This window comes from Mesorhizobium sp. WSM4887 (assembly GCF_029625865.1).
Classification (GTDB): Bacteria; Pseudomonadota; Alphaproteobacteria; order Rhizobiales; family Rhizobiaceae; genus Mesorhizobium.
Genome location: NZ_JARTVP010000002.1, coordinates 1012573 through 1067141, shown reverse-complemented (window position 1 = coordinate 1067141; position 54569 = coordinate 1012573). Strand labels below are relative to the sequence as shown.

Genomic DNA, 54569 nt, shown 5'->3' with positions numbered 1-54569 from the left:
AAGAAAGCTTATGAGTGTCAACAGGCCAAACGCCTGGATGAAGCACAGGATTTATGCTTCCAGGTGCTGGCTCGAACGCCAAATCATCCGCTGGCCCTGTACATCATGGGCACCGTCTGTCTGGGTTACGATCATGAGGCGGCCTTGCGCTATTTCGCGCGTGCAGTCGGCGAGGAGCCTAGAAACCCCTACTACCATCTTAGCCTCGGCGAGGCCTATGGGAAGCTGAGTGAATTCTCAGCGGCCGTCAAACACATCCAATACGCCTTGGAAGTGCAGCCCGATCTGGTAGAGGCGCTTTGTGCCTTGGGGGGCGTCTACACCCAGTTCGATAAACCTGATCTGGCCTTGCCGCTGTATGAGCAGGCGCTGAGGATCAAGCGCGACCATCCCAAGGCGCGGATCGGAATAGCAGCCGCGCTCACAGGCCTTGGGCGCATGGATGAGGCCGCTTCCTATCTCAAGGAGGCGATCGAACGCCGCATCGACGTGGCGGCCGCCTACTACGACCTTATGCAAACCCGAAAATTCACTGAGGAGCCCGCCGAATTCCAGTCGATCCTTCGCGAGTTGAACAGGCCGGGGCTTAAGCCGGAGGCTAAAGCGAGTCTCAACTACGCCGCCGGTAAGGTGGGGAACGACCTCAAGCGCTATGCGCAAGCCTTCGACCACTTCAGGAAGGCGAAGCAAGCGGAAGGTCACAAATTCGACATCGATCAGTACCGTCGTTTCATAGACCTGACGATTGAAACCTTCACGCCGGATTTCTTTGCGGCAAGGTCCGGTTATGGCAATTCTTCCGAAGCGCCTGTGTTCGTGGTGGGCATGCCGCGCTCGGGCACCACGCTTACCGAACAAATATGCGCCAGTCATCCCGAGGCTCACGGGGCGGGAGAGTTGAGCAAGCTAAGGCGGGTGGCGAATGCAATCGGTCTGCAAGCCTCGGCCTCCGATTTCAGCAAACCGATCTCGACAATCACCGAAGGCTTGTCGAAGACGTTGGCCCATGAACACCACTCCTATCTGCGCGAGCGCGCTCCGACGGCGCAGCGCATCATAGATAAGATGCCGCACAACTTCGAATTGATCGGCCTTCTCAGCCTTCTCTTTCCCAAGGCGCGCATCATTCACTGTCGCCGCGATGCTATCGACAACTGCGTATCGTGCTACGTCCTGCCGTTCAACTCGACGCACGGCTACAATGCGGACCTGCAGGCGCTCGGCCTCTACTATCGCGAGTACGACCGCTTGATGCGGCACTGGAACGAGGTGTTCCCAGGCCGCATCTTCGAGAATCGATATGAGACACTTGTGGAGAACCAAGAGGCGCAGTCGCGCCGGCTCATCGATTATCTCGGGCTCCCGTGGGATGATGCCTGCTTGCGCTTCTTCGATAGGGAAGGGGCGGTTACCACCCCCAGCCGTTGGCAGGTTCGTCAGCCGATCTACAAATCCTCCGTGAGGCGCTGGAAGAATTTCGAAGCCGAGATCACCCCCCTGATTGAAGCCCTGGGTGACCTGGCCGAGGTTTGAATTCGATCGCCGGGCGCAGCCGCTCCGGCGAGCCAGTTGCTCGATCCGGAGATTCTGACGGCTTGGAGTTGGGTCGAGGAATTGCGGCGACGCAAAGCCAGATCGGTTATGACCGTTCGCGCCGCCTTTGTCCTGCCGGACGTTCGGCAGCAACTGCGGGCCGGACTGAATATCTCCCCACAAGTCGCGAGATTGGCAGCTTCGGCATCCCGTTCCATGCTGCGACCAGGAGCGGCTGTCCCCCGGATTTTAGGAGCTCTCCACAGCCGCTACGCCGATATCGTGTCGAACGCCAAAGGCGGCTCGGACATTTGCTGCAACACCCAAACTGCGCAGCGATTGGGGACCTCGACATGCACTTAAAACAAAAAAAAGCCCGGCGGTTGCCCGCCGGGTTTTCCTGTCTCCCCAGAAAATATCTGGTTCTAGAAGTCGCGCTGGAAACGGATGATACCGCCGACGCTGTTCTTCTTGGTGGCACCGGTCCAGTTGGAATTGTCCAGATCGCCGAACCTGCCATTGTGGAGGAAGTCAACTTCGGGCGTGATGGTGAGGCCGGGAACGACGGTGTAGGCAACGTTAGCTGCAATGCCGTAGTTCTTGAACTGATCGCCCGACACCTGAAGGTTGAAGGAGGCCTTGTCGCTGAACTTGTAAGTGCCGCCGGCCCAGAAGGCCCAATGGCCGCCCCATGGCTTGTAGAAGGAGCGAGCTAGTCCAACATCGCCAAGCTTGCCGTCGCTGCCGTAACCGAACATGCCGAACAGCGACAGTTCGTTGGTCACGTTCACATCCAGGCGAACCTTGCCGGATACGTTTTCGTAGTTGCTGTCGTAGGCAACGACACCGACGATGTCGCCCCAGCCCTGCGTGTACTTCACGCCGCCGACGACATGCGGAACATAGCTGTCGATCGTGCCAATTGCCCCGTCATATCGACCCGAACCCTCTTCCAGCGAGACCACTGCCGAGAAGCCGTTGCCGGCATCGAAGTAGTACTGGATTTCATTGGTCTGGAAGCCGCCGTAGGGGACCAGCGTGTCGTTGATGACGTTGCCGGCGTAACCGACGAAGGTGTCGAAAGCCGATTCGTCGAGACCGACGCGCAGTCCACCGAGCTGAACCCAGGCGAAGTGCAGGTCGAAGGTCTTGTTGCCGGCTTCATTGTACTCAAAGTCCCCGTTGCGGTTGCCGAAATTCATGCGCATTTCGGTGTAGGTCTTCAACGTGCCGAGCTCGGTTTCCTGGCCGGTCCAGGTCTTGAGCGTGAAGCGGGTGTTTTTGAACCATGTGCCCTGGTCCTTGCCGGTTACGACATCGCTCGTGCGGGCGCCGTCGAACGAGCCGATGTCGCCACCAGCGGCGTCGTAGCGGACATAGCCGCCGATGCGCAGGCAGGTCTCGGTGCCGGGGATATAGAAGTAGCCGGCGCCGTACACGTCGCAGATCTTGACGTATTCAGCCGGTTCCGGCTCGGCGACGGTCACCGCGTCGGCGGCGCGAGCACCGGAAACTGCGATCAGGGCCGCAGCTGAGCCGAGAAGAAGGCTCTTGATGTTCATTTTCTGACCTCCAGTCAGAATCGAACGGACAGCGTCGATTTCACTCGACTGTCACCGGTGTCAGTGCTTTGTTATTGTTGTATTTTTTTCCGAGTGGCCGCTACCACAGACGTTTGCTGGCGAACGCGTGCCCGGATCCCGATTTGAGATAGCGCTCGAACGAAGTCGCCTTCGCTCGGCTTGAAAAGGCCATGTAGGTCACGATTCGCCACGGGAGAAATTTGGAAGTGTGACTGGACTTTCCGGCGTTATGCTCAGCAATTCGTCGCCGATGTTATGCCGAAATAACGCTCGCCTACGAAAGCCTCGCTCTCAATCAGGTATACGCACCACACGGACCGGCCCTCCTTCGCCAAGGCTTCGGAGGGCATCCTCTCCGCCATCCTGCTTCGCACGAGACTGTAGGGCTTGTCCTGCGAAGCGCGCAGCGCGAAGCAGGATGGCGGAGAGGATGGGATTCGAACCCACGAGAAGCTTTTGACCTCTACTCCCTTAGCAGGGGAGCGCCTTCGACCACTCGGCCACCTCTCCGTCGCGCCGCTGGATAAAGAAAAGCATCGGCACAATCAACATTCCCGCGCCGTAATCACTGAAAATTCCGCGCGGGGCAGCAGGATGAGTGTTCCCATGCGGCGATTCCATGGCGATTCCCTGCCCGGCGACTCGCACGCTGGCGCCGCAATTTCGGCCGCTCATCGCCGGATTCGACCGGCCGCAAGGCCTTAATGGTTAATGAGAACTTTCGGAGTGAGGCCAAATCGTGTCATTTGTGCAACAACGTTCGGGGATAGCGTCCGGACTGGGCTTCTGCCGATACGATCATGGTTGAACGCCGCCGCCGCCTGGGTAAAGGTCACGTTCGAAGGAGCGGCGCGGTGCGCATCTTTTTCGGTAAGTGGGGATGGGGCAGGGAACGCTGTCCTTCAGCAAAAAATACCCAGACCCGTTTTTTAACTTTTGACTGGAGGTCAGAAAATGAACATCAAGAGCCTTCTTCTCGGCTCAGCTGCGGCCCTGATCGCAGTTTCCGGTGCTCGCGCCGCCGACGCGGTGACCGTCGCCGAGCCGGAACCGGCTGAATACGTCAAGATCTGCGACGTGTACGGTTCGGGCTACTTCTATATCCCCGGCACCGAAACCTGCCTGCGCATCGGCGGCTATGTTCGATACGACATTGGCTTCGGCGATGTTGGCTCGTTCGATGGTGCCAAGGCTCTCGACAAGATCGATGGCGACGAGAACGGCACGTGGAAGAAAAATGCTCGCTTTACGCTGAAGACCTGGACCGGCCAGGAAACCGAGCTCGGTACCCTGAAGACCTACACCGAGACCCGCTTCAACTTCGGCAATGGTAGCGGCAGGGATGGCCTCGTCACCACCACCAATCCGGCTGGCAACAAAGACGTGTCGCTGAACTTCGCCTGGATCCAGCTCGGCGGTCTCCGCGTCGGTAAGGACGAATCGGCCTTCGATACGTTCATCGGCTATGCCGGCAACGTCATCCAGGACACGATCGTTCCTTACGGTGGCTTCGACACCAACGTCGTGCAGTACTATTTCGACGCCGGCAACGGCTTCTCGGCTGTGGTCTCTCTCGAAGAGGGCTACGGCGACGTTTACACCATCGACAGCTATGTTCCGCATGTCGTCGGCGGTGTGAAGTGGACGCAGGGCTGGGGCGCCGTCACCGGTGTTTTGGCTTATGACAGCAATTACGAACAGGTGACCGGCAAGGTTCGCTTGGACGTCAACGTCAATGACCAGATCTCGCTGTTCGGCATGTTTGGCTATGGCAACGACGGCAAGCTCAACGATGATAATTTCATCGACGCTAATGGTCGCGGTTTCTACAAGATCTGGGGCGGTAACTGGGCTTGGTGGGCTGGCGGCACCTATAAGTTCAACGAGAAGACCTCGTTCAACCTCCAGGTGTCGGGTGACGACGACAAGAATTACGGCGTTGCGGCAAACGTTGCCTACGACGTTGTCCCCGGCTTCACGGTCACGGCCGAAGTTGACTGGAACCATTATGGGAACTTCGATACCCCGACCATTTATGGTAACTGGACCAACGCTGACAAGAAGAACAGCGTCGGCGGTATCCTCCGCTTCCAGCGCTCCTTCTAAGGGCTGGACTGCAACAACATGAAATCCGGCCCGGGCATCTCTATGCCCGGGCCGTCTTGCTTTTCGCGATGGATCAACGCAACGAAAGGATGGGGGTGATACGGTAAGCTGATCGGGTCTGTAGAGCGACTTTGTGGGATCCGCCGTGGCGGATGGGGTCGGAGGCCAGACTCGAAAACTCTTGAAAGGATGCTCCCGAGCGGTTAGGGCTGGTCCCTTAACCACAGGGGGTGTGGCTAAAAATGTCGAACGAAGCGATTCAAGAGGGGGAGCCCTCTGGTCATTTTGCGGTATTTTCTTCTCAGAATTCGAAGTTTAGGTACACCTATAACAAGATCCGGGAAGTAAAATCGTACAGGGTCAGTGAGCTCTTTACAGCATACCGGGATATACTCTGGGATGATGGGCGGCATAAATACAATGTCAGCTCATTCATTGGTGAAATAGACGAGATCCTTCTGGGAGAGCGTTTCAGCACCTTTGACCAGAACACCCTGGACAATCTTATCGGTACCTTGCGCCAGCGCGGGAACAGCAACGCAACCATCAATCGCAAGATGGCTGCACTCAGCAAGCTGCTGCGCAAGGCTCATAAGATGGGAGATATCCACAGCCTGCCCGAGTTCCGCCGCCAGAAGGAGCGGGCGGGACGGATTCGTTTCCTCGAAAGGGACGAAGAGACAAGGCTGTTCGCCGCCATCAAGAGCCGCAGCGAGGATGCTTACAGACTTTCCGTCTTCCTGGTCGACACCGGCTGCCGTCTCGGCGAGGCGCTCGGCCTGATCTGGAACGACATCCAGGAACACCGCGTCAGCTTCTGGATTACAAAGTCGGGCCGCAGCCGCACCATCCCGATGACCGAACGGGTCAAGGAGGTGATCAAGCTGCCGCCGACCACCGAAGGCCGCCGGCCGAAGGGGCCGTTCACCAAGCTTACCCAGGCACAGTACCGCGCCATCTGGAACGAGGCGAAGGCCGAAGTCGGTCTTGGTGCCGATGAGCAGGTGGTGCCGCATATCCTGCGCCACACCTGCGCTTCGCGACTCGTCCAGGGCGGCATCGATATCCGGCGCGTGCAAATGTGGCTCGGTCACCAGACGCTTTCGATGACCATGCGGTATGCACACCTCGCCACCAACGACCTCGATGGCTGCGTCGTGGTGCTGGAGAAGCCGCGTGCCGAAGAGGCGCCGCGGCCCGCAGAGAACTCGGTGTTTGCGTCTCCGTTGACCACGCCGTCACCGACCAAAGCCGCCCGCAAGGAGAGCGGCTCGGAGCCGGCGAAGGCAGGCCGCAAGAGCTCGAAGGGCAAATAGGCGGCACGACACGCGCCGGGAATCTATATTTCAAAAACAGGCCCGGGGCGGAGTTAGTCTCGGGCTTTACTTTACGTGGACTTGACTTCGGCGCGATCGAGGAAATCCGCAATCTTCTTCGGCAGGTTGCCGGTTTCCAGCAAGGGCGCGTGTCCCTGGCCTTCCACCGTGATCGTCTCCATGCCGGGATGACGCTTTGCCATCTCCTCGATCGTCGCGGTGGAGAGAAGCGTCGAATTGCCGCCGCGTATGGCGAGCAACGGCACGGCGGCAAGCGCGTTGAACTGTGGCCAAAGATCCGGCAGTGGCTTGCTGAAGTCGACATTGGCCAGGGTCTCGACCAGGGCAGGATCGAAATCGGGCACCAGCCCGGCATCCGTGTCGCGGCAGATGGCGCCAACCATACGCGCCCAGTCGGCATCGGTGAGCGCAGGGAAGCCGGCACCATGCACGCGCCGCTGCGTGTCGACCGCCTCGGCGAATGTCTTCGGCCTCGGCGCGCGATCGAGATATGAGCGGATATGGGCCAGACCTTCCGCCTCGATCACCGGGCCAATATCGTTGAGGACAATGGCTTTCAAGGCGGCCGGCTTCAGCGCGCCGAGCACATGGATGATCAGTCCGCCGCGCGAGGTGCCGATGAAGCCAGCCTCTTCGATACCCAGCGCCGACAAGCCAGCGAGCACGTCGCCGGCTTCGACGCCGACAGTGTAGTGGCTGATGTCGGGATCGTAGTCGGATCGGCCACGGCCGCGATAGTCGAAAGCGACGATCTTGCGCGGCGTCTTCGCCTTGCCGGAGAGGTAAAGCGCGAGCTCATGGAAGTCGCGCGCATTGCGGGTGAGGCCGGGCAGGCAAACGATCGGCCAGCCACCGTTCGCCTCGCCATAAATGCGGGCATGCAGTTTCAGCCCATCGGGTGCGGCATAGAAGAAGTCGGAGAAACCGTCGCTCGCCATCGGGATGCTGCTCCTCGCTGAGGTGACCGACAGCTACAGGCGAGGGCGGCCGCGGTCAAATGATGGGAAGGCACGTTACACAACCTTGCCACGCTGGCGGGACAGCATCTCCTCTGTTCTGTCGGACATCTCCCCGCAAGGTGATTGACTGTCATCTAAGCTTTTACCCATCGCCAAAGCGGCATGAACGAGCCGGCAGCGAAACTGCCAATCTCCAAGTGCGGGAGGTGTCCGGCAGGACAGAGGGGCGCGAAGGATCACCAACCTGAGGCTTGTATACGCCCCACGGCGATCAACTCCGCCCGTTCACCAGATCCCCGACGATGTCGTATTTGCCGGAAATACGCATCTTGTAGACTTCATAATTCTCCATCACGCGTTGCACGTAACTTCTTGTTTCCGTGTAGGGGATCCGCTCGACCCAGTCGACGACGGCGTCCACGTCCTTGCCGCGCGGATCACCGTATTTCGCCACCCACTGGGCGGCGCGGTTTGGGCCGGCATTGTACCCCGCGAAGGTCAGCACATAGGAGCCGTTGAAGCGGTCGAGCTGCTCGCCGAGAAAAGCTGACCCCAGCGTCGCGTTGTAACCGGCATCGGTCGTCAGCCGCGTTTGCGAGAAGGTCATGCCGGCCTTCTTCGCCAGTTGCTTGGCGGTACCCGGCATCAACTGCAAGAGGCCGCGCGCGCCCGCGCTGGAAATCGCCGCGACATTGAACTCGCTCTCCTGGCGGGCGATGGCATAGGCCAGCGCCTTGCCGGAGCCGGAGATATCGGCCGAATCGGGAATGACACCCAACGGATGCGAAAGCGCACCCACATCGATGCCGCGCTGGGCGGCGATCTTGCCGACCTTCAGCGCCATGAAATGGTTGCCCTGTTTTTCGGCAAGCCCCGCCAGCAGCGCAAGCTCGCCGGGGCTGGTCAGCTGCCCCGCGAGGTCGCGGTAGAGCGTCTCGGCATAGCGGTCATACCCTGCCTCCTGCAGCCGCTTGATCGCTTTCACCGCCTCGCGGCCCTCGAAGCTTTGGCGGTCGGCCGCGCTGGGAGTGGGATGGACGATGCTCAAGGTTCTGAGGCCCACACGCTCGCCGGCAAGCTGGCCGTAGAAGGTGGTGCCGTAGCTGGCTGCCCGGGTGAAATAGTCCTTGGCGCTGCCCGGGCCGCCGACTTCCGCGGCGCGGCCAAGCCAGTAATAGGCGCGCGACAGCGACACCGGTCCCTGGGCGAGCTCGGCGATGCGTGAAAAATGCGAGGCGGCTGCTGCCGGGTCGTTGAGACCGCGCAATGCATACCAGCCGGCATGGAACTCGGCTTCCGCGGCGCTGGCCGCGCTTTCGGCCGCATGCATGGAGGCAATCTTGTAGGCGGTCTTTATGTCGCCCTGATCGACCAGCTCGCGCGAAAGAACGCGCCGCTCCACCCACCAGGCATCGGGATCGACCAGCGCGTCGCGATTGGTCGGCGCCTTCATCACGACTGCCGCGGCATCGGCAAGTTTTTGCTGCTTGCGCAGATATTCTGCCTCGGCGAAGAAATAGCCGGCCGAACGCTGCGCCGCCGGCACCGCCTTCAACAGTTTCGCCGCGTTTTTTTCGCCTTTATCGACCGCCACCCAGGCATCCGCCAGTTGCTGGGCGCCGGCAATGCCGGCGACGCGCAGCGCCGAGGACGGCCGGTCGGCATAGAACATGCGCTCCATGCGATAGCGATGATCGGCCGCAGGGATCAGCGTGCCGAATTCCTTGATGATGGAAGTTTCGTCCTGGGCATCCAGCTTCTCCGTGCGCCAGAAGGGCACCAGCACCGCGCGCGCCGCCGCTTGATCGCCCAGCGCCACCTGCGAGCGGGCAAGGATGATCACGCCTTCCGGCGTCAGCGGCTGGCTGCGGCCGAAGGCCCGCACCACCACTTGCGGCGGCGGGTTCTCGCGATAGAGCGCGCGCTCGCTGTTCCTGCGCAGCGCGATCGTGCCCGGCCATCCAGGCAGCATCTTGGCGGCATCGGCGATTTCGCCGCTCGGCACCTGGTCGCCGCCATAGAGCGCGATCGCCCAGGCCAGAATGTGCCGGTCGAGCGAGGTGGCGGGCAGCGTGTCGCGAGCATTGCGCGCCGCGGCGATGTTGTTCACCGCGAGCGCGTCGAGACCGCTCTTCAATTGCGCGATGCTGGCCGGGGGCTGAGGCTGCTGCGCCTGGTCCGCGGCCGACGGCGAGCCCGGCGCGGCAATCGCCGCCGTCACACGCACGTCGACGCTGCCGCCGATCGCCATACCCGGTATCAGCGCGACGGCCGCGCTCAAAAGCGCGAACAGATGAGGCCGATTTGTCGGCATGTTCCACCCCGGCACATTGTCAGCAGGCAGGGCCTTCGAGGCCGACCCGGAGCCTAAACTTAGGTCGTGAAAGGCTCGTAAACAAAAGGTTATCGAGGCCGTTCGAATTACGCTTGCTGGCACTACAGCAATGCTTGCCGCTGAACCGTGTCGAGACTATGGTGCGCGGCTTCGCTTTCGATTAGAAGGCGTCGAAATTAACGCATCGACAAAACGCTGATGCATGTCGCCCAAAGTGGGCACCCGGCTTTGGGAGAGCGACATGCTTAGACCAACAAAGTCCCAAGGAGTTTGGACAATATGCTGAGAGGCTCGCTGACTGCGCTCGTGACACCGTTCGAAAAGAGCGGGCGTTTCGACGAGAAAGCCTTTCGCGCGTTTGTCGAATGGCAGATCGCCGAGGGCACCAAGGGCCTCGTGCCCGTCGGCACCACCGGCGAGTCGCCGACGCTGTCGCATGACGAGCACCGCAATGTCGTCAAGGTCTGCATCGAGGTCGCCAGGGGCAGGGTTCCAGTTGTGGCCGGTGCCGGCTCCAACAACACCGAAGAAGCCGTCGGCCTGGTGCAGTATGCCGAAAAGGCCGGCGCCGATGCAGCCCTGGTCGTCACGCCTTACTACAACAAGCCGACCCAGCGCGGCCTCTACGAGCATTTCGCAGCCGTTGCCAGGGCAACCAAGCTGCCGATCATCATCTACAACATCCCGCCGCGCTCGGTGATCGACATAACGCCGGAGACGATGGGCAGGCTGCGCCACGACTTCAAGAACATCGCCGGCGTCAAGGATGCGACCGGCAAGGTCGAGCGTGTCTCGGAACAGCGCATGACCTGCGGCAAGGATTTCATCCAGCTTTCCGGTGAGGATGCGTCCGCGCTCGGCTTCAACGCGCATGGCGGCGTCGGCTGCATCTCGGTGACGTCGAATGTCGCGCCGCGCCTTTGCGCCGAGTTCCAGGAAGCCACGCTCTCCGGCGACAGCGCCAAGGCGCTAGAACTGCAGGATCGTCTCCTGCCGCTGCATAAAGCAATTTTCGTGGAGCCCGGCGTATCCGGCGCCAAATACGCCCTGTCGAAGCTGGGCAAGGTCGAGAACGTGGTCCGCTCGCCGCTGGTGACGGTCGAAGCTTCGACCGCCGAGAAGCTCGACGCGGCGCTGAAGCACGCCGGCTTGATTAATTAGGGATGAGGCGCCACCTCTCCGCATTATGAATCAAGTCAAGAAAGCCGACCCCAACAACAGGACGGTCGCCGAAAACCGCAAGGCGCGCTTTTCCTACGAGGTGCTCGACACGATCGAGACCGGCTTGGTGCTGACCGGCACCGAGGTCAAGTCGCTGCGCCAGGGCCAGGCGAACATCCAGGAAAGCTATGCCTCCGCCGAAGGCGGCGAGATCTGGCTGATCAATTCCTATCTGCCGGAATATCTGCAGGCCAACCGCTTCAACCATGAGCCGCGCCGGCGCCGTAAGCTGCTCGTCAGCAAGCGCGAGATGGCCAAACTTGCCCAGAGCGTGGAGCGCGAAGGCATGACGCTGGTGCCGCTGAAAATCTATTTCAACGATCGCGGCCGCGCCAAGCTCCTGCTCGCCATCGCCCGCGGCAAGAAGCTGCACGACAAGCGCGAGACCGAAAAGCAGCGCGACTGGTCGCGCGAGAAGGGACGGCTCCTTAAGGAGCGCGGATAAAGCCACCTTCGATATGCGGGCAAGGCGAGCAGGGAGCCAAGGCTTGAGGAACGGCTTGATTGCCCTGGCCCTGGCTTTCGTCTTTCTGGCGCTTGCCACATGGGCAGAGGGCTTCTTCCGGCACCGTGCTTTCCCGCCGGATCGCGGCAAATTCCCCTTAAGGGGCATCGATGTTTCGCATCACCAGGGCAGGATCGACTGGCCGCGCGTCGCGGCCGACGATGTCGTTTTCGCCATCATTAAGGCGACGGAAGGTGGTGATTATGTCGATGATGCCTTTGCTGAGAATTTACGCCAGGCCCGCGCGGCGGGCCTCGCTGTGGGCGCCTATCATTTCTTCACCTTCTGCCGCCCGGGTGCCGACCAGGCCAGGAATTTCATCTCGGTCGTGCCGCGCGGCGAGCAGCTCTTGCCGCCGGTAGTCGACATCGAGTTCCACGGCAATTGTCCGCGACGCCCTTCGCCCGCCGAGCTGAACGCCGAACTGCTGGCATTCCTTGGCCCGGTCGAGGCGGCTTACGGCAAGCCGGCCATTCTCTATATTACCGATGAGACGGCACCGACCTATGCCGCTCATATCGCGGTTCGCCAGCGCTGGCTGCGCTCTGTGCGGGGGCCGCTGAACGACGACGACTGGGTCTATTGGCAATATCTCGACACAGGCCGTGTCGACGGCATCGACGGCGACGTGGACCTGAATGTGCTGAAGGGCGGGCCGGCGAGGCTGTCGGAGTTGTTTGCCGCGGCGCCGGACCCTAGCTCTTCAGGAAGGCTGCTATCTCCTTGAAGACATCGACGAACATCGCTTCCGTCAGGACACCGGTGTTGGTGTTGTAGCGCGAGCAGTGATAGCTGGAGAACAGCGTGATGCCGCCGGCCTGCTGGCGTCCGCCGTGGCGGAACGGAAGGGTGGCGACTCGCCCGCCCAGCGCCCGCACCGTCGATTGATGCGCGATCGAGCCCAGCGTCAGGATGGCCCGCAGGTTGGCAAAGCGCGCGATCGTCGGTTTGAGGAAGGTGCGGCAGGTGGCGATCTCGGCGCCCACCGGCTTGTTTTCCGGCGGCACGCATCGCACCGCATTGGTGATCGCGGTGCCGACGAGCTCCAGCCCGTCATCGGGCCTGGCCTTGAATTCCCCGCGCGCCAACCCTTGGGCGATCAAAGTTGCGTAGAGCAGGTCGCCGGCATAGTCGCCGGTGAAGGGACGCCCGGTGCGGTTGGCGCCGCGCAGGCCGGGCGCCAGCCCGACGATGAGGAGCCTGACCGAGTCCTCGCCCTCCGGCGGCAGGAAGGTCGGCACCGGTGCATTGAACCAGCCCGGCTCGCGCTGGCGCCAGGCGGCGATGAAGTCGTGCAGCCGCGGGCAAAGCGGACAATCGCGGTCAGGCTCGGGGGAGGGCGCGGCGCTCAAGGCTGCCGCGCTCAATAATCGTCCTCGTCGGCTTCAGCAGGCTCAGGCCGGCGGACCGGCCGTTCCGATGGATCGCGGCCGACTTCGTTCTTCAGCGTCATGAGGTCGATGAAGTGGTCGGCCTGGCGGCGCAAGTCGTCGGAGATCATCGGCGGCTGCGAGGCCATGGTCGAGATGATCGAAACCTTGCGGCCACGCCGCTGCAGCGCCTCGACCAACGTGCGGAAGTCGCCGTCGCCGGAGAAGATGACATAGTGGTCGACGACATCGGCAAGCTCCAGCGCATCGACGGTGAGCTCGATGTCCATGTTGCCCTTGATCTTGCGCCGGCCGGTCGAGTCGGTGAACTCCTTGGCTGGCTTGGTCACCACCTTGAAGCCGTTATAGTCCAGCCAGTCGATCAGCGGCCGGATCGAGGAATATTCCTGATCCTCGACCAGCGCGGTGTAGTAATAGGCCCTGAGCAGGTAGCCGCGTTTCTGAAAGCTCGACAGAAGCTTGCGGTAGTCTATGTCGAAGCCCAGCGCCCGCGAGGTGGCGTAGAGGTTGGCGCCGTCGATGAAAAGAGCGATCTTTTCACGGGGATCGAACATTGAAAAATATCCCTTTTCAAAAATTTCTGTCGTCTAAAAGGACGTGACGGGTAGGCCCGATAATGGTCCCTCTTCCCGCCCCTTTCGAGATAACGCCAGATTTATGGATATCCAAGGGCAGGGCGCGCATTGCAAGCAATTGTGATCGGCACCAGGTAAGCAAGGCGAAGTCCGATATTGAGCCGGGCAGGGGCTCGTGCTTCGGCGGTGCCCGCCATAAAGCTTGTATTTCGGCGGCGTCCTTGTTATGGAGCCCGCCAGTTTTCCATCAAATCCACGCATGAAAGGGGCAGTCCATGGCCCGCGTAACCGTTGAAGATTGCATCGACAAGGTCGACAACCGTTTCGAGCTCGTGCTGCTCGCCGGCCACCGTGCCCGCCAGATCAGCCAGGGCGCGCAGATCACCGTTCCTCGCGACAATGACAAGAATCCGGTCATTGCGCTGCGCGAGATCGCCGACGAGACGCTGTCGCCGGACGACCTCAAGGAAGACCTGATCCACTCGCTGCAGAAGCATGTGGAGGTCGACGAGCCGGAGGCCGAGGGCGAGGCCATCGCCGACCAGACCGGCGCTGCCACCGCTGGTGCCGACACCGACGATGCCGAAGAGAACATCGCCTTCGACCGCATGAGCGAGGAAGACCTGCTCGCCGGCATCGAGGGTCTGGTGCCGCCGGAAAAGAGCGACGACTACTAAGCTCTTGGACACGGGCCTGGATCAAGCATCCGGGACTTCCGTATCGTCAGTTTCGTGGCTATCTATGGGATGCGTCGCACGCCGGTGCGGCGCATCAATCATTTCATCACCGCGAGATTTCGCCCATGATGCGTCAGTATGAGCTTGTCGAGCGCGTGCAGCGCTACAAGCCTGACGTCAACGAGGCGCTGCTCAACAAGGCCTATGTCTACGCCATGCAAAAGCATGGCCACCAGAAGCGCGCCTCGGGCGATCCCTATTTCTCGCATCCGCTGGAAGTGGCGGCCATCCTCACCGAGATGCATATGGATGAGGCGACCATCGCCGTTGCCCTGCTGCACGACACGATCGAGGACACGACCGCCACTAGGGCCGAGATCGATGAATTGTTCGGCCCCGAGATGGGCAAGCTGGTCGAGGGACTGACCAAGCTGAAGAAGCTCGACCTCGTCTCCAAGAAGGCCGAGCAGGCGGAGAACCTGCGCAAGCTGCTGCTGGCGATCTCCGAGGATATTCGCGTTCTGCTGGTCAAGCTCGCCGATCGCCTGCACAACATGCGCACGCTCGACCATATGCCCGAGTCCAAGCGCCTGCGCATCGCCGAGGAGACGATGGACATCTATGCGCCGCTCGCCGGCCGCATGGGCATGCAAGGCATGCGCGAGGAACTTGAGGAGATCGCCTTCCGCTACATCAATCCGGAAGCCTATCGCGCCGTCACCGCGCGGCTCGCCGAGATCTTCGAGCGCAACAAGGGGGTGCTGGACGAGATCGAGAAGGCGCTGTCCGGCCTGTTCGAAAAACACGCGATCAAAGCCGGCGTCAAGAGCCGGCAGAAAAAGCCGTGGTCAGTGTTCCGCAAGATGGAGGCCAAGGCGCTCTCCTTCGAGCAGCTCTCCGACATCTTCGGCTTCCGTGTGGTCGTCGACACCGTCGAGGACTGCTACCGCGCGCTTGGTGCCATCCACACCACCTGGTCGATGGTGCCCGGGCGCTTCAAGGATTACATCTCGACGCCGAAGCAGAATGACTACCGCTCGATCCACACCACCATTGTCGGCCCCTCGCGCCAGCGCGTCGAACTGCAGATCCGCACCCGCGAGATGAACAAGATCGCCGAATACGGCGTTGCCGCGCATTCGATCTACAAGGACAGCGGCGGCAAGCCGAACGGCGCAGCGCACGCGATCTCCAAGGAGACCAACGCCTATGCCTGGCTGCGCCGCACCATCGAGCAACTGGCCGAGGGCGACAATCCCGAGGATTTCCTGGAAAACACCAAGCTCGAGCTGTTCCAGGACCAGGTGTTCTGCTTCACGCCCAAGGGCATGCTGATCGCCCTGCCGCGCGGCGCCACCCCCATCGACTTCGCCTATGCCGTCCACACCGATGTCGGCGACACCTGTGTCGGCGCCAAGGTCAACGGCCGCATCATGCCGCTGATGACGGAGTTGAAGAACGGCGACGAGGTCGAGATCATCCGCTCCAAGGCGCAGGTGCCGCCGGCAGCCTGGGAATCGGTCGTCGTCACCGGCAAGGCGCGCGCCGCCATCCGCCGCGCCACCAAGAATGCCATCCGCAAGCAATATTCCGGGCTCGGCGCCCGCATCCTCGAACGCGCCTTCGAGCGCGCCGGCAAGAACTTCACCAAGGAAAGCCTGAAGCCGGTTCTGCATCGCCTGGCGCGCAAGGATATAGAGGACGTGCTGGCCTCTGTCGGCCGCGGCGAGCTTGCCTCGACCGATGTCATGAAAGCAGTCTTCCCCGACTACAAGGACGAGCGCGTCACGGTCGCGGCGCCCAAGCAGCGCGAGGAAGGCTGGTCCAAGATCCGCAACGCCGCGGGCATGCTGTTCCAGATGCCCGGCCGCGCCGCGCGCAAGGGCAAGGACCAGCAGCGCGACGGTGCGGTGCCCATCCGCGGCGTGCGCGGCGACCTGCCGGTGCGCTTCGCGCCGGAAGGGGCGGTGCCCGGCGACCGCATCGTCGGCATCATTCAGCCAGGAACCGGTATCACCATTTATCCTATCCAGTCGCCGGCCCTGCAGGCTTTCGACGACCAGCCCGAGCGCTGGATCGATGTGCGCTGGGACATCGACGAGCGTACCAAGGAGCGCTTCCCGGCCCGCATCTCGGTCACAGCCATCAATGCGCCGGGCTCGCTCGCCGACATCGCGCAGGTCGTCGCGTCTAACGATGCCAACATCCACACGCTGTCGATGGTGCGCACCGCGCCCGATTTCACCGAGATGCTGATCGACCTCGAGGTTTGGGACCTGAAGCACCTCAACCGGCTGCTGTCGCAGCTCAAGGATAATTCGAGCGTCAGCGACGCACGGCGTGTGAATGGGTGAATAGTAAATAGTGAATAGTGAATTAGGTTGCCTATCACTACCATTCACCATTCACTCATCGCTATTCTATTCACTACTCATTACTCACCACTCGCCAAGAGCATGGAGCGAACAATGAACACCGATGAAGTGCTGGGCATTTTCCGCGAGGCCGGCGCGGTTCTCGAGGGGCACTTCATCCTGACGTCCGGACTGCGCAGCCCGATCTTCCTGCAGAAGGCGCGCGTCTTCATGCATGCCGACAAGACCGAGCGCCTGTGCAAGGCGCTGGCCGAGAAGATTCGTGAGGCGGTGCCGGGCAGGATCGACTATGTCGTCGGCCCGGCGATCGGCGGCCTGATCCCGGCCTACGAGACCTCGCGCCATCTCGGCGCGCCGGCGGTCTGGGTCGAGCGGGAAGGGGGCGAGTTCCGACTGCGTCGCTTCGAGATCGCAAAGGGATCGCGCGTCGTCATTGTCGAGGACATCGTCACCACGGGTCTCTCGATTCGCGAGACCATCGACTGCCTGCGCCAGCTCGGCGCCGAGGTGGTGGCGGCCGCCTGCATCATCGACCGCTCGGCCGGCAAGACCGATGTCGGCGTGCCGCTGATTGCGCTCGCCGAATATGAGGTGCCGGCCTACCCGCCCGACCGCCTGCCGCCGGAACTTGCCGCCATCCCTGCCGTTAAGCCGGGAAGCCGAAATATCTGACCTGGCGATGAATGAAAACAAGCACCTGAGGGTGCCGGTTGAATCTCTTTGCCAGCGAAGCGCGCAGAGGCCCCATGATAGCCGGCATCGATCATTTCGTCCTGACGGTCCGGTCTGTCGAAGCGACTTGCGACTTCTATCAGCGCGTGCTGGGCATGGGGCGGCTGGACGAGCCGAGCCGGCCGACCGCGCTTCTGTTCGGATCGCAGAAGATCAATCTGCACGAGGTCGCTCGCACCTTTGAGCCGAAGGCGAAGGCGCCGACGCCGGGCTCCGGCGATTTCTGCCTCATTGCTGCGGTGCCTCTTGCCGACATCCGCGCCAGCCTCGAAGCCAACGGTGTGGCGGTCGAAGTCGGACCTGTCGAGCGCACCGGTGCTCGCGGCAGGATGATGTCGGTCTATTTCCGGGATCCCGACGACAACCTGGTCGAGGTCAGCGAATATCGAACTTAGCTGAAAAGCCCAGGCTGACCGCGTCCGATACCTCGGCGCCGCGGTCGCGCAAGGACGAATGGCCAAACATGCTTTGCCCAGTCTTCCTCAGTTTCGCCAGAATGGCGCTCATGTAAGAGCCTGCGGCAGACCATCGCGGCGACGTTTCGCTGTTCCGTGGTCTGGCAATCGCCGCTATAGCAAAGTTTTGTTGCCTTCCTGCGCCGGTGAAGCGCAAGATAATGTTGGCGCGACCCGGCTGGCAGGGAAGCGTGTGTTGGACCAGGAACCGAAACAGAGTGCTTTTTCGACGCCGAGAGCCTGATGGCCTCCTGGAGCGGGTGCGTACTTACCTATGGCCGCGCCGCTCGTTCTCGCGCTCCGTTCAGTATTTCTCCAAGCGCATTCTGCGGCTGAAAGCGACGCCCCATTCGGTGGCCGCCGGAGTCGCGGCAGGCGTTTTCGCCTCCTTCTTCCCGCTGGGCTTCCACTTCATCATCGCCGCCGTGCTCTGCTGGGTGATCGCCGGCAATCTGGTGGCGGCAGCCCTCGGTGCGGTGTTCTTCGGCAATCCGCTGTCCTTCCCGCTGCTCTGGGGCGCGTCCTGGGAGACTGGCAAGCTCATCCTGCATGAACATCTGCCCAGGCATGGGCCGCCGGAGCATCTCGGGGAAATGATGCACACGCTTTCCTTCGCCAAGCTGTGGCACCCGATCCTGGAGCCGATGCTTCTCGGCGCGGTGCCCCTCGGCTTGGTCTTTGGGCTCGTCTTCTATGGTGTCACGCGGTGGGGCATGACCGCTTTTCGCGCGCAACGGCAGCGGCGAATGACCGAGCGAGCCAGGAAGGCCCGGCAGGGCGGACGGGAAGTTCCCGCGGAATGATCATCGGCATCGGCAGTGACCTGATCGACATCAGACGTATCGAGAAGTCCCTGGAACGGCACGGCCAGCGCTTTATCCAGCGTATCTACACCGAGGTCGAGCAGGCCAAGTCGGAGAAGCGCGCGGCCCGTGCCGCTTCCTACGCCAAGCGCTTCGCCGCCAAGGAGGCCTGCGCCAAGGCGCTTGGCACCGGCATGGCCGAGGGCGTCTTCTGGCGCGACATGGGCGTGGTCAACCTGCCCAGCGGAGCGCCCACCATGGCGCTCACCGGCGGCGCTGCCGCCAGGCTGGAAAAAATCCTGCCCAAGGGCCACCATGCGCTGATCCACCTCACTATCACCGACGATTTTCCACTTGCTCAAGCCTTTGTGATCATCGAGGCAGTGCCCGCCGAACAAGCGCCACATTGATTCCATCTGACCACGGGCGGCATGACGTTGCCCAGCGCGCGCCGAGACTCTATACCAACCAACGCACAATCGAGGACGACATGAGCGTGGCTGAAAAATCGCAGAAGAAATCCGGCGGGCTTGGGGAAACCTTTTCCGTCATCATCCAGGCTCTGCTGCTCGCGCTTGTCATCCGCACGCTGCTGTTCCAGCCCTTCTCCATCCCCTCCGGCTCGATGCGGCCGACGCTGCTCGAAGGCGACTATCTGTTCGTCACCAAATGGGCCTATGGCTATTCGCGCTACTCGCTGCCCTTCGGCCCCAATATTTTCTCCGGCCGCATCTGGGGCTCTGAGCCCAAGCGCGGCGACGTGGTGGTGTTCAAGTTCCCGCCGGATCCGTCCGTCGACTACATCAAGCGCGTCGTCGGCCTGCCCGGCGACAAGATCCAGGTCAAGGACGGCCAGCTCTTCATCAACGGCACCGCCGTGCCGCGCGAAAAGGTCGGCCAGATCGACAATCCCGACATCACCGAGGTCGACCGTCCCGTCGACGTCTATCGCGAGACGCTGCCCAACGGCGTCACTTATGACACGCTCGATCTGACGCCCAATTCGATCGGCGACAACACGCGCGAGTTCGACGTGCCGCCCGGCCACTATTTCATGATGGGCGACAATCGCGACAATTCCTCCGACAGCCGCTTCACCGTCGGTTTCGTGCCGGCCGAGAACCTCGTCGGCCGCGCCAACGTCATCTTCTTCTCGATCGCCGACGGCGCAAGCCCGTTGGAAATCTGGAAGTGGCCGTCGCTGATGCGTGCCGGCCGCCTGTTCCATCTCGTCCACTAAGGTCATGGCGGCGACCAAGCGTTTGACCGCCGATGCCCTTGCCGAAGCGCTTGTCGAGCGCACCGGCCACGCCTTCGCCGACCGCCAGCGTCTGCAGCGCGCGCTGACCCATGCCAGCGCGCGTTCGACGCATGCCGGCGTCGACTACGAACGCTTCGAATTTTTGGGCGACCGCGTTCTCGGCCTGGTCGTGGCCGACATGCTGCTCGCTGCCTTTCCGGATGCCGCCGAGGGCGAGCTGTCGCTTCGCCTCAACGCGCTGGTCAATGCCGAGGCGCTCTCCGAGATCGCCGAGGAGATCGGCCTGCCGGAGCTGATCCGCGCCGGCTCCGACGTGCGCAATCTCGAAGGCCGCAAGCGAACCAATCTGCGTGCCGACGCGCTGGAGTCGCTGATCGCCGTGCTTTATCTGGATGGTGGCCTTGAGACTGCCCGCGCGTTTATCCATCGCTACTGGCAGCCGCGCTCGCAGGCGATCGGTGCTGCCCGCCGCGACGCCAAGACCGAGCTGCAGGAGTGGGCGCACCAGGCGGCGTCGGGAGCGGTGCCGGCCTACCGGGTGGATGCTCGCGAAGGGCCCGACCACGACCCGCTGTTCACCGTCAGCGTCAAGGTCGGCTCTTTCGCGCCGGCGATCGGCAGCGGCCGTTCCAAGCGCGAAGCGGAGCAGGCGGCGGCGGCCGCGTTGCTGCTGCGCGAAGGCGTATGGAGCGCTGCATGACCGCCACCGAAACCTCCGAAACGCCTCCTACGCGCTCAGGCTTCGTCGCCCTGATTGGCGCGCCCAATGCCGGCAAGTCGACGCTGGTCAATCAGCTGGTCGGCGCGAAAGTGTCGATCGTCACCCACAAGGTGCAGACCACCCGAGCCATCGTGCGCGGCATCGCCACGCATCACAACGCGCAGATCGTCTTCGTCGACACGCCCGGCATCTTCAAGCCGAGGCGGCGGCTGGACACGGCAATGGTCACCACCGCCTGGGGCGGCGCCAAGGATGCCGATGTCGTGGTGCTGCTGATCGATGCCGAACGCGGCATCAAAGGCGATGCCGACGCCATCCTCGACCGGCTGAAGGACGTCAAGCAGCCGATGCTGCTCGTCCTCAACAAGGTCGACCGGGTCAAGCCGGATACGCTTCTTGCTTTGGCCGCGGCAGCGAACGAAAGAGTGCCGTTCAAGCGCACCTTCATGGTCTCGGCGCTCACCGGCTCCGGCTGCAAGGACCTGCTCGATTATCTTGCCGAGACGCTTCCAGCCGGTCCCTGGTACTATCCGGAAGACCAGATATCCGACCTGCCGATGCGCCAGCTCGCGGCCGAGATCACGCGTGAAAAGCTTTATCTGAGACTCCATCAGGAGCTTCCCTATTCCTCGCATGTCGAGACCGAGAAGTGGGAGGAGAAGAAGGACGGCTCGGTGCGCATCGAGCAGGTCATCTATGTCGAGCGCGAGAGCCAGAAGAAGATCGTGCTTGGCCACAAGGGCGAGACGATCCGCGCCATCGGCCAGGCCGCGCGCGCCGAGATCGCCGAGATCCTCGAGCAGAAGGTGCATCTCTTCCTGTTCGTCAAGGTGCGCGAGAACTGGGGCGACGACCCGGAGCGCTATCGGGAGATGGGATTGGAGTTTCCCAACTGATCCATGTCGACCAAAAGCGACGCGGTTTTGGGATAACGACATGCACAGCCCGAAGATAGATATCGACACCGCTCTCGTGCGGCGGCTCGTCGACGCGCAGTTTCCCGAATGGCGGCATCTGCCTGTGAAGCCGGTCGCGTTCGGCGGCTGGGACAACCGCACCTTCCATCTCGGCGACACGATGGCGGTCAGGCTGCCAAGTGCTGCTCCCTATGCGCTGCAGGTCGAGAAGGAGCATCGCTGGCTACGCAAGCTTGCGCTGCTTCTGCCGCTGCCGATTCCCGAGCCGCTCGCCATGGGCGAGCCGGCGGCGGGCTATCCCTGGCACTGGTCCGTCTACCGCTGGATCGAAGGCGAGACGGCGAAAACCGGGCACATCGCCGACCTTCGCGCGTTCGCGGTCTCGCTGGCTGAGTTCCTCGTAGCCCTGAAACGGATTGATCCGACCGCGGGGCCGGCACCTGGCCAGCACAATTTTTATCGCGGCGGCCCGCTGGCCGTCTATGACGACGAGGCGAGACAGGCCATCGCTGCGCTTGAAGGCCGGATCGATACGCAAGCCGCCACTGCCGTCTGGAAGGCGGCGCTTGCTGCCGGCTGGCACGGCTCGCCCGTCTGGTTCCACGGCGATGTCGCCTCAGGCAATCTGCTGGTCGAGGACGGCCGTCTGAGCGCTGTCATTGACTTCGGCACGTCGGGCGTCGGCGATCCTTCCTGCGATCTGGCGATTGCCTGGACGCTGTTCGAGGGCGAGAGCCGCGAGGCATTCCGCGCGCGCATCGCCGTCGATGACGGGACCTGGGCGTGCGGACGCGGCTGGACGCTGTGGAAGGCGCTCATCACCGTTGCCGGTCACGACGCCAACCAGGCCGAGGTCGGGAGGCAGCGCCGGGTGATCGACGAAGTGCTCGCCGATCATCGCAAATTGGGATGACGGCGCCAAGGAGGCGCCATCACCGGTCGAGTATTCATGCAGTGGCAAGTCGCTTCGCCGGCCGTCGCATAAAGCTTTCCGTGCCGTAATAGGCAACGATCGCGATCGCGATGACCGCCCAGATCGCGACGCCGAGCCATTGCTGCTGGATATAGTCGCCGTCGACGAACACCTTGGCGAGGAAGCGTACGCTGTTCTGGTGTGAGACATGCATCAGGATGGCCAGCAATACGCTGCCCGTGTTCTGGTAAAGCCAGGTGAAGACGATCCCGGCCAGCACGACGTTGATCGTGCTGTAGAGGCTGAGATCGCCAAGCAGGCCGAGCGGCAAGTGCCAGATTGCCCATATCACGCCGAGGATCAGGCTGCCGGCGAGCGCGGGGCGACGGCCAAGAAGATGCGGGGTCGCGAAGCCGCGCCAGCCGGGTTCCTCGCCCAGCGGACCGCTGAACACCGCATAGAGCGCGATCATGGGCGCCACCTCGGAGAAGGTAGGAATGTTCCCCCACGACGGCTCCGCCGAAGCGAGGAACGGATTGATCAGGATCGAGGCGAGCTGTGTCCCGAGCGGCAGGCCGACCGCCACCAGATACCAGATCGGGCGAACGCGCCATTTCACCATCGAGGCGAGGATGGTCTTCACCGCGCCCCAGCCGCCGGCGAGTGCCGCGACGGTGAAGCCCGAGATTGCCGGTCCGAAGGTGAACCAGGGAATGCTCTCGCCATGCGACAGATAGAAGGGAATGAACGCCAGCCATGTCAGGCCGAGCGCCAGCGAAAAGAAGATGGTCAACTGGTGCCCGCGCACCACGCCCAGGAAGGAGCTCATATCGATCCTCTCATCGGGCCATTGTAGCGAGAGGTCGCCTGCCCGAGAGGTCGACGCTTCGGGAAATAGCCAGCCGAGCCGCTCGGCGGTCTGCGCCGGTTCACCCAGTCAACGCGCCGATATTTGGCGCTGGCGCGGCCGAAAAATCCCGAACGGTTTCTGAGAATTTTCCGATATTGCCGCCGCGGCGGCAGCGGCGGATGTTGCCTGCCATCACTGTCAGGACAGATTATGGGTCACGGGCGGCAATCTTGATTTCGCCGCCCAACAGGTGAAAAGCTCGACGTATGGAATGGCGCGACGAGGGAATCATTCTCGGCACCCGCAGGCATGGCGAAACCAGCGCCATCCTCGAGGTGATGACGCGCGCCCATGGCCGGCATCTCGGCCTGGTGCGGGGCGGCCGCTCGCGCAAGCAGCAGCCGGTGCTGCAGCCCGGCAATCGAGTCGACCTTTTGTGGCGGGCACGTCTCGACGAGCATCTCGGCATCTTCCAGGCCGAGGCGATCGAGATGAACGCCGCCCGGCTGATGGACAGCGCAGTCGCCGTCTACGGCCTGCAGACCATGGCCGCGCATCTCAGGCTTCTGCCCGAACGCGATGCCCATGGCGGCCTTTACGAGGCTCTTGCGGTGATGATCTCCCATCTGGGCGATGCCGATGCCGCGGGCGAGCTGGTGGCGCGCTTCGAATTGCTGATCCTGGATGAGCTCGGCTTCGGCCTCGACCTCAGCCAGTGCGCGGCGACCGGATCGCGGCAGGATCTCGCCTATGTGTCGCCGAAATCCGGGCGCGCCGTCTCGCGCGGCGCGGGCGCGGCATGGCACGACAAGATGCTGGCGCTGCCCGCCTTCCTGCAGCGCGGCTCCGGCGTTCGCGCCGATGCCGCGGCGCTGGAGGACGCCTTCCAGCTGACCGGCTTCTTCTTCACCCGCCACGTCTATGAGCCGCGCGGCATCGAGCCGCCCGACGCCCGCGCCGGCTTCCTCGCGGCTCTGCGCCGGCATCAGGCGGCGGTGAAGGTGATTGCCGGCGAATGAGGCGAGGATCTAATCGGCTCGCCGTCGTTCCAGAAAATCGTCGAGGATGGGACGCTGGCCTTTCAGGATCTTGAGACCGGCGTCTGGGAGTGAGAACCAGCCGGCTTTGTCCACTTCGGGAAATTCCTTCATGGCGCCCGACCTTGGCGGCCATTCCATGGTGAACATGTTGCTCCTGACGGCATTCACATCGATGTTCGCTTCGACGCTCCAGGCGATCACGATTTTACCGCCCGGCTGCTTGTAGCTGCCGACTGGCTGGAAATCGCCGTCGATCGCGACGCCTAGCTCCTCCTCGGCCTCACGCCGAGCGGCCACGAGATCGTCCTCGCCATCGTCGATCAGCCCCTTCGGGATCGACCAGGCCCCTTCATCTTTCCTTGCCCAGAACGGTCCGCCGGGATGGACCAGCAGGAACTCGAACACACCGGCGGTTTGCTTGAAGATCAGGAGGCCCGCGCTTCGTTGCGGCATCGGTCATCCTCTTGTTAATTCCCGCTAGCGTTCGAGGATAGCACGAGTGTTCCGCGGCGAGCGGCCGGCAATTTGCGGCCCGAGCCCAGCCGCTTCGACGTATCGCCGTTGGATAAAGCCTGCGGTCGCTGGCAATCGGCGCCGAAACATGCTCGATCTTGCAGGCCGGCCGGGCGCTGATTGGGTAGCCGTCTCATCGCCGCATTTGTCGGCCACGACTGGCACGGTTTTGAGGGGAAACCGCCATGTTTTTCGGCCTGATCGCCATTGCCGCCGTCATCGCTCTATTCGTTATCATTTCACGCCAGCAGACGCGCATCGGCCTGATCGAGCGCGAGCTTGGCGCGCTGCGCAGCCTGGTGCTTTCGGGTGTCCCGCAGCCCGCGCCCCGAACTGGCGAGGCCGCGGAAGCTGCTGCAGGCGAAGGTCCCGCCGTGATTGCCGCAGCGGTCACGTCGCCGGCAGGTGAAGCAGCCCCGCAGGCCACAGCCGCCGCGACGCCCGACGAACCAAAAGCCGAAGCGCCAGCCCAAGCGGGCGAGGGGACTCCGTCCAAACCCGCCGGAGAGGGACAATTGACGCAACCTGCCGCGCCGGCCGAAGCGGCAGTACCTGCAAGGGCCGCCCGCGATGTCGAGACGGCCCTCGGCACGCGTTGGGCGGTCTGGGTCGGCGGCATCGCGCTGGCGCTGGGTGGCCTGTTCCTGATCCGCTACACGATCGAGGCCGGCATTTTCGGCCCCGGCGTGCGACTGACCATGGCCGGCGTTCTCGGTCTTGTGCTGCTTGCCGGCGCCGAGTTCATCCGCCGCACCGGCTTCCGGGTGCCGGTGCAGGGAGCTGCCGGCGCCTACATCCCGGCGATTCTGACGGGCGCCGGCGCCTTCATCCTGTTCGGCACCGTCTATGCAGCCTATGGCATCTACGGCTTTATCGGCCCCGCGCTCGCCTTCACGCTGCTCGGCGCGATCGGCGTCGCCACCATTGCCGTCTCGCTGGTCCACGGCCTAGCGCTGGCCGGCATCGGCCTCGTCGGTGCCATGGTGACGCCGGCCCTCGTCGCCTCGGAGGCGCCGAACCCGTGGGCGCTGTTCGTCTACCTGGCGATCGTGCTTGCCGCCACGGCGGCTATCGCCCGCATCCGCGATTGGAAGGCGCTTGTCGCGGCAGCCTTCGCCGGCACCGGCATCTGGACCATCGTCTACATGACCAATGCACCGGAGGTGAATCTCTCGACGGTGCTGTTCATCAGCCTGGCCTCGCTTGCCGTGCTCGCCTTCGTCTGGCTAGCCGATTTCTTGACTGCTGGCCGCGACGACGCGGAGCCCGGCTTCGACTGGCCATCAATCGCGCCCAGCTTCTTCGTTGCGCTGACCGCGCTCGGGCTGTCGGTCGATCCGGTGTTTGCCAAGGCGGGTTATGCCTCGCACGGCGCGGTGCTGCTCGCCGCGCTGCTGGCAGTGGCGCTCTACCGGCCGCGCGCCTTGCCGCTCCTCTTCGCCGCCGCCCTGGCGACCGCGCTGATCTATCTCGGCATCATCCCGCCCGCCACCATCGGCGCCGATGCGCTGGATGTCGGCCTGGGCGCCGAGCCGCTGGCCGCATCCGACACGCTGACCTTCCGCCTCGGCATCGCGCTTGCCCTGATCTTCGTCGCAGCCGGGTTCTGGGCCGCGCGCCGCTTTGCGGCTGCTGCGCCTATCCGCGCCGCGTCCTGGGCGGCATGGGGTGTCATTGTGCCGCTGGTCGTGCTCACCGCGCTCTGGCTCACCTTCGGCGGCATCGACCGCGATTTTGGCTACGCGCTGCCGGCCCTGCTTCTGGTGCTCGTCTTTGCCGCCGGCGGCGAGTGGATCGCGCGTGCCGAGGAACCGCCGCTCCGCGGCGACCCCGCCGTCTCCTTCGCGCTCGGCGGCGGCGGCGTCGCAGGCTTGTTGATGCTGCACATGGCCTTCGGCTCCGGCTGGACCACGGTGCTGCTCGGCGCCGCCGCCGTCGTGCCGGCGCTCGCGACGCGCTGGCGCAGCTTCCCGGTGCTGGGCTGGATCGCGGTCGGCGCGGCGGTCGCCGTGCTCGGCCGCGTCGCCTTCGATCCAACCATCGTGGGCGCGGCGGCACTGTCGAGGACGCCGGTCTTCAATTGGCTCTTGCCGGGCTATGGCGTTCCGGCGCTCGCCTTCGGCTTCGCCGCCTGGCAACTCGCGCGCACCACCAACGGACGGCCGCGTCTTGCCATGGAAGCGGCCTCGGCGCTGTTCGGTCTGCTCACCATTGCGATGCTGGTGCGCCATGCCATGCATGGCGGCGTCATCGACACCGGCCCCGTCACCCTTGCCGAGCAGGCGATCTACACGCTGATCGCGCTAGGCGCCGGCGCCATACTGGTCGCTATCGACCTGCGCTCGCCGAGCCCGGTGTTGCGCCATGGCTCGATGGCCGCCGGCGTGCTCTCGGTCGCCTTCATCCTCATCCGGCACTTCGTGGTGCTGAACCCGCTGCTGACGGATGAATCGACCGGCGCCGTCCCGTTCTTCAACCTGTTGTTGCTCGCCTATCTGCTGCCGGCGGTCGCAGCAGGAGCATTGGCGCTTTACGTCCGCGACAGCCGCCCGAGATGGTATGCCGCGATGCTGGCGCTGGTCGCTTCGCTGCTTGGCTTCGCCTACGCCACGCTGTCGGTCCGGCGCCTGTTCAAGGGCGAGTTCATCGGCCTGTGGAGCGGCCTCGGCCAGCTCGAGACCTATACCTATTCGGCGCTCTGGCTGATCATCGGCGTGGCGCTGCTGACAGCCGGCGTCTGGCTGAGGTCGCAGGTGCTGCGCATTGCCTCGGCCGTGCTGATCGCAGTCGCCGTGCTGAAGGTCTTCCTCTTCGACATGTCGGAGCTGGAAGGCGTGCTGCGCGCGCTCTCCTTCATCGGTCTGGGCGCCGTGCTGATCGGTATCGGACTTTTCTATCAGCGTCTGCTGACAAGGGCGGCGAGGTTAGGAGCCGACTAAAGGTCAGGCCAGATCGGTCTGCGAGAAGTCGTTGCCTTTGTAGAGCAGAGGTACGCGATAGGCTTTGGCGCATGCGTAACTGAAGCAGTCGCCGAAATTCAGTTTGGCTGGGTGGCCCACATATCGACCATAATCTTGCGCGGCCCTTACAGCGAGTTCTCGGATCCGCGTGTCCAGCGGGACCTCAACGGCCTTGAGTTCGGCCAGGAAACCCAAGACGATGATTTGACATCGTTCGATCAGGGCGGGTGGTGTCGGAAGCTGGTCGCCGTTTTCCGCTACGGACTTCCTGCGAGCTATCCCAACAATCGCCTCGAATGCGGAACTCGGCGAGAAATAAAGCTTCTCGGCGGCTTCCATTTTCCTAAGAAGGCGGTTCGCATCCGGCTCTTCCGATATGATAGCGATGATAGCGGAAGCATCGAGAAACATCAGAGGTCATCCCATCCTTCGTCCATGAATTTCTTCATGTCGAAGTCCAGGTCGTCCGGACCGAGCGCCCTCGCTGCGTCCTGATACTTTCTAATGCGCTCGCTTAGTGGGAGGACGGCATGTGCCCGTTCGAGCTCACGCTTGAGCGCGATCCGCACGGCTTCAGTCTTCGTGGGCGCCTTGATCGCGGACTGCAGCTGACGAGCCAGCGCGTCAACCTCGTCATCGCGGATATACAAAGACATTGTCGAATTCCTCCGGCGTATATTCTAAGATGAATATGCAAGATATTCAATGATGAATATACGATGGCCGGAACCGGTATTCAACCTTGGTTCCGCTTCCGCTCGCGCCGGGAATAAACCGGCATCCGCCGGCGTTATCCAGGTGCTTGGGTACCGGAGCGGGTGGTCCGCTTCGTGCTGGCTGCTTGCGCCGCGCCGGGAAGGCGCGTTCAATCGAATGGAAGACGACCACGAAACAAGCGGTCATGGACGACAAGAAGGCAGCGATCCTGAGCGAGATACCGCGTCTGCGCCGCTACGCGCGCTCGTTGCTGCGCGACCGCGATTCCGCCGACGATCTCGTCCAGGACTGCCTCGAGCGGGCGCTTGTGCGGCTCGACAACTGGCAAACTGGAGAAAGCCCCAGGAGGTGGCTGTTTACGATCATGCATCATCTGTTCATCGACCAGATGCGCAAGGTTAACCGGCGAGGCGAGGCGGCAATGTTGCCTCTGGAAGCCGGCGAGGCCCAGGCCGCGCCCGCCGATCAGGTCGAAAGCATAGCCTCGCGCGAGATCATGGATGCCCTGCAGGCGATCGGCCCCGATCGGCGCGCGGCATTGGTCATGGTCGCTATCGAAGGCTTTTCCTATGCCGAGGCCGCCAACATCCTGGGCGTGCCGGCCGGCACGCTGATGTCGCGCATCGCGCGCGGCCGCGAGGAACTGCGCGGCCTGCTGGACGACTCCTCGCGCCGCCGCTCGATAAGGATCGTCGAGCGATGACCCGGCGCGATTTCACCGAACGCGATATCCACATGGCCCTCGATGGCGAGCTGCCGGGCGAGGAGCGCATGGCCTATGACGCCTGGCTCGAAGCCAATCCCGAAATGAAGGCGAAGAGCGCCCGTTACATAGCCGACCGTGCGGCGCTCCGCGCCGCCCTGGCCGGCGTGATGGACGAACCGGTGCCGGCAAGGCTACGGCACGCCGTGCTTGGCGAAGCGCCGGCGCGGATGCCTGCCTGGCGCTCGCGCTGGTGGCTTTCGGCGGCGGCGGCAGCCGTGCTGATGGTCGGCGGGTTCGGTGGCTATCTCGCCGGCATCGACGGCATTGGCCGCAGCGGTGAGAGCGACGACCAACTCGCGGAGCAGGCGATTTCCGCCCATCTCATCTACGCCGCCGAGAAGCGTCACGCGGTCGAGGTGCCGGCAAGCGACAAGGACCATCTGCAGACCTGGCTGTCCAACCGGGTAGGGCTGAAGCTGGTGGCGCCCGATCTCGCGGCCGAGGGCTTCGCACTCGTCGGCGGCCGGCTGTTGCCGGCGGGCGAGCGTGGCAAGGCCGCGATGTTGCTTTACGAGGACGCCAAGGGCGAGCGCATCTCGCTCTTCGTCACCGCCGAATCATCGCAGACCACCAAGGGAACCTATACGGCCGAGGCTGACGGTCCGGAAGCGGTGTATTGGCTGGACAAGGGCTATGGCTGCGCCGTCGTCGGCACATTGCCGCCGGAGCGTCTGTCGGAGGTCGCCAAGAGCGCCTATGGCCAGCTTCTGGCCGGTATTTCGAGCTGAGGAGGCGGCTGTTTTCAACGGCCTACGCTGTTTCGAATTAGTGGTTCAGTTCAAAGCCGTGGTGCTTTTCTGCCGCCGCGGAACCTGTCACAATTCGGCCCTAATCAAGGAGCGATAGCGCTTGATGAAGACCGGCGCTTCGGCCGGGGTGCTGCTTTTGACCGGGGCCGTTTCCTTTAATCCAATCGAGGTTCTCCCAAACCCCGCATGCCTGCCGAGATCCGCAAGGCCCGCGCGTCGGACGTCGATGACCTCGCCGCCATCGAGAAGGCTGTCTTCTCAAGCGATCGCCTGTCGCGCCGCTCCTTTCGCCAGTTGATAGAGCGTGAGACCGCCGAGATGCTGGTGGCTGAGAATGACGGCCATGTCGCCGGCTACGCGGTGGTCTTGTTTCGCAAGGGCAGCGGCGTGGCCCGGCTCTATTCCATCGCCGTCGGTCCCTTCTTCGGCAATCTCGGCATCGGCCGCCAATTGCTGGCCGCGGCCGAAGAGGCGGCTTATGAACACGATCGCATGATGCTGCGGCTCGAGGTTCGCGAGGACAATCAGCGCGCCATCGGCATCTACGAGCAGGCAGGCTACCGAAAGATCGGCCGCGAGCCCGACTATTACGAGGACGGCGCCACTGCGCTCCGTTACGAAAAGACGCTGCGCGGCGATGTCCCGACCAGCACCGGGGTGCCGTTTTACCAGCAGACCTGCGAGTTCACCTGCGGTCCGTGCTGCCTGATGATGGCAATGGCCAATTTCGATTCCGGCTTCGTGCCCGATCCGGTCATGGAAATACGCCTGTGGCGCGAGGCGACCACGGTATTCATGATGTCGGGGCCGGGCGGCTGCGAGCCTTTCGGCCTGGCGGTTGCCGGCTATGAAAGCGGGCTTGCCGCCGAGATCTTCGTATCCTTTCACGGCGCGCTGTTCCTGCAGTCGGTGCGCAGCGAGGAAAAGCGCCGGGTGATGGAGCTCGCCCAGGTCGACTTCCGCCGGCGAGCGGAACTTTACGGCATCCCGGTGAATTACCGTCCGTTCGGCATCGACGACATCCGCGCCGCCCTTGCCGAGGGCAAGCTGGTGCTGGTGTTGATCAGCGGCTTCCTGATGTTCGGCAAGAAGGTGCCGCATTGGGTGCTGGCCATCGGCGACGACGGCGACCATATCCTCATCCACGATCCTTGGGTCGAAGACGAAAGGCAGGAAACCATCCTCGACGCCGCCAACATTCCCGTGCCCTATGGCATCTTCATGAACATGGCTCAGTTCGGCCGCGACGGGTTGCGCGCCGCCATCAACCTGGGAAAACGCTGACACAATGACCTGGGTCATCCTTACAGGCAGGCAGAACGATCTCGACCAGGTGGCGACGCCGCACAAGATCATCACCAACCGCGACTATCTCGCGCATCCGGCGCTGTTTCGCGGCCAGCGCCCTAAGGTGATCAACCTGTCGAACAACTACGGCTATCAGAGCCGCGGCTATTATGCCTCGCTGCTCGCCGGATCGCGCGGCCACAAAGTGATCCCGACCGTCGAGACCATGATTGATCTGTCGGAGCGCAAGCTCTATGAGCATGCGCTGCCGGAACTCGAGCTCGCGCTCAACAAATGCCGCAAGGATCTCGACGGAACCTTTCCGACGAAGGTCGCCGTCTTTTTCGGCATCGGGCCCTCGAAAGTTTGGGACCGGTTCACCAAGCTCTTGTTCGACTGGTTTCGCGCGCCGGCGCTCGAGGTCCACATCAAGGACAGCGCCGAATGGGCTTCGATCCGCAAGATCGGCTTCCTGCCGCTCGCGCGCATGAGCGAGGAGCAAGAAGAAGTCTTCCTGCAATGCCTGGAGACCTACACCAACCGCGAGTGGCGCGACACCAAGGGGCGCACGCCGGCGCGCTACACGTTCGCGACGCTCGTCGATCCGCATGAGGAATTGCCGCCTTCGGAGATTTCGTCCCTGCGCTACTGGGCGAGGATCGCGGAGAAGATGGGCGTCGAAGTCGAGCCGATCACCAGGAAGGATTTGGCCAAGCTCGCCAATTACGACGCGCTGTTCATCCGCGAGACGACATCCATCTCCAACCACACCTACCGCTTCGCGCGCCGCGCCCAGCAGGAGGGCATGCCGGTGATCGACGACCCGCTGTCGATGATCCGCTGCACCAACAAGGTCTATCTCAACGAGCTGATGACCTACAACAAGGTGCCGGTACCGCCGACGGTGATGATTGCCGGCACCTCCGATCTGGAGCTCGCCGCCCAGACGCTGGGCTTTCCGCTGGTGCTGAAAATCCCGGACTCATCCTTCTCGCGCGGGGTCAAGAAATGCGAGAACCTTGCCGATCTGACAAAGCTGGCGACCGAGTGGCTGGAGGATTCCGACCTCCTCATCGCACAGAAATTCATCCCCACCGAATATGATTGGCGCGTCGGCGTGCTCGGCGGCCAACCGCTGTTTGCCGTGCATTACCTGATGGCCAAAAAACACTGGCAGATCGTCAACCACAAGGCCAACGGCAAGCCCGATCAGGGCGGCATCAAGACCTTCACGCTGAAGCAGACGCCGCCGCACGTGGTCGAGACGGCGGTCAAGGCGGCGCGCTGCATCGGCGACGGGCTCTACGGCGTCGACCTCAAGGAAACCAAGGACGGCGTCTTCGTCATCGAGGTCAACGATAACCCCAATCTCGACCATGGCTGGGAGGATTCCGGCGAGAAGGACGAGCTCTGGGTGCGGCTTACGCAATGGTTCCTGGAGCGGCTGGAGCGCACTGGCCGCTAGAGCATTTTGCATCCGGACGGGATCGCCTGGCGTCGCTGAATACGGCCAAGACAATCAACTGAATGGGGGCAAGATGCTGTTTTTGGTGTTCGAGGATTTTCGCGGCTGCGACCGCAAGGAAATATACCGGCGTTTCCGCGATCGGGGCCGGCTGAAACCGGACGCGCTTGTCGTTCACCATAGCTGGATCGCAGGCGACATGAGCCGCTGCTTCCTGCTTGTCGAGGCCGATGACGTCACGCTGCTGCAGCGTTGGGTCATCGAATGGGCCGATCTGGTGGAGTTCGAGATCGTTCCGGTAGCCACCAGCAAGGACATGGTCGCGGCCCTGGCCGGGCATCTCTGACTGCTAGGCACCGAGCGCCGGCGACCTGACCGCGCGCACGCATTCCGCGATCAGCCACTCGCGAAACGCCGCCACCACATCGCGCCTTGCGCTGCGTTCAGGGATCGTCAGGCAATAAGGCTGGCGCAATTCCAGCGCTCGGGCAACCGGCCGGACCAGCCTGCCGTCTTCCAGCGCCCGGGCGCAGTAGATGCCTTGCGCCAGCGCCACGCCCAATCCCGACATGGCGAGATCGAGTGCGGCCCGCGACGAGTTGGCCGAAAGGCCGCGCTGGGCCGACCGGCCCGGCGCGATGCCCCCCGCCTCGAGCCAGTTGCGCCAGGACGGAAAGGCGGCACCGGTCGGGCCCCAGTCGGTGTGGATCAACGGCAGGCCGGCGAGAGTTTCCGGCTTGGCTGCACCGGCAAGGCTGGGCGCGCAGACCGGATAGACCGCATCCCGCGCGATCTCCTCGGTCGCATGCTCGCGATAGTGCGGGCCGTAGGATAGCCGAATGTCGACCATCTCATGGTCGAACGGCACAGGGTCGTCCTCGCCTCTCAGCGAAATATCCGCGGCGCCGTGGCTGGCGACAAAGCCGGCGAGGCGTTCGGAAAGCCAGCCCATCGCCATCGAAGGCGGCACCGAGATGACGAGCCTCGGCCGGAACGCATCGCCGCCTACATCCCGCGCGACGCTGCCGATTTCCTGGAAGGCCATGGTAAGCCTCGGCAACATCTCGACGCCGGCTTCGGTGAGCAGGACGCGCCGGTTGACGCGGTGGAACAACTTGCGGCCCATCTGTTCTTCCACGGTGCGGATGAGCTGGCTGACCGCCGCCGCCGAAATCGACAGCTCTTCCGCCGCTGCGGCAAAGCTGCCGCTGCGCGCCGCCGCCTCGAAGGCTTGAAGTCCGCGCAGGGAGGGAAGTGCGACCATGGCGACCCGAAAAGATAAGCTAAGCTTATCTATTTTGCAGAATTCCTCGTTTTTCGAAAGCTTTCTTTCTGCAGTACGGTAGCCTCATGAGCGCCATCGACCACACCATCGACCACCGCGACGTCATCGCCTCGCTGACCAATGAGGAGCGCAGCCGGCTGACCGGCAAGTCCGATCTGCCGGGCATCATCCAATTCGCCGTCCATCTCGGCGCCATCGTCGCTCTCGGCGCGCTGATCGCGGCCAAGGTGCCGTACTGGCCGGTTCTGATGCTGCCGCAGGGCATCCTGATCGTGTTCCTGTTCACGCTGCTGCATGAGACCGTGCACAGGACGGCCTTCGAAACGCAGTGGCTGAACGATGCCGTCGCGCGGCTCTGCAGCCTGGCGATCGCGCTGCCGGCCGACTGGTTCCGCTATTTCCATTTCGCCCATCATCGCTTCACTCAGGACCCGCAGAACGATCCGGAGCTGGCTTTCCCGAAGCCCGAGACCTTGCGACAGTACATCGTCCATGTGTCTGGCCTGCCGGTGTGGTGGGGTCATTTCAAGACGCTCTACAGAAATGCCAGCGGCCGCTGCCGGGACAGCTATGTGCCGTCGAAAGGCTTGCCGAAAGTCCAGGCCGAAGCGCGGGCGATGATCGCCTTCTACCTCGTCGTGCTGACGCTTGCGATCTCGCTCAAGGCGACAGTGCTCCTCTACATCTGGCTCGTACCGGCGCTGCTCGGGCAGCCCTTTCTCAGGCTTTATCTGTTGGCCGAGCATGGCCGCTGCCCCTTCGTCGCCAATATGCTGGAAAACACCAGGACGACGCTGACCAACTGGCTCGTGCGCAAGCTCGCCTGGAACATGCCCTACCATGCCGAGCACCACGCCTATCCGGGTGTGCCGTTCCATCAATTGCCGGCTTTTCATCGGCTGATCGCGCGGCATCTCAAAGTGGTAGAACCCGGCTATGTGAGCTTCCACGAGAAATATTTCGAGACGCTGCGCTGACCGGTGCCTGGCATCAACCGGATCGGCGAAGCTTTTCCTGCGAGCGCAGCAGGCGGCTCATCTCCGAGGCCCTGGCCGGCGCGCCGATCAGAAAACCTTGCGCCTCGCCGCAGCCGGCCTTGCGCAGCATGTCGAGCTGCGCTTCGGCCTCGACGCCTTCGGCGGTGACGGTGATGCCGAGCTCGGCGCCGAGCCCGATAACCGTGCGCACGATCGCCGCCGTGTCGCGCTTGTCGAGATCGTGGATGAAGGAGCGGTCGATCTTGATCTTGTCGACCGGGAAGCGCCGCAGATAACCGAGCGAAGAATAGCCGGTGCCGAAATCGTCGAGCGCGATGCGCACGCCGAGCCCGCGCAATTGCCCGAGCGTCCTCAGCACGCTGTCGCTCTCGTCCATCATCACCGTTTCGGTGATTTCGAGTTCCAGCCGGCTTGCTGGCAGGCCGGAAAAGGCGAGCGCCGCAATCACGCTGCGGGCGAAGCCGCCGCTCTTGATCTGGGCCGCCGAGACGTTGACCGCCATGCGCACGTCCTGCGGCCAGCCTGCCGCCACGCCGCAGGCCTTGCGCAGCGCCCAGTCGCCGAGCTGCACGATCAGCCCGGTTTCTTCGGCCGCGGCGATGAAGTCTTGCGGCGGCACCAGCCCGCGCGACGGCGAGCGCCAGCGCATCAGCGCTTCGGCGCCGACGATCTCACCGGAGGCGATGTCGAGAATCGGCTGGAAATCCAGTTCGAACTCGCGCCTCGGGAGTGCAGCTTCGAGGTCGGCCTCGAGCGCCAGGCGCTCCCGCACCATGGCATCCATGCCCGGCTCGAAGAAACGGTAGATGTTGCGCCCCTCGCTCTTGCCCCGGTAGAGCGCCATGTCGGCATTGGTGAGCAGCGTATCCGCATCCTGCCCGTCGCTGGGATAAAGCGCGATGCCGAGGCTCACCCCGACATGCATTTCGCGGCCCTTGTCGCGATAAGGCTTGCCGATCACCTCGATAATGCGCTTGGCCAGCTTTTCGGCGTCGACCGCGTTTCTGATATTGGATTGAATGATGGCGAATTCGTCGCCGCCGAAACGCGCCACCACGTCCTTGTCGCTGCGCAGGCAGCGCTGCAGGCGCTCGGCCACCCTTTTCAGCAGCCAGTCGCCGGCCGGATGCCCGAACGTATCGTTGACGGCCTTGAAGCGGTCGAGGTCGAGCGAGAAGATCGCCACCGGCGCGGCCTTGGCCTCGCTCAATGCCTGGTCCAGGCGCTCGCGGAACATCGAGCGGTTGGGCAGGTTGGTCAGCGTGTCGTGATGCGCAAGATGCGTCATGCGCTCTTCGGCGCGGCGACGCTCGGTAACATCGTCGAAGGTCACGACCCAGCCGCCGCCGCTCATCGGCTGCCGAACCACCAGAAAAGTCCTGCCGTCGGCAAGATAGCGGTAAGCCGACTGCATTTTCCCTGCTCGCAGGCAGGCTTCGGTCCTGGTGACTTCGCTGTCGACGTCGATCTTGGTGTAGATGCCGAGTTCCAGCAGTCGTTTGAGCGCGTCGCGGTGTGTCGTTCCAAAAGGGAAATCTGTCGCGGCGACGTTGTAGAGCTCGAGAAAGCGCTGATTGCGCACGATCATCTTGCCGTCGGCGTCATACATCAGCAGGCCTTGCGACATGTTGGCCAAAGCGGCGTCGAAGCGGCGATGCTGCTCCTTCAGTTCCTCTTCGGAGCGCCGCTGCACGGTCACGTCCTCGTAGATCGACACCCAGCCGCCGGAGGCCAGCGGCCGATGCGAGATGACGATGATGCGCCCGTCCGCCAGCGTCTCCTCATAAGTCGAGGGCTTGGCGCCGTCGATATAGGGTTTGCGGACGGCGTAGAGCTGCTCGGCGGTTTGCGAGGCGATGCCGATTTCGACGCTGTGTTGCAAGATGTCGAAGAAGCGAATGCCGGGCTTCGTGACTTTGGCGTCGAGGCGGAAGAGGTCGATGTAGTTTCGGTTGCAGATGATCATGCGCTCGTCGGCGTCGAACATGCACAGGCCATGCGACATGTTCTCGACGGCGGCCGAAAAGCGCTCGTTTTGTGCGCGAAGTTCCTCCGCTATTCGTCGAACCGGGCCAATACCGGTTGCCTTCCGCCTGACTGCGGCCGAACCAGCCTTGACATGAGCAACGGGCATGAGCGCGCCTGCCGACCGTGACTGAACAGTTTACTGTCGTGGCCGCCGGTTAATTTAGCGTTCTTTTATTTGACGGAATTGGCAGCAAGAAAAGGCTGGCGTTTAGCTTCCAGCGCCGCGAATCGTTTCAGAAATGCCGCCTGCGCCCAGGTCACCGAGCGTGGAGTGAAGTCGAAATGGTCGGCGGAAAAGCTGCGCGGCCGGCCGAAATACTCCGTCGCCTCCGCGGTCGAGAAGCCGGCAAGCAGCGTCGCTTCGTAATAGGCGGCGATCTGGTCGGCGCGCTTGATGTCCTTGCGCAAGGTGGAACCGAGCTCGGCCGGCAGCGAGAAACGTTGATGGATGGCGCGCTGCAGCCTGAGCTCGCAGTCCTTGTAGGAGCCGCCCATCACCGATTTGAAGGGGGAGATCATGTCGCCGATGACATATTCGGGCGCGTCGTGCAGCAGCGCCGCGAGCCGCGCCTCGGCGGAGGCGGCCGGCACCAGCTCACCATAGAGTGCCTCGACCAGCAGCGAATGCTGAGCCACCGAAAAGGCGTGCTCGCCGCTGGTCTGGCCGTTCCAGCGGGCGACGCGGGCGAGGCCATGCGCGATGTCGGCGATCTCGATGTCGAGCGGCGAGGGGTCGAGCAGGTCGAGCCGCCGGCCGGACAGCATGCGCTGCCAGGCGCGCGGCGGCGCTCCCGCCCTGTCGGCCGCCATCAGGCCTCCTCCGCGCTGACGGTGTCTTGCGGGAAGGAGAATTTCGCCCAGCCCGGGATGGCGAGCGTCACCGGGACGTCGCCGGCCATGATCGGGTCACGGGCATCGAGCGCTGCCTTGACGCGGTCGATGCGGGCAATGACGAGGCCGCGTCCGCCGCTTACCGAACCCAGCGTTCCGACCGGGCGGCCTGCGACGGTGAGCTCGGTACCGGACGCAGGAAGGGAACCCCCGGCTGTGGCGATCAGCACGCGGCGTCGCGCGGTGCCGCGATGCTGCATGCGCGAGACGACTTCCTGGCCGACATAGCAGCCTTTCTTGAAGCCGACGCCGCCGGTCTCGTCGAGGAGAACGTCATGTGGGAAAGCGTCACCGAGCTGATAATCGCTGCCGCTTTCGGCGATGCCGTTGGCGATACGCAGGGCCCGCCATGCGCCGGCATCGCCGCTGTCCTGAACTGCGCCGTCATATGTGCGCCTGACCTCCACCTCGCGGAAGCGCGTGTCGGCGAGCGAAGTTGAATCGGCAAATGAGGCGGTTGAATCATCATCCCACGCAACCGTGACAAGCGCCTGATCCTGCTTGGCAATCTCGGCCTTTGCCCTCAGCCGGTAAAGCATCAGCCGGCGCACGAAGTCATCGGCTATGTCGGTCCGGCATTCCAGCCGGAAGCCGTTCTCGCCGGCGCGAGAGATGAGAAAATCGAACAGGATCTTGCCTTGCGGCGAAAGCAGCGCGCCAGGCTTTGCCTCGCCGGCGCCGAGCGCATCGAGATCGGTGGTGAGGATGTTTTGCAAAAAATGTTCGGCATCCTGGCCTGACACGGAAATGAGCGCGCGGTCTTTCAGCAGGGCAAAGGGCATGGGCGTGAAGTCGGCCTGATCTTGCAAAAATGATGGTCATTACGTAAGCCGGCCACACTCCCCCCGCAAGAGATTGGACCAGTCCATGGCAACCACCTTCGACCTCATCCTGACAGGCGGCACGGTAGTCAACCATGACGGTGAAGGCCGGCGCGATGTCGGCGTGAAGGCCGGGCGTATTGCCGCGATAGGGGATCTCGGCCAAGCGTCGGCCGGCGAGACGATCGATTGCACGGGCCTGCACATCCTGCCCGGCGTCGTCGACAGCCAGGTGCATTTCCGCGAGCCGGGACTGGAGCACAAGGAAGATCTGGAAACCGGGTCTCGCGCCGCGGTTTTGGGCGGCGTCACCGCGGTCTTCGAGATGCCCAACACCAATCCGCTGACCACCAGCGAGGCGGCCCTTGCCGACAAGGTGCGGCGCGCCACCGGCCGCATGCATTGCGACTTCGCTTTCTGGGTTGGCGGCACGCGCGACAATGCCGGCGATGTCAGCGAGCTCGAGCGGCTGCCAGGAGCTGCCGGCATAAAAGTCTTCATGGGCTCGTCCACCGGCGACCTGCTGGTCGAGGACGACGAAGGCGTCGCCTCCATCCTGCGCAACACCCGCCGCCGCGCCGCTTTCCACTCCGAGGACGAGTTCCGTCTGCGCGAGCGGCTCGGTCTGCGCGTCGAGGGCGATCCCTCGTCGCATCCTGTCTGGCGCGACGAGATCGCGGCGCTGCGCTGCACCGAGCGCCTGGTGCGCATCGCGAGACAGACGCGCGCGCGCATCCATGTGCTGCACATCTCGACGGCCGAGGAGATCGTTTTCCTCGAGCAGCATAAAGACGTCGCTACATGCGAGGCGACGCCGCATCACCTGACGCTCTCAGCTGACGACTATGCGCGGCTCGGCACGCTGATCCAGATGAACCCGCCGGTGCGCGCGGCGCGCCACCGCGACGGCGTCTGGCACGGCATTGCGCAAGGGATCGTCGATGTGCTGGGGTCCGACCACGCGCCGCACACGCTGGCCGAGAAGGCCAAGCCTTATCCTGCCTCGCCTTCGGGCATGACGGGCGTGCAGACGCTGGTGCCGATCATGCTCGACCATGTCAACGCCGGCCGGCTCACTTTGCAGCGTTTCGTCGATCTCTCCAGTCATGGTCCGCAGCGCATCTTCGGCATGGCGGGAAAGGGCCGCATCGCCGCCGGCTACGACGCCGATTTCACCGTCGTAGACCTGAAGCGCCGCGAGACCATCACCAACGCGCAGGCTGGCTCCAAGGCGGGCTGGACGCCCTATGACGGCAAAGAGGTCACCGGCTGGCCGGTCGGCACCATCGTGCGCGGCAACCGGGTAATGTGGGACGGCGAGATCGTCACGCCCGGCCAGGGCAGGGCGGTGGAGTTTTCCGAGGCGCTGGCGGCTTAGGCCACGTTGGATTTCTTAAGCGCGCCCTGCATTATGAGTGCCTGCAGCTGCGGGAACTTGCCCTGGTCGATTTTCTTTCTTGCAAAATGCCGACGGTGGGAGCCGATGCGATTCCGGCTCTGCGAGAGGAGGCAAACCGCATATGGCCGCAGACCAAAATTGGCAAGGGATGAGCTTCTGGCTCAATCCCCGGCGACGAAGAACAGCCACTGGCCGGCGGGCGTGATGCCGACGCGATAGAAGATATAGGCGCCGAACTGCTTCATGTCGTCATAGTCGCTTGCGGTGACGAGTTTGAACAGCTCGACGCGCTGCCTGGGATCCAGCTTGTCGAGCGGCAGCGCGAAGAAATACGGCCAGACATAGAGCTCCTGCGGCGTGCCGGTGTCGACATGGACATAGCCGGCGCTGAGCACCTCTTCCAAAATGGCGAGAATCTCTTGGCCGTCGCCGTCGCCGGAGAGTCCCTTGAGGAAAGCGACCGGGTCGCCCTCGATGTCGCCGAGCGATAGCTGCGTCATGGATTCGCCCGAGCCGATCAGCGGCCGAAGTTTCTCGATATCGCCGCTCTTGCAGGCCTCGATGATCAGGCCGTGCATGCGTTTGACCGGCTCGGGAAGCTTGTCGAGGTCGTAGACGACGGGCGGCGGCGGCGAATCCGGGTCGGAGCGCGGGCTGGTGATGCCGCCGCTGCCGGTTGGCGCTTCGGGCGCGCTCTTGTCCGTCTCGTCGGCCGGCTGGCTGTTGTCGGAGGGTTTGGTGCCGGGCGCGGCCGGCATTGGCACGGTGGTCCCCGGAGCGGTCGTTTCGTCACTGGTGGACGGAGTGACCGGCGAAGGCAACTCCTCGCGTTGGATCTCGCTTAGCGCATAGCAAGGCGTGCTGGCGAGGCAGATTGCCAATGGCCCGGCGCAGGAAGCAGTGATCCAGATGCCGAGGGCCAGCCCGCGCGGCCTGCCTGCCAACGAAAATCTCACCCCTTGCCTCTCCATGGTTCCGGGCTCGCTAGGGCAATTCCAGAAAACTGTGCAATGGTTTCCGTCCGGAATTGCGAAAAACTAATGGCTAGGCGGCGGGTATGATGCCCAAACGGCGCGTCGCCGTCAAAAGCAGCCAAAGCGGGCGGGCTAGTGCCTGAGCCGTTCCGGCTCGAACGCGCCGGAGATCACCTTTTCGCGCATGCGGTCGAGCAGGGCCAGCGCTGAGGTCTCACCATTGGCGCGCAGCATCTCGCCGAAGGCGGTTTCCAGCGCAGCCTCGGCGATGATTTCGGGCTCGATGCCGGCCGACAATCCTTCCGCCCAGGCTTCACTGTGGCTCTCCACGGCGGTCAGGCGCTTTTCTTCCCTGACCAACGCGTCGATGTCGCTGACGCCATGTTCCATTGCGATGTCCACCTTTTCAAGCGTCGGTCCGGCAAGGCACCGGGCTTGACTTGCCAGTTCATGCGCTGCTCGTACAAGTGCTTGTAAATACGACATTTCTGCAGTCGCAATCTACATATCGAGCAAGGCTGCGATCAATTCCGACCGAGCTTAGCCGATTAGACCAGCTTGCGGCATTAAAACCTTCAGTTTGAGTTAATTCCGCATTTGTCCACTAACGTTTCATTAACATTGTTGCACAAGCGCAACAGATGATTGCACCAAGGCGCAGCCTGATACAATAAGGCCGGCCACATTGGAGCGATTTGTCGGTGGATAGTCGCGATCGATGCCGGTCCTCAATTCCCGTAGCGGGAAGCGATATCGCGCGACAGCGTCTCGCCTTCCTTCATGTAGCGGGCAATGGCCTCGGTGGCCGAAGGCGTGCACTGCGTGTAGGTGCCGCTGAAGGAGCGGTAGCCGCGATTGAAGGAGGCGATGAAGCGGGCGCGCCGGTTGGGATCGGGATTTTCCGACTCGAGCAGCTTTTCCATCTCCAGCCGCCACTGGTCGCCTTTCTCGCCGCAGAGGTTGCGCAGGAAATGCAGCGAACCCAGCACCTCGGCGAGGCGCATCAGCCCGGGCTCGAACGGCGCCTCGGCCGCCGATGCCAGCTGCACCGTGACGGCCATGCTGATAGCGAGGCTTGCGGCGAGAAAGGGGGAGGCGCGGGTCATCAGGGCCTTGCGATGGAAGAGCAAGGCTTTGTGGCGAAACATTTTGTCGCCCGCAAGGCCATTCTGGGGTCACCGCTCGGCGGCTTGCGCAGGACCAAGCAACTCCTCGGCAACTTCAAACACATCGCCCGCCAGCGGCATCGCCGCCATTTCCGCCAGCGTGTAGAACGCCGCCGTCTCGGCGTCATCGCTCGCTGCCGGCTCGCCGCCGACATAGGCCGCGCCGAACACCGTCAGCAAATAGTCGACCGCGTGGTGCTCAGCGCGGCCGTCGATATGGATGTCGCGCAGCGGGCGGTAATCCTTCGCCTGGAGCCCCGTTTCCTCCTTGAGTTCGCGCGCCGCGGCTTGCGCCAGCGTCTCGCCCGGCTCGACCTTGCCGCCGGGATACGCGTAGAGCCCTTGCGAAGGCGGCCGCGCCCGCTTGACAAGCAGCACCGTCTTGCCGCGCGCGACGGCGACGGAGACTGCCGGGATAATCTTGCGAACCTTGTTCATGCGTTGCGAATCGCGCCGGCTGCCGGCTTGGTTGTGGACCGGACAGCTTTAGCGGTTGCGGCGCGGCGGTTCCATCGCCACTTTCATGGCGATCCCGACCGAAGAGCCAATCCATGTGCGGACGCTTTGCCCTGACCGCCTCGCCGGACCAGACCGCCGCCATTCTTGGCCTGGCGGAGCTGGAGGCGTTTCCGGCCCGCTACAATATCGCTCCGACGCAGCCGGTGCTGATGGCGTTCGCCAGTCCGCCAAGAGCGCCAGGCTCCAACCTGCCAGACCGCCAGGCGATGCTGGTGCGCTGGGGCCTGATCCCGACTTGGGTCAAGGATACGAAGGAATTTCCGCTGCTCTTCAACGCGCGCTCGGAAGGCGTGCTGCAGAAGGCCTCGTTCAAGACCGCCATGCGCCATCGCCGGGCCCTTGTGCCGGCCTCCGGCTTTTATGAATGGCAGCAGTCGGGTAGCGCCAAGGGCCAGCCCTACTGGATCCAGCCGCGGCGGGGCGGGGTGATCGCCTTCGCCGGTCTGATCGAGACCTATGCCGAGCCGGGCGGTTCCGAGATGGACACCGGCGCGATCCTCACCACGCGGGCCAACGCCGGCACCGCCCATATCCACGACCGCATGCCGGTGGTGATCGAGGAACGCGATTTCGCCCGCTGGTTGGATTGCCGCACGCAGGAGCCGCGCGACGTGCTCGACCTCCTCAAGCCCGCCGAGCCCGATTTCTTCGAGGCGATTCCGGTTTCCGACCTCGTCAACAAGGTCGCCAACACCGGGCCGGAGATTCAGGAGCGGGGCATGGTCGGGCCTCAGCCCGACAAGGTCAGGCGCCAGAAACCCGGCGCGGACGAAAACCAGATGACCCTGTTTTAGCGAAGGCTGCTAGCGGAGGCTCCACGGCGAGCATTGGCGTCGCCCTCATTGCCGGCACCCCGATCATCGGAGACTGCGCCGGTCCTGCCGTTTCAAGCGGCGCGCGGCGAGATGATCTTCTGCGCCGGCTTCTTCTTCTTCGCGGTGTGAAGAAGGGCTGCGACGATGGCCGCAGGGCCGATCGCGCGGTAGTGGCTGGCGAGCGGCTGCTGCGCCGGTCGGCTTTGTTCTTGCTTACTTCGAGGCATTGTTCTCTTCCCTGGTAACGTTTTCGTGTCTGGGTTTGGTGGTCGATTCGGACCAAATCGTGACGTTTGGCGGTCTAGTCCGATAATGTTTCATCACTGTGCCGAGATGCTTAATAAAATGTTTCGGCCCGTTTTTACCTGTGATGGAACGACAGCTTTCCCGAGTTGAGCGACTTGACGGCAACACCTGCGGACGCGATAAAGCCGGGCATGAAAACGTCTTTCGCCATTTGTGGCATTTGCATTATTGGCTAGCCTCGCGCTGGTCCGGACGTTTTCGCCTTATCTTCCCCTAGATTGGACAAACGCCCCGGCCAGCAGGCTGGAGCCCGATTTGCGCCCGCGCGCGGGGAGGCTCCGTCCAACATAAGGGATCGGAAGAGCACGAATGTCTGACGCATCGAAGGGCCTCAGCCTTTACAACACGCTGACGCGGGCGAAGGAGCGTTTCGTTCCGATCGATCCGCAAAACGTGCGCATGTATGTTTGCGGCCCGACGGTCTACGACTTTGCCCATATCGGCAACGCGCGGCCGGCGATCGTCTTCGACGTGCTGTTCCGTTTGCTGCGCCAACTCTATGGCGAAAAGCACGTCACGTATGTGCGCAACATCACGGATGTCGATGACAAGATAAATGCGCGCGCCCTGCGCGATTTCGGCGCCGAGATCGAAGTCGGGACGCTTTCGCTGAACGACGCGATCCGGCGCGTCACCGAAAAGACCGCCGACCAGTACCACAAAGATGTCGCGGCACTCGGCTGTTTGGAGCCGACCCACGAGCCGCGGGCGACCGAATTCGTCGCGCCCCGCGCCGACGGCAAGGCCGACATGCTGTCGCTGATTGCGCAACTGATCGAGCGCGGCCACGCCTATGTCGCCGGGGGCGAGGTGCTCTTCGACACCGCCTCGATGCCCGATTATGGCGAGCTTTCGAAGCGCAATCTCGACGAGCAGCAGGCCGGCGCCCGCATCGCGGTCGACGCCCACAAGAAGAACCCCGGCGATTTCGTTTTATGGAAACTCTCGACGCCGGAAGAGCCCGGCTGGGAAAGCCCGTGGGGCAGGGGCCGTCCGGGCTGGCACATCGAATGCTCGGCCATGTCGGCCGCCTATCTCGGCGAGATCTTCGACATCCATGGCGGCGGCCTCGACCTGATCTTCCCGCATCACGAGAACGAGATCGCCCAGTCGCGCTGCGCCCACGGCACCAAAGTCATGGCCAATGTCTGGATGCACAACGGCTTCCTTCAGGTCGAGGGCCAGAAAATGTCGAAGAGCCTCGGCAATTTCTATTCGATCCATGAGCTCTTGGAGACCGAGACTTTCGGCGGCAGGAAGTGGCCGGGCGAGGTGCTGCGGCTGGCGATGCTGATGACGCATTACCGCGAGCCGATCGACTTTTCCGTGCGCAAGCTGGAGGAGGCGGAAAACACGCTGCGCAAATGGAAGCGTGCGGCCGACCTTGCGCCCGCGGCGGCGAGGGACCAGCCGGCAGACGTGCTGGAAGCGCTGTCCGACGACCTCGCCACCTACGCTGCCTTCCAGCGATTGACACAGCTTGCCGGCGAGGCGGTGGAGTTCACTGGCGCCGGCGAGAACGCCGCCGCGGCTTCGCTGAAAGCGGCGCTTGCCTTTCTGGGTTTCGATGTCGGCGCAGCGAAGGTGGACGAAACCGTGATCGCTGAGGCGATCGCCAGGCGCCTGAAGTTCATCGCCGACAAGAATTGGGCTGAGGCCGACCGCATCCGCGACGAGCTTCTGGCGCGAGGCGTTCAGCTCAAGGACGGCAAGGATCCGGTCACCGGCCAGCGGGTGACGACCTGGGAGATCAAGCGGTGAGGGTGGCGCAGGGGATCGTTTCAGGACTGGCGGAGGCGCCGGTGACGTCCAATCTCCCCCCTTGCGGGGGAGATGTCCGGCAGGACAGAGGGGGGTGCGAAGGAACTCCAGGGTTTGAGTTTTCCCACTCACACACCCGCTATTTCCTAGGAGGGCAGCACTCTCTCGTTGCTACGTCGGCGGGACAGCACCCCCCTCTGTCCTGCCGGACATCTCCCCCGCAAGGGGGGAGATTAGCTCGGGCGTGCGATTTCGTTAATCGCAAACGTGAGGGCGTGTAGCTATGGGCCACGACCTCGTTCCATCCCGTCAGCGCAATAACGCCAAGTCCATGCGGCGTGCCATGACGGATGCCGAGCTGAAACTTTGGAACGAGTTGCGTGCCCACCGCTTGATGGGCATGAGCTTCCGGCGGCAGGTGCCGATCGGACCTTATATCGTTGATTTCGCGTGCTCGGCCCATCGCCTCATAGTCGAGGTCGATGGCAGCCAGCATGGCGATGCGGAACACTTAAACCGTGACGAGGCAAGAAGTGGCTATCTAGCTGCAAGCGGCTGGACCATCCTGCGCTTCTGGAACGACGACGTGATCCGCGATATCGACAATGTCTGCCAGCACATCGTCATTGCGGCCGGCCTGGCCGGCGCCGAAGTGCCTGAGACCGCAACGCAGGAGCTCGTTCCATGATCGATCATCTCGGCATCAGCGTTTCCGATTTCGAAAAGTCCAAGGCGTTCTACGACAAGGCGATGGCGCCGCTTGGCGCTTCGCTGCTCTACATGGTGCCGGAGGAATATACCAGCGGCGCCAAGGTCGGCGGCTATGGCCGCGACCGGCCGGTGTTCTGGCTGAGCGCGGGCAAGGAGAAGCCGAAGGACCATCAGCATGTCGCCTTCACCGCGCGCAGCCGCGCCGAGGTCGACGCCTTCCATGCCGCGGCCCTTGCGGCCGGCGGCAAGGACAATGGCGGGCCGGGGCTGCGTCCGCATTACCACCCCAATTATTACGGCGCCTTCGTCTTCGATCCCGACGGCAACAATGTCGAGGCGGTCTGCCATGATCCGGAGTGAGCTCGATGGGAGGGATCGATGAGCCTTGATAACCGGCCGGTCTATACGGGCGGGTGCCAGTGCGGCGCCGTGCGTTTCCGCGTTGAGGGCGCTCTGGGCGATGCCTCGGTCTGCCATTGCCGCATGTGCCAGAAGGCGAGCGGCAATTTCTATCTGCCGCTGGTCTCGGTGCGCGGCGCCAGGCTGGACTGGACGCGCGGCGGGCCGAAGCGCTTCCGCTCGTCCAGCGCGGCATGGCGCGGCTTCTGCGCCGAATGCGGCACGCCGCTGACCTTCGAGGCGCCGGACGGCGTGGCGCTGGCGATCGCCGCCTTCGACGACCCGGCCGGCATCGCGCCAACCATCCAGTGGGGCGTCGAAGCGAAGCTTCCCTATGTCGACGGCGTTTCGAAACTGCCCTCCGAGGAGACGATGGGCGATATTTCGTCGGCGCCTTATCTCGCCGAGCTCGTCTCCTATCAACATCCCGATCACGACACGGACCAATGGCCGCCGGAGGAAAAACCATGACCGATGAAATTCGAACCGGCGGCTGCCAGTGCGGCGCCGTGCGCTTCCGCGTCCACGGCAAGCTCGGGCGCCCGTCCATCTGCCATTGCCGCATGTGCCAGAAACAGTTCGGCAATTTCTTTGGCGCCCTGGTGACGGTGCCGAAGGATGGCGTCGAATGGACCCATGAGGAGCCGAGCTATTTCCAGTCCTCGGTCAACATCGATCGCGGCTTCTGCCGCCGCTGCGGCACGCCGCTCACCTACCGCCAGCCGGGCGGGCTGGAGATCGCCATCGGTGCCTTCGACGAGCGTTCGGACCTCGCGCCGCAGATCCAGGTCAACTACGCGGTGCGGCTGCCCTGGGTGGAGAAGATCTTCGAGGCGCCGGTCCACGACGACCCCGACTACTATCGACGGCAGGAGCAGATCATCTCCTTCCAGCATCCCGATCACGAGACGGCCAACTGGCCGCAGCAGGGACTGAAACTATGACGATCCACAGCAGCTCCTTGCGCACGCTCTATCCCGAGATCGAGCCGTTCGAAACAGGCATGCTCGATGTCGGTGATGGCCACACCATCTATTGGGAGCGCTGCGGCACCAAAGGCGCCAAGCCAGCCGTGTTCCTGCATGGCGGCCCTGGAGGCACGATCTCGCCCAAACACCGGCGGCTGTTCGACCCGAAACTCTACGACGTCATCCTGTTCGACCAGCGCGGCTGCGGCAAGTCGACGCCCAACGCCTCGCTGGAAGCCAACACCACCTGGCATCTCGTCACCGACATCGAACGCCTGCGCGAGATGGCGGGCTTCGACAAATGGCTGGTGTTCGGCGGCTCGTGGGGCTCGACGCTGGCGCTCGCCTATGCCGAAACGCATCCCGAGCGCGTCAGCGAGCTCGTCGTGCGCGGCATCTATACGCTCACCCGCGCCGAGCTCGAATGGTACTATCAGTTCGGCGTCTCCGAGATGTTTCCCGACAAGTGGGAGCGTTTTCTCGCGCCGATCCCCGAGGCCGAGCGCGGCGACATGATGGCCGCCTACCGCAAGCGGCTGGTGGGCACCGACCGCAAGGCGAAGGTCGAGGCGGCGCTTGCCTGGAGTCTGTGGGAAGGCGAGACGATCACGCTTTTGCCGGAGCCGGAAACCAGCACGCCTTTCGGCCAGGACGACTATGCCATCGCCTTCGCCCGCATCGAGAACCACTATTTCGTCCATGCCGGCTGGCTGGAAGAAGGACAGCTGCTGCGCGATGCCTGGAAGCTGAAGGATATCCCCGGCACCATCGTCCACGGCCGCTACGACATGCCGTGCCCGGCGCGCTATGCCTGGGCGCTGCACAAGGCCTGGCCGAAGGCGGATTTCCACCTCATCGAAGGCGCCGGCCACTCGTATTCGGAGCCGGGGATTCTGGACCGGCTGATCCGGGCGACGGATAAATACGCCGGCAAATAACCGTGCAGGTTTGTGCTCTACGGCGCCCCCGGCGCGAAGGATCGCGACTTTTCGAGCTACAGCCATGACAAAGCAACGCCTCTACCTCTTCGACACCACGCTGCGCGACGGCCAGCAGACGCCGGGCATCGACTTTTCCGTCGAGGACAAGATCGCGATCGCCAAGCTGCTCGATGAGTTCGGCATCGACTATGTCGAGGGCGGCTATCCCGGCGCCAACCCGACCGACACCGCCTTCTTCCATCAGAAGCGCACGGAAAGCGCGAAATTCGTCGCCTTCGGCATGACCAAGCGGGCGGGGGTTTCGGCCTCCAACGATCCGGGGCTGGCGGCGCTGCTGCAGTCGAAGTCGGACGCGATCTGCTTCGTCGCCAAGAGCTGGGACTATCACGTACGCGTGGCGCTTGGCTGCACCAACGAGGAGAACCTTGACTCGATAAAAGTCTCGGTCCAGACGGCCGCCGCCGCCGGCAAGGACGCGATGGTCGACTGCGAACATTTCTTCGACGGCTTCAAGGCCAATCCGGCTTACGCGCTGGCCTGTGCCAAGACCGCCTATGATGCCGGGGCGCGCTGGGTGGTGCTATGCGACACCAATGGCGGCACGCAGCCTTCGGAAGTGCGGGCCATCGTCGAGAAGGTGATCGCGGGCGGCATCCCTGGCGACCATCTCGGCATTCATGCCCATGATGACACCGGCCAGGCGGTGGCGAATTCCCTTGCCGCCGTCGAGGCCGGTGTGCGCCAGATCCAGGGCACGCTGAACGGCATCGGCGAGCGCTGCGGCAACGCCAATCTGGTCACAATCATCCCGACGCTCGCGCTCAAGCCGGCCTTCGCCGATCGCTTCGAGACAGGCATTTCGGCCGAAGCACTGACCGGCATTTCGCGGCTCTCCCGCGCTTTCGACGAATTGCTCAACCGCGCGCCGGAAGCTCAGGCGCCCTATGTCGGCTCATCCGCCTTCGCCACCAAGGCGGGTATCCATGCCTCGGCGCTGGCCAAAGAGCCGGCGACTTACGAGCATGTGCCGCCGGAAGCCGTGGGCAACCGCCGCCGTGTCATGGTCTCCGACCAGGGCGGCAAGGCCAATTTCCTCGCCGAATTGAAGCGGCGCGGCATCGACGTGCCGAAGGACGACAGCCGGCTCGACGCGCTCATCGCCATCGTCAAGGAGCGCGAGGCCGAAGGCTACGCCTATGAGGGCGCCGACGCCTCCTTCGAGCTCTTGGCCCGCAAGACGCTGCACGGCCTGCCGGAGTTCTTCAACGTCACCTCGTTCCGCTGCATGGTCGAGCGCCGCTTCGATGCCAACGGCAACGTGAAGACCGTGTCCGAAGCGATCGTGAAGGTGATGGTCGACGGCGAGGAGAAGATGTCGGTGGCCGAAGGCCACGGCCCGGTCAACGCGCTCGACATCGCGCTGCGCAAGGATCTCGGCAAGTATCAGAACGAGATCGTCGACCTCGAGCTCGCCGACTTCAAGGTGCGCATTCTCAACGGCGGCACCGAAGCCATCACCCGAGTGCTGATCGAATCGCACGATTCCACCGGCGCCCGCTGGTGGACGGTCGGCGTATCGGAAAACATCATCGACGCCTCCTTCCAGGCGCTGATGGATTCGATCATCTACAAGCTGATGAAGAACCGTGATATGGCTGGCTTAGTCGCGGCGGAGTAGGTTGAACCATCATCAAAAGTCCATTGATCCATCAGAATTTTGCGATGGTCTTGGACGGTCCCCTGGGCCATAGCGTTGGGCCATGGTCACCGCAACAGCCGATCTCGATCAAGATGCCAAGGCCCGCCGCGGCTTCCTTTTGGCGCTCGGCGCCTATTTCCTCTGGGGGCTGTTGCCCTTCTACATGAAAGCGGTGGCGCACCTGCCTCTGATCGAGGTGATCTCGCACCGGATCGTTTGGTCGGTGCCGATCGCCGCTGCCGTGCTGGTTTGGGCCGGCCGCACCGCCGACTTCAAGGCCGCGATCCGCTCGCCGAAAAGCCTCGCCATGGCGGCGCTGACGGCGACGCTCATCTCGGTCAACTGGGGCATCTATGTCTGGGCGATCGCAGTCGACCGCACGGTCGAGACGGCGCTCGGCTACTATATCAACCCGCTGGTCAGCGTGGTGGTCGGCGCCGTTCTGCTCGGCGAACGGCTCGACCGGCTGCAGATCGCGGCGGTGGCGCTCGCCGCGATCGCGGTGACCGTGCTCACCGTCGAGGCCGGCAAATTACCCTGGGTATCGCTGGCATTGGCCTTCTCCTTCGCCGCCTACGGCTTCTTCCGCAAGACGCTGCCGATCGGGCCGAGCCAGGGCTTTCTGCTCGAAGTTCTTTTGCTGTCGGTGCCGGCGCTTTGCTACATTGCCTACCTGATCGCCACGGGCGAGGACCATTTCATCTCCAGCACCGGCGGCGACACTGCACTGCTGATCGGCTGCGGCCCGGTGACCGCGGTGCCGCTTCTGCTCTTTGCCTTCGGCGCCAGGCTTTTGCGCCTCTCTACCATCGGCATCATGCAATATATCGCGCCGACCATGGTGTTCCTGATCGCCGTCTTGATCTTCGATGAGCCGTTCGGCACCACGCAGGCCATAGCTTTCGCCCTTATCTGGACTGCGCTGGCCATGTACAGCTGGTCAATGTTCAGAGGGCGCGAGGTCCGCCAGGCGGGTCCCGCGACGAGGTGAGGGCGGTAAAATGTACCTGCTTTATATCGGCAACAAGAACTATTCGTCCTGGTCGCTACGGCCGTGGGTGCTGATGCGGACTCTCGACATTCGCTTCGAAGAGCGGCTGACGCCGTTCCCGACCGGATCGAGTTTTGGCCTCTTCCGGTCATTCTCGCCGAATGGCCGCGTGCCCTGCCTGGTCGACGATGGCTGGGCGGTGTGGGACTCGCTCTCGATCGTCGAATATCTGGCAGAGCGGCATCAGGGCGTTTGGCCGGCCGATGCGAAAGCGCGCGCCTGGGCGCGCTCCGCCACCGCCGAAATGCATTCGAGCTTTGCCACGCTGCGCAATGACTGCCCGATGAGCTGTGGCGTGCGCGTCAAGCTGGCATCGATGTCCGATGCGCTGAAGCACGATCTCTTCCGCCTGGGCGACTTGTGGAACGACGGCCTTGCGCGATTCGGCGGACCGTTCCTAGCCGGAGACCACTTCACCGCGGTCGATGCTTTCTTCGCTCCGGTCGTTTTCCGGGCACAGTCCTATGGACTGGCATTCGAGGGCGCCGCCGCTGCTTATCCCAAGCGGTTGCTCGATCTGCCTGCCCTGCGCGAATGGTATGCGGCCGGCCTCGCCGAGACATGGCGCGAGCCGGACCATGAGGCGGAAGTCCGCGCGGCCGGTACTGTCGTCGAGGATCTGCGCGCAAGCGCATAGACGTTAAACCCGGCCCAGCCGTCGCACGACCATGTAGACGATGCCGGCGCTGCATCACGACGGCGAGCAGTTGCAGGCGCGAACCCGGCTTTTGCAGGACGAACTGATGGCGAAGCTTACGGAGCGGTCGGTCTGCTCTACATCCTCTCCATCATGACGGCGGTGCTGCTGCCGATGACCATCATCTCCGGCCTGTTCGGCATGAATGTCGGCGGGCTGCCGCTAGTCGATACGGCGCTCGGCTTCTGGGTGGTGACGGCGATTTCGGTCGTCGTCGTATGCGCGCGGTGCGAGAGCCTTGCCGCCATGTCGCCGGTCGCTTCCGTTAGGACAAGCCTCCACGCCGAACGAGCCGCTGGCGCTCAGACCAGACAAGTTGGGCCCCAATGAAAGGGAATGCCCGCCCCTGGCAATCTGGGACGGGCTGGCCTTCGCTAGCACCCTTCGGTGGTCTTTTTCATCTGGCCAGGCGCGGCCGTTTTCGCATCGGTATCCTGCTGTCCGGGAGCTGCCTGCTTCGCGCTGCCGGTCTGCTGGCCAGGCGCGCAGTCCTTTGCCGAATTGGTCGCGCCCGTGGTGGTCGAGTCGGTGTCCTGTGTGCTGGGTGTCGTTGTCGTGGTGGTCGTCGTCGTGGACGATCCGCTGGTGGTGCTGCTGGATTGCGCCATCGCAAGGCCGGCGGACATGGCCACAATGGCTGAAGCGAGAAGAACCCGTTTCATTCATCATCTCCTGGAAGCGGCAATGTCCCTTCTGTTATGAAACATCGAAAGGAAGCGGCGGTTCCCTTGGCTGTAGCCGGTGGTGACCAGGAAGGAGCCGGTGCTCTACCGGACGAGGCCGAGCGTGACCCGAGCGCCGGCAGGCGCCTGCGCGAAGGCAAGTCCAGCCCGCGGCTGGCGCCAGTGATAAAAGCATCGAGACTGAACAGTCCTACTCCTGCTGTCCCGCCAACGCCGCCTGAACGGCCGCCATTCCGGGATCGCGACCCTTGAGCAGATCGTCGATCGACCATGGCGCGGCAATGTCGGGCTCGAGCGTCTTGAGCGCAACCGGCTTGCGGCCCTTGCCTTTGTCGATGGTGGCGACAAGCACGGGCGTCGGTGCCCGTGGCGGAACTCGGTTGCGCCATGCCGACGAAACAATCGGCGTAGGCCTTGCAGCCGTTTTGAAGGTCATAGCGCTGCGTCGCGGACTGCAGCACGACGCCCGAATGCGGCAGCGTCACCTGCTGCTGATCGGCGAAGAACATCATGCGGTCGCCGGGCGCTTCGCCGACCAGTGTGACCCTGTCCCCGCCAGCCTGCTTGAGATAGGCGACGTCGACAATTCCCGCCGAAAAGGTAATCGGGCTTTCCAGCACGAACAGCCGTCCCGGCGGTTTGACGCGGGACGGCCAGGAACTGAGCGCATCGCGGGTCAGCATCAAGTTGCCGCCGGTGTTGAAGCGCATGTCGAGGACGAGGTTCTTGCGGCCGAGGCGGACCCGGGCGGCTTCGACCTCAGCCAGGAAATCGGCGATCTTCCCGGTCTTGCCGTCGACGTTGCGTCTGATCTCGGCGACGACGCCATCGAGTTCGGGCGCATCGCGCCAGCGGAACGGCTGTTCCTGATCCTGCAGCGGCCAGGGCGCGCGGCCCTTGGGAAAAATCTTCACCCAGTCGCGGCGCTGCGGCTCCGGGGCGAGCTTGCGGTCGATGATGCGGCCGTCGGGCGTCTGGAAGCGAAAGGTCGCGTCGCCGGCGGCATTGGCGAGCCCGAGCGCATGCAGCAGGTCGGGCCGGACGATCGCGTCGGTCGCCTCGATGTCGCGCCATGCCGCCACGCCGCCATGCAGGCTGCGCAGCGCCGAGGACACTTCAGCAGCCGGATGGCCGTCGATGCCGGCGAGTCGGCTGCCCAGCAGATCGCTGTTTTGGGGGCTGGCCGCTACGACGTAGAAGGCGCCGCCGATGGGCAGCAAAGACATCGCCACACCATTGGCGCGCGGCAGCTTGCAGGTCGTGTGACCATTGTCGGCCAGCGCCGCGATCTGGCAGAGATGAACGGTGAACATCGCCGCATCGATCGAGCCCGCAGCTGCGTCCAGGGCCTGCAGGCGAAGTTCCGCTTCCGCGCGGGCGGCTTGCGAGTAGGATCGGTCGACCTCGAGAAAGTCATGGCGGAAGACTTTCAGATCCTCGACCTGTGCGTCATGCGAGGTGACCCCGTCCGGACTTTGCGCGGTCGCGTGGCCGAGCGCCAACAGGCTGAGCAGGGGCAAGGCGAGCAGCCGGGCAAAGGTCATGGCTTCCCTCTCGATCGCGATCCGGCCCGCTGCCGATAAAGCTGAGGAATAGGGCAGCTTCGCACGTCGCCGCGTTCACATCTTTGCGAGCGGGATGGAGTGGGGTCCCGCTCGGAGGCTGCGGTTGCGCCGGGACCGGAACGGGGCCTGACCGTCAAAAGGCGGTC

57 protein-coding genes, 1 tRNA gene and 1 pseudogene (1 of these 59 running past the window's edge) are annotated in these 54569 nt (G+C 63.4%); 36 read left to right on the top strand and 23 right to left on the bottom strand.

The annotated features are described in order from the left end of the window. Positions 1-1533 carry the 3' portion of a sulfotransferase gene (locus P9230_RS13455; protein WP_278119415.1) on the top strand. The gene continues 141 nt to the left of window position 1, outside the view, so 1533 of the gene's 1674 nt are visible here — the last part of the coding sequence; its start codon lies off the left edge, out of view; the stop codon is at positions 1531-1533. A gap of 425 nt (positions 1534-1958) precedes the next feature. Here P9230_RS13455 and P9230_RS13450 read toward each other — a convergent pair whose 3' ends face one another. The 3 genes and pseudogenes from P9230_RS13450 to P9230_RS13440 form a co-directional block, all read right to left on the bottom strand. After that, positions 1959-3095 (bottom strand): porin, encoded by a 1137-nt coding sequence (locus P9230_RS13450; RefSeq protein ID WP_095781533.1) that lies wholly within the window; start codon positions 3093-3095, stop codon positions 1959-1961. A gap of 100 nt (positions 3096-3195) precedes the next feature. After that, a pseudogene (locus P9230_RS13445) lies at positions 3196-3430 on the bottom strand (GIY-YIG nuclease family protein). Positions 3431-3535: 105 nt separating this feature from the next. Next, positions 3536-3626: transfer RNA gene (locus tag P9230_RS13440), tRNA-Ser, on the bottom strand. Between the two features lie 444 nt (positions 3627-4070). Between P9230_RS13440 and P9230_RS13435 the strand changes: the two genes are divergently transcribed. Further along, positions 4071-5222 carry a porin gene (locus P9230_RS13435; RefSeq protein ID WP_095777863.1) on the top strand — a complete coding sequence of 384 codons (1152 nt, stop codon included), beginning with the start codon at positions 4071-4073 and terminating at the stop codon, positions 5220-5222. A gap of 242 nt (positions 5223-5464) precedes the next feature. Beyond that, on the top strand, positions 5465-6538 hold the full coding sequence (locus tag P9230_RS13430) for a site-specific integrase (protein WP_278119414.1): 1074 nt from the start codon (positions 5465-5467) through the stop codon (positions 6536-6538). Positions 6539-6609: 71 nt separating this feature from the next. Here the strand turns inward: P9230_RS13430 and P9230_RS13425 are convergent, their stop codons facing one another. Both P9230_RS13425 and P9230_RS13420 read right to left on the bottom strand, forming a co-directional pair. Then, positions 6610-7497 carry an alpha/beta hydrolase gene (locus P9230_RS13425; protein WP_278119412.1) on the bottom strand — a complete coding sequence of 296 codons (888 nt, stop codon included), beginning with the start codon at positions 7495-7497 and terminating at the stop codon, positions 6610-6612. Between the two features lie 292 nt (positions 7498-7789). Further along, positions 7790-9832 carry a lytic transglycosylase domain-containing protein gene (locus tag P9230_RS13420; RefSeq protein ID WP_095800126.1) on the bottom strand — a complete coding sequence of 681 codons (2043 nt, stop codon included), beginning with the start codon at positions 9830-9832 and terminating at the stop codon, positions 7790-7792. Positions 9833-10132: 300 nt separating this feature from the next. Between P9230_RS13420 and dapA the strand changes: the two genes are divergently transcribed. The 3 genes from dapA to P9230_RS13405 all read left to right on the top strand — a co-directional run bounded on the left by dapA (position 10133) and on the right by P9230_RS13405 (position 12306). Beyond that, positions 10133-11014 (top strand): 4-hydroxy-tetrahydrodipicolinate synthase, encoded by an 882-nt coding sequence (dapA, locus tag P9230_RS13415; protein WP_278119410.1) that lies wholly within the window; start codon positions 10133-10135, stop codon positions 11012-11014. Between the two features lie 25 nt (positions 11015-11039). Then, on the top strand, positions 11040-11519 hold the full coding sequence (smpB, locus tag P9230_RS13410) for an SsrA-binding protein SmpB (protein ID WP_067321086.1): 480 nt from the start codon (positions 11040-11042) through the stop codon (positions 11517-11519). A gap of 85 nt (positions 11520-11604) precedes the next feature. Beyond that, positions 11605-12306 carry a glycoside hydrolase family 25 protein gene (locus P9230_RS13405; RefSeq protein WP_245322309.1) on the top strand — a complete coding sequence of 234 codons (702 nt, stop codon included), beginning with the start codon at positions 11605-11607 and terminating at the stop codon, positions 12304-12306. Here P9230_RS13405 and P9230_RS13400 read toward each other — a convergent pair. Next, positions 12275-12946 (bottom strand): uracil-DNA glycosylase, encoded by a 672-nt coding sequence (locus P9230_RS13400; protein WP_164747319.1) that lies wholly within the window; start codon positions 12944-12946, stop codon positions 12275-12277. The genes P9230_RS13405 and P9230_RS13400 overlap by 32 nt on opposite strands. Continuing rightward, positions 12943-13524, bottom strand: coding sequence for an NYN domain-containing protein (locus P9230_RS13395; RefSeq protein ID WP_066997475.1), 582 nt, complete (start codon positions 13522-13524; stop codon positions 12943-12945). The genes P9230_RS13400 and P9230_RS13395 overlap by 4 nt, the downstream gene beginning before the upstream one ends. A 296-nt stretch (positions 13525-13820) precedes the next feature. Between P9230_RS13395 and rpoZ the strand changes: the two genes are divergently transcribed. From rpoZ to P9230_RS13375, 4 genes are all read left to right on the top strand, one after another. Further along, on the top strand, positions 13821-14222 hold the full coding sequence (rpoZ, locus tag P9230_RS13390) for a DNA-directed RNA polymerase subunit omega (RefSeq protein ID WP_067321093.1): 402 nt from the start codon (positions 13821-13823) through the stop codon (positions 14220-14222). Positions 14223-14347: 125 nt separating this feature from the next. Further along, a complete protein-coding gene (locus tag P9230_RS13385) occupies positions 14348-16576 on the top strand; it encodes a bifunctional (p)ppGpp synthetase/guanosine-3',5'-bis(diphosphate) 3'-pyrophosphohydrolase (protein WP_066997471.1) in 2229 nt (742 codons plus the stop codon). Between the two features lie 114 nt (positions 16577-16690). After that, positions 16691-17269, top strand: coding sequence for an orotate phosphoribosyltransferase (gene pyrE / locus P9230_RS13380; RefSeq protein ID WP_095823682.1), 579 nt, complete (start codon positions 16691-16693; stop codon positions 17267-17269). A 74-nt stretch (positions 17270-17343) separates the two neighbouring features. Further along, on the top strand, positions 17344-17724 hold the full coding sequence (locus P9230_RS13375) for a VOC family protein (RefSeq protein WP_066997467.1): 381 nt from the start codon (positions 17344-17346) through the stop codon (positions 17722-17724). Here the strand turns inward: P9230_RS13375 and P9230_RS13370 are convergent. Beyond that, complete coding sequence (locus P9230_RS13370) at positions 17705-17836, bottom strand: hypothetical protein (RefSeq protein WP_259979799.1); 132 nt, start codon at positions 17834-17836, stop codon at positions 17705-17707. The genes P9230_RS13375 and P9230_RS13370 overlap by 20 nt on opposite strands. Before the next feature lie 166 nt (positions 17837-18002). Between P9230_RS13370 and P9230_RS13365 the strand changes: the two genes are divergently transcribed. The 6 genes from P9230_RS13365 to P9230_RS13340 all read left to right on the top strand — a co-directional run bounded on the left by P9230_RS13365 (position 18003) and on the right by P9230_RS13340 (position 22399). Then, positions 18003-18587 (top strand): DUF2062 domain-containing protein, encoded by a 585-nt coding sequence (locus P9230_RS13365; protein WP_067321101.1) that lies wholly within the window; start codon positions 18003-18005, stop codon positions 18585-18587. Further along, positions 18584-18997, top strand: a complete 414-nt coding sequence (gene acpS, locus P9230_RS13360) for a holo-ACP synthase (protein ID WP_067321104.1) — start codon at positions 18584-18586, stop codon at positions 18995-18997. The genes P9230_RS13365 and acpS overlap by 4 nt, the downstream gene beginning before the upstream one ends. An 80-nt stretch (positions 18998-19077) precedes the next feature. Beyond that, positions 19078-19827 (top strand): signal peptidase I, encoded by a 750-nt coding sequence (gene lepB, locus P9230_RS13355; RefSeq protein ID WP_066997458.1) that lies wholly within the window; start codon positions 19078-19080, stop codon positions 19825-19827. Between the two features lie 4 nt (positions 19828-19831). Continuing rightward, positions 19832-20548: a ribonuclease III gene (rnc, locus tag P9230_RS13350; RefSeq protein ID WP_066997455.1), complete on the top strand. Its 717-nt coding sequence runs from the start codon at positions 19832-19834 to the stop codon at positions 20546-20548. After that, a complete protein-coding gene (gene era / locus P9230_RS13345) occupies positions 20533-21465 on the top strand; it encodes a GTPase Era (RefSeq protein WP_278119407.1) in 933 nt (310 codons plus the stop codon). Before rnc ends, era begins: the two co-directional genes overlap by 16 nt. Positions 21466-21505: 40 nt before the next feature. Next, entirely contained in the window at positions 21506-22399 is an 894-nt protein-coding gene (locus P9230_RS13340) for an aminoglycoside phosphotransferase family protein (RefSeq protein WP_278119405.1), read from the top strand. Positions 22400-22433: 34 nt separating this feature from the next. Here P9230_RS13340 and P9230_RS13335 read toward each other — a convergent pair whose 3' ends face one another. After that, complete coding sequence (locus P9230_RS13335) at positions 22434-23228, bottom strand: type II CAAX endopeptidase family protein (RefSeq protein ID WP_278119403.1); 795 nt, start codon at positions 23226-23228, stop codon at positions 22434-22436. A gap of 287 nt (positions 23229-23515) precedes the next feature. Between P9230_RS13335 and recO the strand changes: the two genes are divergently transcribed. Then, complete coding sequence (gene recO / locus P9230_RS13330) at positions 23516-24268, top strand: DNA repair protein RecO (RefSeq protein WP_127246243.1); 753 nt, start codon at positions 23516-23518, stop codon at positions 24266-24268. Between the two features lie 9 nt (positions 24269-24277). Here recO and P9230_RS13325 read toward each other — a convergent pair whose 3' ends face one another. Further along, positions 24278-24742, bottom strand: a complete 465-nt coding sequence (locus P9230_RS13325) for an NUDIX domain-containing protein (protein ID WP_278119401.1) — start codon at positions 24740-24742, stop codon at positions 24278-24280. A gap of 245 nt (positions 24743-24987) precedes the next feature. Here P9230_RS13325 and P9230_RS13320 point away from each other — a divergent pair, with 245 nt between their 5' ends. Further along, on the top strand, positions 24988-27741 hold the full coding sequence (locus tag P9230_RS13320) for a DUF2339 domain-containing protein (protein ID WP_278119398.1): 2754 nt from the start codon (positions 24988-24990) through the stop codon (positions 27739-27741). Between the two features lie 3 nt (positions 27742-27744). Here P9230_RS13320 and P9230_RS13315 read toward each other — a convergent pair whose 3' ends face one another. After that, complete coding sequence (locus tag P9230_RS13315; RefSeq protein WP_278119396.1) at positions 27745-28173, bottom strand: type II toxin-antitoxin system VapC family toxin; 429 nt, start codon at positions 28171-28173, stop codon at positions 27745-27747. After that, positions 28173-28418, bottom strand: coding sequence for a type II toxin-antitoxin system VapB family antitoxin (locus P9230_RS13310; RefSeq protein WP_066997434.1), 246 nt, complete (start codon positions 28416-28418; stop codon positions 28173-28175). Before P9230_RS13310 ends, P9230_RS13315 begins: the two co-directional genes overlap by 1 nt. A 245-nt stretch (positions 28419-28663) precedes the next feature. Here P9230_RS13310 and P9230_RS13305 point away from each other — a divergent pair, with 245 nt between their 5' ends. The 5 genes from P9230_RS13305 (at position 28664) to P9230_RS13285 (ending at position 33092) form a co-directional block, all read left to right on the top strand. Next, a complete protein-coding gene (locus P9230_RS13305; RefSeq protein WP_066998131.1) occupies positions 28664-29182 on the top strand; it encodes an RNA polymerase sigma factor in 519 nt (172 codons plus the stop codon). After that, a complete protein-coding gene (locus tag P9230_RS13300; RefSeq protein WP_278119394.1) occupies positions 29179-29973 on the top strand; it encodes an anti-sigma factor in 795 nt (264 codons plus the stop codon). The genes P9230_RS13305 and P9230_RS13300 overlap by 4 nt, the downstream gene beginning before the upstream one ends. 207 nt (positions 29974-30180) lie before the next feature. Then, positions 30181-31278 carry a GNAT family N-acetyltransferase/peptidase C39 family protein gene (locus P9230_RS13295; protein ID WP_127216107.1) on the top strand — a complete coding sequence of 366 codons (1098 nt, stop codon included), beginning with the start codon at positions 30181-30183 and terminating at the stop codon, positions 31276-31278. A gap of 4 nt (positions 31279-31282) precedes the next feature. After that, on the top strand, positions 31283-32746 hold the full coding sequence (locus P9230_RS13290; protein WP_067321133.1) for a RimK family protein: 1464 nt from the start codon (positions 31283-31285) through the stop codon (positions 32744-32746). A gap of 73 nt (positions 32747-32819) precedes the next feature. Beyond that, positions 32820-33092, top strand: coding sequence for a DUF3303 family protein (locus P9230_RS13285; protein ID WP_278119393.1), 273 nt, complete (start codon positions 32820-32822; stop codon positions 33090-33092). A gap of 3 nt (positions 33093-33095) precedes the next feature. On the opposite strand, the gene P9230_RS13280 is transcribed toward P9230_RS13285, so the two are convergent. Beyond that, positions 33096-34010: a LysR substrate-binding domain-containing protein gene (locus tag P9230_RS13280; protein WP_278119392.1), complete on the bottom strand. Its 915-nt coding sequence runs from the start codon at positions 34008-34010 to the stop codon at positions 33096-33098. Positions 34011-34117: 107 nt separating this feature from the next. On the opposite strand from P9230_RS13280, the gene P9230_RS13275 reads away from it, so the two are divergent. Beyond that, positions 34118-35008, top strand: a complete 891-nt coding sequence (locus P9230_RS13275; RefSeq protein ID WP_067321245.1) for a fatty acid desaturase family protein — start codon at positions 34118-34120, stop codon at positions 35006-35008. A gap of 13 nt (positions 35009-35021) precedes the next feature. Here the strand turns inward: P9230_RS13275 and P9230_RS13270 are convergent, their stop codons facing one another. The 3 genes from P9230_RS13270 to P9230_RS13260 all read right to left on the bottom strand — a co-directional run bounded on the left by P9230_RS13270 (position 35022) and on the right by P9230_RS13260 (position 38730). Further along, positions 35022-37163: an EAL domain-containing protein gene (locus P9230_RS13270; RefSeq protein WP_067321143.1), complete on the bottom strand. Its 2142-nt coding sequence runs from the start codon at positions 37161-37163 to the stop codon at positions 35022-35024. 65 nt (positions 37164-37228) lie between these two features. Next, positions 37229-37867, bottom strand: a complete 639-nt coding sequence (locus P9230_RS13265; protein ID WP_095781517.1) for an HD family hydrolase — start codon at positions 37865-37867, stop codon at positions 37229-37231. After that, positions 37867-38730, bottom strand: coding sequence for a folate-binding protein YgfZ (locus tag P9230_RS13260; protein ID WP_067321148.1), 864 nt, complete (start codon positions 38728-38730; stop codon positions 37867-37869). The genes P9230_RS13265 and P9230_RS13260 overlap by 1 nt, the downstream gene beginning before the upstream one ends. 85 nt (positions 38731-38815) lie before the next feature. Between P9230_RS13260 and P9230_RS13255 the strand changes: the two genes are divergently transcribed. Continuing rightward, positions 38816-40147: a dihydroorotase gene (locus P9230_RS13255; RefSeq protein ID WP_067321151.1), complete on the top strand. Its 1332-nt coding sequence runs from the start codon at positions 38816-38818 to the stop codon at positions 40145-40147. 182 nt (positions 40148-40329) lie between these two features. Here P9230_RS13255 and P9230_RS13250 read toward each other — a convergent pair whose 3' ends face one another. The 4 genes from P9230_RS13250 to P9230_RS13235 form a co-directional block, all read right to left on the bottom strand. Further along, complete coding sequence (locus P9230_RS13250) at positions 40330-41124, bottom strand: hypothetical protein (RefSeq protein ID WP_095800109.1); 795 nt, start codon at positions 41122-41124, stop codon at positions 40330-40332. A gap of 150 nt (positions 41125-41274) precedes the next feature. Continuing rightward, complete coding sequence (locus P9230_RS13245) at positions 41275-41532, bottom strand: hypothetical protein (protein ID WP_066997401.1); 258 nt, start codon at positions 41530-41532, stop codon at positions 41275-41277. Positions 41533-41870: 338 nt separating this feature from the next. Continuing rightward, positions 41871-42248, bottom strand: coding sequence for a TIGR02301 family protein (locus P9230_RS13240; protein ID WP_127325374.1), 378 nt, complete (start codon positions 42246-42248; stop codon positions 41871-41873). Between the two features lie 69 nt (positions 42249-42317). Continuing rightward, on the bottom strand, positions 42318-42746 hold the full coding sequence (locus tag P9230_RS13235; RefSeq protein ID WP_278119388.1) for an NUDIX hydrolase: 429 nt from the start codon (positions 42744-42746) through the stop codon (positions 42318-42320). Between the two features lie 113 nt (positions 42747-42859). Here P9230_RS13235 and P9230_RS13230 point away from each other — a divergent pair, with 113 nt between their 5' ends. Continuing rightward, entirely contained in the window at positions 42860-43621 is a 762-nt protein-coding gene (locus tag P9230_RS13230) for an SOS response-associated peptidase (RefSeq protein ID WP_095800108.1), read from the top strand. A gap of 92 nt (positions 43622-43713) precedes the next feature. On the opposite strand, the gene P9230_RS13225 is transcribed toward P9230_RS13230, so the two are convergent. Next, positions 43714-43869 (bottom strand): hypothetical protein, encoded by a 156-nt coding sequence (locus tag P9230_RS13225; RefSeq protein WP_082953737.1) that lies wholly within the window; start codon positions 43867-43869, stop codon positions 43714-43716. Positions 43870-44257: 388 nt separating this feature from the next. Here P9230_RS13225 and cysS point away from each other — a divergent pair, with 388 nt between their 5' ends. The 10 genes from cysS to P9230_RS13175 all read left to right on the top strand — a co-directional run bounded on the left by cysS (position 44258) and on the right by P9230_RS13175 (position 52505). Beyond that, on the top strand, positions 44258-45709 hold the full coding sequence (gene cysS / locus P9230_RS13220) for a cysteine--tRNA ligase (RefSeq protein ID WP_278119386.1): 1452 nt from the start codon (positions 44258-44260) through the stop codon (positions 45707-45709). Positions 45710-45992: 283 nt separating this feature from the next. After that, positions 45993-46397: a DUF559 domain-containing protein gene (locus P9230_RS13215; protein ID WP_127246232.1), complete on the top strand. Its 405-nt coding sequence runs from the start codon at positions 45993-45995 to the stop codon at positions 46395-46397. Then, positions 46394-46780: a VOC family protein gene (locus P9230_RS13210; RefSeq protein ID WP_278119384.1), complete on the top strand. Its 387-nt coding sequence runs from the start codon at positions 46394-46396 to the stop codon at positions 46778-46780. Before P9230_RS13215 ends, P9230_RS13210 begins: the two co-directional genes overlap by 4 nt. Before the next feature lie 18 nt (positions 46781-46798). Next, the gene (locus P9230_RS13205; RefSeq protein ID WP_095823668.1) at positions 46799-47290 is read left to right on the top strand and encodes a GFA family protein; all 492 of its coding nucleotides are present in this window, start codon (positions 46799-46801) and stop codon (positions 47288-47290) included. Next, entirely contained in the window at positions 47287-47763 is a 477-nt protein-coding gene (locus P9230_RS13200; protein ID WP_127246231.1) for a GFA family protein, read from the top strand. The genes P9230_RS13205 and P9230_RS13200 overlap by 4 nt, the downstream gene beginning before the upstream one ends. Then, positions 47760-48725, top strand: a complete 966-nt coding sequence (gene pip, locus P9230_RS13195) for a prolyl aminopeptidase (RefSeq protein WP_067321175.1) — start codon at positions 47760-47762, stop codon at positions 48723-48725. Before P9230_RS13200 ends, pip begins: the two co-directional genes overlap by 4 nt. A 64-nt stretch (positions 48726-48789) precedes the next feature. Next, positions 48790-50406, top strand: coding sequence for a citramalate synthase (gene cimA / locus P9230_RS13190; protein WP_278119381.1), 1617 nt, complete (start codon positions 48790-48792; stop codon positions 50404-50406). Positions 50407-50488: 82 nt separating this feature from the next. Continuing rightward, entirely contained in the window at positions 50489-51418 is a 930-nt protein-coding gene (gene rarD / locus P9230_RS13185; RefSeq protein WP_278119379.1) for an EamA family transporter RarD, read from the top strand. Between the two features lie 10 nt (positions 51419-51428). Beyond that, the gene (locus P9230_RS13180) at positions 51429-52115 is read left to right on the top strand and encodes a glutathione S-transferase family protein (protein WP_278119377.1); all 687 of its coding nucleotides are present in this window, start codon (positions 51429-51431) and stop codon (positions 52113-52115) included. A 153-nt stretch (positions 52116-52268) separates the two neighbouring features. After that, positions 52269-52505: a CorA family divalent cation transporter gene (locus tag P9230_RS13175; protein ID WP_347403997.1), complete on the top strand. Its 237-nt coding sequence runs from the start codon at positions 52269-52271 to the stop codon at positions 52503-52505. Between the two features lie 44 nt (positions 52506-52549). Here the strand turns inward: P9230_RS13175 and P9230_RS13170 are convergent, their stop codons facing one another. Continuing rightward, positions 52550-52837 carry a hypothetical protein gene (locus tag P9230_RS13170; RefSeq protein WP_278119373.1) on the bottom strand — a complete coding sequence of 96 codons (288 nt, stop codon included), beginning with the start codon at positions 52835-52837 and terminating at the stop codon, positions 52550-52552. Continuing rightward, the gene (locus P9230_RS13165; protein WP_278119371.1) at positions 52834-54402 is read right to left on the bottom strand and encodes a hypothetical protein; all 1569 of its coding nucleotides are present in this window, start codon (positions 54400-54402) and stop codon (positions 52834-52836) included. The genes P9230_RS13170 and P9230_RS13165 overlap by 4 nt, the downstream gene beginning before the upstream one ends. Positions 54403-54569 lie beyond the last annotated feature (167 nt).

Excerpts from the sequence above, each read along its gene's own strand:
- P9230_RS13425 (WP_278119412.1), bottom strand. The coding sequence starts at position 7,497 with ATGGCGAGCGACGGTTTCTCCGACTTCTTCTATGCCGCACCCGATGGG.
- P9230_RS13305 (WP_066998131.1), top strand. The coding sequence starts at position 28,664 with ATGGACGACAAGAAGGCAGCGATCCTGAGCGAGATACCGCGTCTGCGC.
- P9230_RS13375 (WP_066997467.1), top strand. The coding sequence starts at position 17,344 with ATGATAGCCGGCATCGATCATTTCGTCCTGACGGTCCGGTCTGTCGAA.
- P9230_RS13280 (WP_278119392.1), bottom strand. The coding sequence starts at position 34,010 with ATGGTCGCACTTCCCTCCCTGCGCGGACTTCAAGCCTTCGAGGCGGCG.
- P9230_RS13370 (WP_259979799.1), bottom strand. The coding sequence starts at position 17,836 with ATGAGCGCCATTCTGGCGAAACTGAGGAAGACTGGGCAAAGCATGTTT.
- P9230_RS13320 (WP_278119398.1), top strand. The coding sequence starts at position 24,988 with ATGTTTTTCGGCCTGATCGCCATTGCCGCCGTCATCGCTCTATTCGTT.
- pyrE (WP_095823682.1), top strand. The coding sequence starts at position 16,691 with ATGAACACCGATGAAGTGCTGGGCATTTTCCGCGAGGCCGGCGCGGTT.
- P9230_RS13430 (WP_278119414.1), top strand. The coding sequence starts at position 5,465 with ATGTCGAACGAAGCGATTCAAGAGGGGGAGCCCTCTGGTCATTTTGCG.
- P9230_RS13340 (WP_278119405.1), top strand. The coding sequence starts at position 21,506 with ATGCACAGCCCGAAGATAGATATCGACACCGCTCTCGTGCGGCGGCTC.
- P9230_RS13260 (WP_067321148.1), bottom strand. The coding sequence starts at position 38,730 with ATGCCCTTTGCCCTGCTGAAAGACCGCGCGCTCATTTCCGTGTCAGGC.
- rnc (WP_066997455.1), top strand. The coding sequence starts at position 19,832 with ATGGCGGCGACCAAGCGTTTGACCGCCGATGCCCTTGCCGAAGCGCTT.
- P9230_RS13310 (WP_066997434.1), bottom strand. The coding sequence starts at position 28,418 with ATGTCTTTGTATATCCGCGATGACGAGGTTGACGCGCTGGCTCGTCAG.
- P9230_RS13205 (WP_095823668.1), top strand. The coding sequence starts at position 46,799 with ATGAGCCTTGATAACCGGCCGGTCTATACGGGCGGGTGCCAGTGCGGC.
- P9230_RS13215 (WP_127246232.1), top strand. The coding sequence starts at position 45,993 with ATGGGCCACGACCTCGTTCCATCCCGTCAGCGCAATAACGCCAAGTCC.
- P9230_RS13210 (WP_278119384.1), top strand. The coding sequence starts at position 46,394 with ATGATCGATCATCTCGGCATCAGCGTTTCCGATTTCGAAAAGTCCAAG.
- P9230_RS13225 (WP_082953737.1), bottom strand. The coding sequence starts at position 43,869 with ATGCCTCGAAGTAAGCAAGAACAAAGCCGACCGGCGCAGCAGCCGCTC.
- cimA (WP_278119381.1), top strand. The coding sequence starts at position 48,790 with ATGACAAAGCAACGCCTCTACCTCTTCGACACCACGCTGCGCGACGGC.
- P9230_RS13315 (WP_278119396.1), bottom strand. The coding sequence starts at position 28,173 with ATGTTTCTCGATGCTTCCGCTATCATCGCTATCATATCGGAAGAGCCG.
- rpoZ (WP_067321093.1), top strand. The coding sequence starts at position 13,821 with ATGGCCCGCGTAACCGTTGAAGATTGCATCGACAAGGTCGACAACCGT.
- P9230_RS13295 (WP_127216107.1), top strand. The coding sequence starts at position 30,181 with ATGCCTGCCGAGATCCGCAAGGCCCGCGCGTCGGACGTCGATGACCTC.
- P9230_RS13175 (WP_347403997.1), top strand. The coding sequence starts at position 52,269 with ATGACGGCGGTGCTGCTGCCGATGACCATCATCTCCGGCCTGTTCGGC.
- P9230_RS13285 (WP_278119393.1), top strand. The coding sequence starts at position 32,820 with ATGCTGTTTTTGGTGTTCGAGGATTTTCGCGGCTGCGACCGCAAGGAA.
- P9230_RS13300 (WP_278119394.1), top strand. The coding sequence starts at position 29,179 with ATGACCCGGCGCGATTTCACCGAACGCGATATCCACATGGCCCTCGAT.
- lepB (WP_066997458.1), top strand. The coding sequence starts at position 19,078 with ATGAGCGTGGCTGAAAAATCGCAGAAGAAATCCGGCGGGCTTGGGGAA.
- P9230_RS13335 (WP_278119403.1), bottom strand. The coding sequence starts at position 23,228 with ATGAGCTCCTTCCTGGGCGTGGTGCGCGGGCACCAGTTGACCATCTTC.
- P9230_RS13255 (WP_067321151.1), top strand. The coding sequence starts at position 38,816 with ATGGCAACCACCTTCGACCTCATCCTGACAGGCGGCACGGTAGTCAAC.
- P9230_RS13435 (WP_095777863.1), top strand. The coding sequence starts at position 4,071 with ATGAACATCAAGAGCCTTCTTCTCGGCTCAGCTGCGGCCCTGATCGCA.
- rarD (WP_278119379.1), top strand. The coding sequence starts at position 50,489 with ATGGTCACCGCAACAGCCGATCTCGATCAAGATGCCAAGGCCCGCCGC.
- smpB (WP_067321086.1), top strand. The coding sequence starts at position 11,040 with ATGAATCAAGTCAAGAAAGCCGACCCCAACAACAGGACGGTCGCCGAA.
- era (WP_278119407.1), top strand. The coding sequence starts at position 20,533 with ATGGAGCGCTGCATGACCGCCACCGAAACCTCCGAAACGCCTCCTACG.
- P9230_RS13420 (WP_095800126.1), bottom strand. The coding sequence starts at position 9,832 with ATGCCGACAAATCGGCCTCATCTGTTCGCGCTTTTGAGCGCGGCCGTC.
- P9230_RS13325 (WP_278119401.1), bottom strand. The coding sequence starts at position 24,742 with ATGCCGCAACGAAGCGCGGGCCTCCTGATCTTCAAGCAAACCGCCGGT.
- P9230_RS13395 (WP_066997475.1), bottom strand. The coding sequence starts at position 13,524 with ATGTTCGATCCCCGTGAAAAGATCGCTCTTTTCATCGACGGCGCCAAC.
- dapA (WP_278119410.1), top strand. The coding sequence starts at position 10,133 with ATGCTGAGAGGCTCGCTGACTGCGCTCGTGACACCGTTCGAAAAGAGC.
- P9230_RS13450 (WP_095781533.1), bottom strand. The coding sequence starts at position 3,095 with ATGAACATCAAGAGCCTTCTTCTCGGCTCAGCTGCGGCCCTGATCGCA.
- P9230_RS13235 (WP_278119388.1), bottom strand. The coding sequence starts at position 42,746 with ATGAACAAGGTTCGCAAGATTATCCCGGCAGTCTCCGTCGCCGTCGCG.
- P9230_RS13240 (WP_127325374.1), bottom strand. The coding sequence starts at position 42,248 with ATGACCCGCGCCTCCCCCTTTCTCGCCGCAAGCCTCGCTATCAGCATG.
- P9230_RS13230 (WP_095800108.1), top strand. The coding sequence starts at position 42,860 with ATGTGCGGACGCTTTGCCCTGACCGCCTCGCCGGACCAGACCGCCGCC.
- P9230_RS13245 (WP_066997401.1), bottom strand. The coding sequence starts at position 41,532 with ATGGAACATGGCGTCAGCGACATCGACGCGTTGGTCAGGGAAGAAAAG.
- pip (WP_067321175.1), top strand. The coding sequence starts at position 47,760 with ATGACGATCCACAGCAGCTCCTTGCGCACGCTCTATCCCGAGATCGAG.
- P9230_RS13180 (WP_278119377.1), top strand. The coding sequence starts at position 51,429 with ATGTACCTGCTTTATATCGGCAACAAGAACTATTCGTCCTGGTCGCTA.
- P9230_RS13270 (WP_067321143.1), bottom strand. The coding sequence starts at position 37,163 with ATGCCCGTTGCTCATGTCAAGGCTGGTTCGGCCGCAGTCAGGCGGAAG.
- P9230_RS13170 (WP_278119373.1), bottom strand. The coding sequence starts at position 52,837 with ATGAAACGGGTTCTTCTCGCTTCAGCCATTGTGGCCATGTCCGCCGGC.
- P9230_RS13290 (WP_067321133.1), top strand. The coding sequence starts at position 31,283 with ATGACCTGGGTCATCCTTACAGGCAGGCAGAACGATCTCGACCAGGTG.
- P9230_RS13200 (WP_127246231.1), top strand. The coding sequence starts at position 47,287 with ATGACCGATGAAATTCGAACCGGCGGCTGCCAGTGCGGCGCCGTGCGC.
- P9230_RS13385 (WP_066997471.1), top strand. The coding sequence starts at position 14,348 with ATGATGCGTCAGTATGAGCTTGTCGAGCGCGTGCAGCGCTACAAGCCT.
- P9230_RS13265 (WP_095781517.1), bottom strand. The coding sequence starts at position 37,867 with ATGGCGGCCGACAGGGCGGGAGCGCCGCCGCGCGCCTGGCAGCGCATG.
- acpS (WP_067321104.1), top strand. The coding sequence starts at position 18,584 with ATGATCATCGGCATCGGCAGTGACCTGATCGACATCAGACGTATCGAG.
- P9230_RS13165 (WP_278119371.1), bottom strand. The coding sequence starts at position 54,402 with ATGACCTTTGCCCGGCTGCTCGCCTTGCCCCTGCTCAGCCTGTTGGCG.
- recO (WP_127246243.1), top strand. The coding sequence starts at position 23,516 with ATGGAATGGCGCGACGAGGGAATCATTCTCGGCACCCGCAGGCATGGC.
- cysS (WP_278119386.1), top strand. The coding sequence starts at position 44,258 with ATGTCTGACGCATCGAAGGGCCTCAGCCTTTACAACACGCTGACGCGG.